Source organism: Blastococcus sp. SYSU DS0669 (assembly GCF_054050895.1).
In genome coordinates this window covers 55,856-112,303 of the sequence record NZ_JBJHAE010000012.1, presented here as the reverse complement: position 1 = coordinate 112,303, position 56,448 = coordinate 55,856, and the positions used below count along the sequence as shown (strand labels likewise).

Sequence of the window (56,448 nt, the reverse complement as noted above, 5' to 3'; positions counted from 1 at the left end):
GACCACGGTGTACGACCCCGTCGCGACAGCAGGCGCCGCCGCCGGCGCGACGCCGCCGCCGATGGTGAGGACCTGGCCGACGCGGAGCAGGTTGGGGTTCCCGCCGATCGTGTCGCGGTTGGCGTCGTAGATGCTGCGCCAGGTGGTGCCGTGCTCGGCCGCGAGCTTGCTGAGGGTGTCGCCGGGGCTGACCGTGTGCGCGCCGGGGTGGGCGGCCGCGGAGCCCATGGTCCCGAGGGTGAGGGCCGAGGCCGCGGCGAGGACGACGGCCGGGTACGCCACGGTGGTCATGGCGCGGTTGCGGGAGGGACGACGGTGCCGCCCCACGGTGCGATGGCTGTTGGGCATGGAGTGGTGAGCCTCTCGCCGCCTGCGGGGTTAGCTGTCGGGTTCGGGCGAGAGCTGCCCGGCCGCGCATGGCGCGGCTTCACCCCGAGGTCCCGGAGGGGCCACGAACGGTGGGTCCCCCGCGCCTGCCCGTGCGTCTATGACTCCGGGGTGGCCGTGGGCAGGTTCGGCGGGCGGCCATCCGGGCCCGCCGATCGGCGGACGGAGGGAACGGTAGGTATCAGGATCGGCTCGCCACAGGCCGGACCGGTCCTTTTCGAGAACTCTCCGCACGGCCGCACGGCGCGTCACCAACCGTGCGCGCAGCGCCTCCGTTCACCCGTCCGGGTGACGTCCCGACCGCACCGGCCGGTGGCCGGCGTCGGGCGGGGGACGGACGAGTCGGCCTGTACGCCGGGTTCTGTCCACGGGTGCCTTGCGGCCTCCCGATGGGCGGTCATCCATCTAGGCCTGCCGTTGCCGGCAGGCTCCAGCGGTCTACCCGCAGGCTCGGGCGGGCCGCCCTCGAACGCCTGCGCGGAACGGCGGCGAACCGCCGTTCCTTCTTGACCTAGCTCCGGGTGGGGTTTACCGAGCCACGCCGGTCACCCGGCGTGCTGGTGGTCTCTTACACCACCGTTTCACCCTTACCGGCGCGAACGCCGGCGGTCTGTTTTCTGTGGCACTGTCCCGCGGGTCACCCCGGGTCGCCGTTAGCGACCACCCTGCCCTGTGGAGCCCGGACGTTCCTCGGCGACGGGGTCTCCCCCGCCGACGCGACCGCCCGGCCGACTCGTCCGTCGTGCCCTGGAGTGTAGGGCGCCCGGCACATGGAACCCGCAGCGCGCGGGTACATGCCGTCGATCCCCGCACCACCCGATGGAGGAGGACGTCATGGGACTGATCTCAGGGCTCGTCAAGGCCAACCTGCTCAAGCGACTGCTGAGCCGTTTCAGTCGCCGCGGACGCTGATGGCCTGCAGAGCGGACGCATCCCGACCGCGGTGATCCAGCATCCGCTGCGCTCGTAGGTGCCCGACTGGCCGCCCGCCCCCGTGGGCGGCCAGTCGGCCCGCGCGCTTCTCGGCCTGCGGAAAGTGTCGTACCCCCGTCCTAGCCTGCGGTTGTGTCGGTGGTCGGGTTCGCGGTCGGGGTGAGCGTGGGGCCGGTGTCCGAGCCGCCCTCGCCCTGGGAGCTGAAGGATCCCGATCCTCAGTGGTGGGACGAGCCGTTGTCCGCGTGGCTGCCCGCCCGCCGGTCGGCGGTGGAGGTGGCGGATCTGCTGGGGCAGATCGTGGCCGCCGAGGCGCGGCTGGCGGCGTTGCGGGTGGAGCTGGTGATGGACCTCGCCGCCGCCCGCCCGGCCCCGGTCGATCCGCTGCCCGGCGGGGAACGGGCCGGAACCGTGGGGCCGGCGGGGGTGAGTGAGTTCGTGCCCGATGAGCTGGCGGCGGTGCACAACAGCAGCCGGGCGGCGGCGGTGACCCTGCTGGAGCACGCCGAGGTGCTCACCACCCGGCTGCCGGCCACCTTCGCCCGGCTGCGGCTGGGGCTGCTGGACTGGCCGCGGGCCCGGGCGATCGCCGCGGAGGTCGCCGCCACCGGAGCCGGCACCGATCCGGCGGTGATCGCCGCGGCGGAGGCCGCGGTGCTGCCCGGCGCCACCGGGCTGGGGCTGGGCCGGCTGCGCGAAGCCATGCGGGCGGAGCTGGTGGCCCGCGACGCCGCCGCGGCCGACCGGCGCCGGGAGATCCGCCGGCGCGGCGCGGACGTGTCGGTGCGGCCGGTCGGGGACGGGATGAGCGAGCTGCGCGCCCTGCTCCCGCATCCCGAGGCCCGGGCCTGCCGGGCGGCGGTGGACGGCCACGCCCGGGCGGCGAAGGCGGCCGGGGATGACCGGCCGATCGGCATGCTGCGTACCGGTGCGCTGGCCGATCTGCTGCTGCGCCCCTGGCAGGACGCCCCGGCGGTGACCGCGCAGCTGACCGTGATCGCCCCGCTGGGCGCGCTCACCCCGGCCGGTTTCCTGGCCGCCGGCGCCCCGCTGCCCGCGGCGTTCACCCCAGCCGGGGCTCCCGAGCCGGTCGGGGAGGTCGACGGGGAGCCGATCACCGCCGCCCACCTGCGCGAACTGCTCACCGCCCTCGACGCCTGCGGCATCCAGGCCCCGCCCGGCGGCAGTCTGGACATCGCCATCACCGACGCCACCGGCGCGCTGCTGGCCGTCACCGGCCGCGGCGAGCTGACCCGGCTCGCCGCCCGCGGCTGCCCCGACCACCCCACCGACCTCGAGCACCCCGAGGCCGCCTGCGGCTGCCCGCTGCTGGGCCGCCCCGGTCCGGTGGACCGCTACCGCCCCTCGGCCGCCCAGCAGCGGTTCCTGCGCGTGCGGGACCGCACCTGCCGCCACCCCGGCTGCACCGTGCCCGCCGGCTGGGCCGACCTGGACCACGTCATCGCCCACGCCACCGGCGGGGCCACCGACTGCGCGAATCTGTGCTGCCTGTGCCGCCGCCACCACCGGCTCAAGACCTTCGCCCCCGGCTGGACCCACACGATGAACGACGACGGGGTGCTCACCGTCATCACCCCCAGCGGCGTCACCCGCACCACCCGGCCACCCGGCTACCGCGTCCTCACCGAGCGACCCGAACCACCGCCGCCGCCACCGGACCCGGCGGACGACCCACCGCCCTTCTGACCCGGACGGGGTCAGCCGGTCGCGACGCTGCGCCGGCGCCTACCCCCAGTAGAGCCGGAAGCCCACGCGCCGCCGTCCGTCCTCGGTGAGCGTGGACATGTCGACGATCTGCCGTGCCTGCACGTCGACCGGGTCGTCCGAGAGCAGCTCCAGGTACCGCCGGTGCTCGGTCAGCGAGGCGACCGCCGTCTCCACCTGGTCGCTGACGTCGACCTCGTGCGGCGGGTCGGTCAGCTCGCCGACCGCGATGTACTGGACCCCGGACCACCGCTCCTCCGTGAGCTCCGGGAAGATCCACTCGTTGCCCGCGTCGGCGACCGCGTCGAGCACCGACTGCCCGAGGGCCTGGTGGTCGGCCGAGTTGAGGTAAGCCGGCGACACCCCCGGCGGGGTCCACGTGGGCCCGAAGTACCCGGTGACGACGAGCTCGGGCCGGTGCCGACGGATGGCGGCAGCCAGGTCACGGCGCAGGTCGGGCCCGGCCACCAGGACGCCGTCCCGGTGGTCGAGGAACTCCACCTCGGTGACCCCGACGACGGCAGCCGACCGCCGCTCCTCCTCCTCGCGCAGCGGGCCCGCCTCAACCGGGGGAACGCCGGCCATCCCGGCCTCCCCCCGGGTCGCCAGCAGGTAGTGCACCTCCTTGCCCGCGGCCGTCCACGAGGCGACGGCGGCGGCCAGGCCGTACTCGATGTCGTCGGGGTGCGCGGCGACGACGAGGGCGCGCTGCCAGTCGTCGGGCATCGGTGCAGGCGGCATGGGGCGAGTCTGCCCCGCCGTCAGCGCCCGCGGGCCACCCGCAGCGCCGCTGCGACCATCGGCACCTGCAGGGGCAGCCGCACCACGGCCGCGGCCATCACCGGCGGCTTCCGGAGCCCCAGCCGGAGGTGGTGCAGGTGCGCCGGAACGAAGGCCAGCAGCAGGGCTGCGGCCGACCAGCCGCCGACCCGGCGGGTGCTCGGAGCGGCCAGCAGCGCGGCGGTGCCGATCTCGGCCACCCCGCTGGCGAGCACCCACACCCGCGCGGAGCCGAGCTCCGGCGGGACCAGCCACTCGTAGGTGCGCGGGCGCACCAGGTGGAGCACTCCCGACCCGCCCAGCAGGGCTCCCAGCCACGTCGCGCTCGCCGGTCTCCGCATGGGGCCACCGTAGGGTGACCCGCCGTGTCCGCCGTCGACCTGCTCATCGCGGCGGGCGTCGCCTTCGTGGCCGGCGGCGTCAACTCGGTCGCCGGCGGCGGCTCGCTGATCCTGTTCCCCACGCTGGTCGGGCTCGGCCTCGGCACGGTCGCTGCCAACGTCACCAACTCGCTGGCCCAGTGGCCCGGCTACCTAGGCGGCGTCGCCGGCTTCCGCGCCGAGTACGCCGGCCAGCGCCGTCGCCTCGTCCGGTTCGGCGCGGTGGCCGCCCTCGGCGGGCTCGCCGGCAGCGTCCTGCTCCTCACCACCCCGTCGGACGCCTTCGACGTCGTCGTCCCGGCGCTCGTGCTGCTGGCCAGCCTGCTGCTCGCCGTCCAGCCGCTCGTGACGCGGCGCCTGGCCGGACGGGCCGCCGGCGAGCCCGGCGGCGACCCCGCCTGGCTGTACCTGGCGCTCTTCCTCGCCACCGTCTACGGCGGGTACTTCGGCGGCGCGCTCGGGGTGATCCTCGTCGGCGTGCTCGGCATCGGGCTGCAGCGGCTGAAGCTCGCCAACGCGCTCAAGTCCGCGCTGTCGGCCGTCACGGCGACCATCACCCTGCTCGTGTTCGGCATCTTCGGGCCGGTCGCCTGGTCGGTCGTCGCCGTCGCCGCCCCGGCCGGCCTCGTCGGCGGCTTCCTCGGGGCGCGCATCGCCACCCGCATCCCAGCGACCCCGCTGCGGGTCCTCATCGTGACCTTCGGCGTCGCCGTGTCGGTCTACCTCTCCGTGCGCACCTGACCGGCCTCGGCGGGCGTCAGCGCAGGTGCGCGGTGTCGTTCAGCAGCCGCACCGACGAGCGCCCGTCGGACGACCACGCCACCGTGCACAGCGAGGCGGCCTCCAGGAACACCCGGTGGACGACCTCGGGACCGGTGCCGAGCCCCGCGCCGAGCATCAGCTTGATCGGCGTGACGTGGCTGACCACCAGCACCGTCCGCCCGGCGTGCCGGGTGAGGATCCGCTGCCGGGCCCGCTCCACCCGGCCGGCGACGTCGGCGACCGACTCGCCGCCGGGAGCCGCGACGGTCACGTCCCCCATGAACCGGCGCACCGCGAGCGGGTGCCTGGAGCGCGCCTCGTCCGCGCTCAGCCCCTCGAGGGCCCCGAAATCCAGCTCGACCAGGTCGTCGTCGAACTCCACCGGCAGACCGAGCCGCGCGGCCACGATCTCGGCGGTCTCCCGGGTGCGGCGCAGCGGCGAGGCGACGACCACCTCGATGCCGAGCTCGGCGGCGCGCTCGCCGGCCGCCTCCGCCTCGGCCTCTCCGGTCCGCGACAGCGGCAGCTCGTTGCGGCCGCTGAACCGGCGCTCGGGGGTGTGCTCGGTCTGGCCGTGCCGCAGCAGGTGGGTGACCGTCGTGACCACCGGGGCCGGCTCGGCCGTCGGCTGGACGTCGTCCTCGGCCACGCTGGGCTCCGCGGCGGCGTCCCGGTGCACCGGCCGGCCGTCCATCGCGCTGTTCGCCAGGGCGTCCGCGGCGCCGTTCTGCGCGCGCGGCACCCAGGTGTAGCGGACGCCGCCGAGCTTCCGGGCGATCGCGCGGGCCTGAAGGGCGAGCTGCTGCATGTCCGGGTGCTTGATCTTCCAGCGGCCCGACATCTGCTCGACGACGAGCTTGGAGTCCATGCGCACCTCGACCTCCGCGGAGGCGTCGAGGTCGAGCGCCGCCTGCAGCCCGGCGACCAGCCCGCCGTACTCGGCGACGTTGTTGGTGGCGCGGCCCACCGACGCGGCGCGCTCGGCCAGCACCCGGCCGGTGTCCGCGTCCCGCACCAGGGCGCCGTAGCCGGCCGGCCCCGGGTTGCCCCGGGACCCGCCGTCGGCCTCCACGACGAACCGGCGGCTCACAGCCCGGACTCGGCCGTGCGGACCAGGATCCGCCCGCAGTTCTCGCACCGGACGACCTCGTGCGGGTCGGCGTTCCCGACCGCCGCCAGCTCCCGCCCGTTGAGCTCGATCCGGCACCCCTGGCACTGGCGGGCGCGCAGCATCGCCGCTCCGGTCGTGCCGGTCTGGGTGCGAACGCGGTCGTACAGCGCCAGCAGCGGGGCGGAGAGGCCACCGGCGACGGCGGCGCGCGCGCTCTCGTGCCGGCTGATGCCGTCGGCGATGTCGGCGAGCGCGTCGTCGCGCAGCTGCTCGGCCCGCTCCAGCGCGCCCCGCGCCTGCTCCCGCGCCTCCTGCGCCGCCCGCAGCGTGGCCTCGGCCGTCTCGAGGCGCTCCATCAGCTCGAGCTCCTGGTTCTCCAGGGTCGCCTGGCGGCGCGCGAGCGACTCCATCTCCGACTGCAGGCTGCTGGTCTCCCGCGCGCTGACCCCGCCGACGTCCAGGCGCTGCTGGTCGCGGGTGGCGCGCTGCCGCACGGTCTCGACGTCGGCCTCCAGGCGGGCGACCTCGCGCTGGAGGTCACGCACCTCGGTCTCGGCCCGGACGACGTCGTCGGCCAGCGACCGCTCGGTCTCCGCCGCCGCCTCCACCGCCACGGCCTCCGGCAGGGTCCGCCTCCGGTGGGCGAGCTGGGTCAGGGCGACGTCCTCCGCCGCGAGCTCCAGGAGCTTCTGCTGTTCGAAGTGGTCGGCCTTCACGCCGCCAACCTACCTGCGGCTCGACCGCGGCCTGCTCACCGCAGCGCGAGCTCGGCCTCCACCGCCGCGACCGCGGCGTCGGGCGACGGCAGGCCCCCCGAGGCCAGGACCACGCCGTCGACGACGAGGGACTCGACCGCCATGCCAGCCCGCACCGACCGGCGCAGCGCGGCGCCGCGCAGGCCGCGTCGGCGCCCGGCGCCGACCAGCTCCGGCAGCAGCCACAGCCAGTTCGACGGCGACACCACCTCGATCGCGACGTCGTCCGGGAGCCGCGCGCGCAGCGCCCGGTACACCGCACCGACCGCGTCGTCCGCCGGCGGGACGTGGCAGTGCGAGCCACCCTCGTCGAAGGGCCGGACGTCCCCGCTGCAGCAGCCGCCGGACGCGGCCGCCGCGCGGGAGCCCCGGACGAGGACGACCCGCGGGGTCACCGCCGGTCGTCCCGGTCGGGACCGCCGAGCGGACGGTCCGACACCGCCTCGTCGGGGTTGGCGCGGGCGACGACGGACTCCCGCCCGCCGCCGGTCCCGTCGGCGTCCACGACCGCCGGGCGCTCCCGCCGCGCCGCGAGGAGCGCGATGACCGCCTCGACGATCAGCCAGACCGCCAGCACGAAGATCAGCGCGTCCAGCGGCGCGAGCACCCACTGGTCGTCCCGCACGAAGTTGCGCAGGTTGACCAGCAGCGCCCAGGTGGTCATGACCAGCAGGAACACCAGCGGGATCAACGCCGCGATCGGGTTGCGCCCGCGCCGGGTGATCCAGACCGCGATGACCGAGAGCGCGAGCCCGGCAGTGAGCTGGTTGGTCGTGCCGAACAACTGCCACAGGACGCCGAAGGTGTACCCGGCCTCCCCGCCACCGGGCAGCAGCGCCATGGCCAGCGGGATGACCACGGCGATGGTCGTCGCCACCGTCAGGTTCCGCGACAGCACCCGCGCCCCGATCAGCTCACCGATCTCCTGGACGACGTAGCGCTGCAGCCGGACGCCGGTGTCCATCGTCGTCGCCGCGAAGCTGATCACGACGACGGCCGCGAAGATCGTCGCGATGTCGAGCGGGATCGCCAGGTTGTTGGCGAAGGTGGCGACACCGTTGACGAAGTTGCCGACGGCGCCGCCCGAGGCCGTGGCGAAGTCGGGGTAGAGCGCCTCCCAGTCCGCCTGCGAGGCGGCGACCCCGGCGGTGGCGGCCAGCACGGCGCCGGTGGCGAGCGAGCCCTCGCCGACGGCGCCCATGTAGCCGACGTACCGGGCGTCGGTCTCCTTGTCCAGCTGCTTGGAGGTCGTCCCGGAGGAGACGAGCGAGTGGAACCCGGAGATGGCTCCGCAGGCGATGGTGATGAAGAGGAACGGGAAGAAGCTCGGCGAGCCCTCGGGGACGTCGTTGACGACCGGCGCCTGGATGGTGTTCATGCCGACGATCAGGCCGAGGCCGATGACGCCGAGGGCGATGAACAGCTGGTGGCTGTTGATGTAGTCGCGCGGCTGCAGCAGCACCCAGACGGGGATGCGGGAGGCGATCCAGGTGTAGATGAACAGCAGCACCACCCAGACGTTGCGGGTCTGCTCCACCCCGAGCGCCTCGGCGAGGCCGTCCAGCGAGATCGGGTAGGCGTTGCCGACGAGGATCAGCGCGTACAGCACGATCACGCCCACGATCGACGGCAGCAGCGCCGAGGAGCGGGTCCGGTAGATGTACACGCCGATGGCGATGGCCAGCGGGATCTCCAGCACGATCGGGATGACCGCGCCCGGGTTGGCGACGAACAGGTTGCCGATGACGACGGCGAAGACCGCGTTCACCAGGGTGAGCAGGAAGAAGATGATCACCAGGAACAGCCGCCGGGCGCGGCCGTTGATGACCTCGCCGGCCAGGGTGCCGATGCTCTTGGCCTTGTGCCGCACCGACACCGCCAGCGAGCCGAAGTCGTGCACACCGGCGGCGAAGATCGTCCCGAGCACGATCCACGTCAACGCCGGGCCCCAGCCCCAGAACACCGCGATCGCCGGGCCGACGATCGGCGCGGCACCGGCGACCGAGGTGAAGTGGTGGCCGAAGAGGACGTGCTTGTTCGTCGGCACGAAGTCGTTGCCGTCGTTGAACTCGTGCGCCGGGGTGACGAACGCCGGGTCGAGGGCGTACACCTTCCGGGCCAGGTAGCTGGAGTAGTACCGGTAGCCGAGGAAGAACAGCACCCCGACCACGGCGGCCACGACGAACGCGGGCACGGCGAACCCCCAGGTCCACGGGCGGCCTCGTCGCCGCCGTCGGAGGGAGTAGACATCCAGGCGATGGACACCACAAGTGTGGGAGCGCTGCACGCCGCAGGCGTGGCCGAACTGTTGTGGGCCGTGCCCGGCGCGCCACCCGGGGCCACCGGCGTCGTCCCCCTCGTGCTCGGCGGGCGGCCGGCGGTCGCCCTGCCCTGGGCGCACGTGGCCACCGCTCGCGCGGTCGCGGCGGCCGGCTCGGCGGCGCTGGTCCTCTCCGACCCGCGCCTCACCGGGTCCCGGTGGTCACCGCTGGCGCTGACCGGCCGCTTCACGCTGGTCGAGGACGGGACCGGCGACCTCTTCACCGAGGACCTCCTCGACCAGGAGCTGCGCAAGCACCCGCCCTCGCGGGCCCTCGCCGACTCGCACATGCTCCGCCGCGAGCACTGGTGGTACCTCCCCCGCCTGGTGCTGCTCCTCGACGCGGCGGACGTCGTCCCGGTCGACCGGCGGGAGGGTCCCGCCGACGCCGTCCTCGCCGTGGACGACGGGGGGCTCCACGTGCGCACCGTCCGGGTCGACGACTGGGACGCCGATCCGCTGGAGCTCCGCGGCGCTCCCGCGGGCGTGAACGGCCCCGCGGTGCTGGTCGGTCAGGAGCTCTCGGTGCCCGACGTCGAGCGCTGGACGGTGCACACCACCTCCGGGCGCTTCGCCGACGGCCGGATCACCGAGGTGCGCCCGGCCGCGACCCGGCAGTTGGAACCGGTCCCCGGCCTGCTCGCCCGGATCCGCCGGCAGCGTTCCCTCGAGCGGACCTGCATCCAGGCACTGCGCGCCGCCGGTCACGCCTGAGCCGGACCCCGCCGGTCAGCCGGCCCGGTAGGCCCAGGGGTCGGTGCGCGGCGCCGCGACGGCGACCTCCACCGCGCCGTCGAGGTCCCGGCGCAGCACGTCGGCGGCGACCGGCAGCCAGGGCCACTCCGAGGCGTAGTGCGCCACGTCGCAGAGCGCGGGCCCGGGCACCTCCAGCGCGTCGGACACCGGGTGGTGCTTCAGGTCGCTGGTGAGCAGCACGTCGGCCCCGGCCGCCGCGGCCGCGCCCAGCAGCGAACCCCCGCTACCCCCGCATACCGCGACGGTGGCGATCCGGCGGTCGGGGTTGCCGGCCGCCCGCACACCACCGGCCGTGGCGGGCAGCGCCGCCGCCGCGTGCTCGGCGAACCGGCGCAGCGTCATCGGCTCGGGCAGCCGGCCGACCCGGCCCAGGCCCGCGCGCGGGTCCGCGGCGGAGGGCTCCAGGGGGACGGCGTCCTCCAGCCCGAGCGCCGCCGCCAGCGCGTCGTTGACCCCGTGGCGCGGGGCCCGGTCGGCGTTGGTGTGCGCGACGAAGAGCGCGGCGCCGGCCCGGACCAGCCGGTGCACCAGCCGGCCCCGAGGGTCGTCGGCGGGCACGCCGTGCACGGGGGTGAGGAACAGCGGGTGGTGGGTCACCAGCAGCTGCGCGCCGGTCCGCACCACCTCGTCGACGACCGCCGCCGTCGGGTCGACCGCGAACAGCACCGAGCCCACCTGCTCCGCCGGATCGCCGCAGACCAGGCCGACCGCGTCCCAGCTCTCGGCGAGGGCGGGGTCGTAGCGGGCGTCGAGGGCGGCGAGGACCTTCCCGAGCTGCACGGTCACGGCTGGTCAGCGTAGGCGGGGGTGCGCAGGACCGGGCCGGCGGAATGCCAAGCTTCCGCCGTGCGAGAGCGGCGGGGTCGGGAGCGGTCGCTGCGCGCCCCGGCCTGGCTCGAGGAGCTGGTGCGCACCACTCCCCCGCCGGTCCCGTGGCGCGACGTCGCCCGGTTCGCCGTCTCCATCCCGGCGCCCCTGGTCCTCGCCGTCGTGGTGGGCGGCGGGCTGGAGGCCGGCGGCGCGCTGGGCGCCGGCGTCTTCGGCACGATGGGCGCGCTCGCGGCGACCCTGGCGCCCCAGCCCGGCCCCCTGCGCGAGCGGCTGCGCCGCAGCGGCGCGGCCACGCTCTTCGGGATGCTCGGCCTGCTCGCCGGTCAGCACGCCACCGGCGGCGGCTGGACACCGGTCGTCGTCATCGCGGTGCTGTCGGCCGTCGCGGCCCTCGTCAGCGCGGTCAGCGCGACCCTCTCCCTGGGCGCGCTCCAGCTGCTCATCTACACCGCCCTCGCGTCGGGGCTCGTGACGCCGCTGCCGGCCGCGGCCGAGGTCGGCTCCTTCCTCTGCGGCGCGGCGTGGGCCGTGGTGATCACCCTCGTCCAGGCGCGCACCGAGCCGCTGGACCCCGACCGGTCCGCCGTCGCGGCGGTGTTCACCCGCATCGGCGAGCTGCTCGCGGCGGTGGGCAGCGATGCGGCGCCCGAGGCCCGGCGGGCGCTGACGGGCGCGCTCAACGAGGCGTACGACCGGGTCATCCGCAGCCGCAGCCGGTCCGCCGGCCGCAGCCGCGAGCTCTCCGAGCTGGCCGGCGTCCTCAACGCCGCGGCCCCCCTGGTGGAGGGCGCGGTCGCCACGGCCTCGGCGGGGGTCCCCGCCGATCCGCAGGACGTCGTCGCCGCGCACTCCCTCGCGGCGGCGGTCTCCGGCAGCGGGCAGCTCACCGACCAGCGGCCGGCGCCGCTGGCGCAGGGGCACCCCGCGGTTCGGGCGGTCCGGCACGGGCTGCGGCTGGTGTGGAACGTCGTCGGCGACCCCGAGGAGCGCGCCGGTGCCGCCGCGCCGGCCCCGCGGCCGGACCTGCGCACCCGCCTGCACGACCTCGGCGACCGCACGCTGGCCAGCGCCGACGCCCGGGCCTTCGCCGTCCGCCTCTCGCTGTGCATGACGATCGCCGAGATCGCCCGCCAGTACCTGCCGATCGAGCGCCCCTACTGGGTGCTGCTCACCGTCGCGATCGTCCTGAAGCCCGACTTCGGCTCGGTGTTCACCCGGGCCGTGCAGCGGGGCGCCGGGACGCTCCTCGGCGTCCTGATCGGGTCCGCGCTGCTGGCGGCCCTCCCGCGCAACGGCTGGGTGCTCGTCGCGCTGGCCTGCTCGGCCGCGGTGCTGCCGTGGGCGCGCAACGCCAACTTCGGCCTGTTCTCGGTCTTCCAGACGCCGCTGATCATCCTGCTGCTGGACCTCGCGCTGCCCAGCGACCCGGGACTCGTGGGCGCCCGCCTGCTCGACACCCTGATCGGCTGCGCGATCGTGCTGGTCTTCGGCTACCTGCTGTGGCCGCAGACCTGGCGCGCCCCGCTCGACGAGGCGCTGCGCGAGGCCGCTCGCGCCCTGGACGCCTTCGTCGCGGCCGCCTTCACCGGCAGCCCGACCGAGCGCCGCCGCGCCCGCCGGCGCAGCTACCGGGCGCTCACGGAGCTGCAGACCCAGCTGCAGCGGCGGCTGGCCGAGCCGCCGCCGATCAGCACGCGGGCAGCCGCCTGGTGGCCGGTGATCGTCCAGCTGGAGCGCACCTCCGACGCGGTCACCGAGGCGGTCATCGCCGGCCGCGGCGGTGAGCCCGCCCCCGACCTGGCGCAGGTGGCCGCGCTCCGCCGGGCCATCCGCGGGCTGGAGGACGACGTCCGGGCCCGGTCCGCGCCCGACGACGACGCCGAGCTGCACGCCGAGGGCGTGCTGGGCCCGGTCGCCCGGGAGGTCGACGCCGCCCGCCGCCTGGTGCGGGAGGCCGCTCCCGGGCGGCGCGGCAGCGGGCACTGACCGCTCCGGTTTGCGCCCCCGGCCCCGGGCGCCTGGGATGGCGCCGTGCCCGTCGACCCCCCGCTCCTGACCCTGCCCTCGCTCGACGGGCCGCCCCCACCGGGCTCGCGGACGGTGACCACCGACGACGGCGTGGACCTGCACGTCGAGTTCGACGGGAGGGAGGACGCCCCGCTCACCGTCGTCCTCTGCCACGGGTTCACGGCGCGGCTGGCCGAGTGGGAGCTGCAGCGCGCGGCGCTGCGGGACCGGGCGCGGCTGGTCCTCTGGGACCAGCGCGGCCACGGCCGCTCCGGCTGGACGCCGCTCAGCCGCGCCACCATCGACCGCACCGGCCGGGACCTCGGCCAGGTGCTGGACGCCGTCGTCCCGACCGGGCCGGTGGTGCTCGCCGGGCACTCGATGGGCGGGATGAGCATCCTGGCACTGGCCCGGCAGCGGCCGGAGCTGTTCGGCACCCGGGTGGTCGGCGCGTTCCTGCTCGCCACCTCCGCCGGCGGGCTGGCCGACACCGGGCTGACCGGGTTCCTGCTGAGGGTGCTGCGCCGGCTCCGGCTGCTGACCCTCTACCTCTGGCTGCTTCGGCTGATCGCCCCGTCGCTGGAGAAGCGGCGACGGCGGGGCACCTTCCTGGGCCGGCGGGCCATCCGGCGGCTGCTGTTCGGGCGGGACGACGCCGACCGCCACTCGGTCCGGATGGTGCAGCAGCTGCTCGAGGAGACGCCGCTCCCGGTGACGATGGCCTTCTACGCGACCTTCCTCGACCACGACGAGAGCGCGGCGCTGGAGGTGCTGCGCCGCATCCCCGTCACCGTGGTCGCGGCGACCCACGACCGGCTGACCCCGGCGGCGCACGGCCGGCGGATCGCCGAGGCCGTCGGGCCGGGCGCCGAGCTCGTCGTGGTCCCCGGGGCCGGGCACAGCGTCAACCTGACCCGCACGGCCGTGGTCGACCGCGCCTTCACCGACCTGCTCGACCGGGTGGACGTCGAGGGGCGCAAGGCCGGTTGACCCGCTCGAATCCGGGCATCGCAGGATGTGGTCGCCGCCACACCGCGGATTTGCGTGCACGGAGAGGCACACCTAGTTTCGGCGGCCACCGACCTGGACGTGCGAGGCCCTGGTCCGAGCAGAGCGACCGGGGCGGCGAGGAGTGAAGACGTGGACCGCATGAGTGCCCTCGACAGCGGGTTCTACTTCGCCGAGAGCGAGAACACCCCGATGCACGTGGGGTCGGTGGCGGTGTTCGAAGGCCCGGCCCCCACCTACGGAGACGTCGTCCGACTGCTGCTGAGCAAGCTCCCGCTGGTCCCGCGCTACCGGCAGCGCGTGCGCCAGGTGCCACTGCAGCTCGGCCGCCCGATGTGGGTCGACGACCCGCACTTCCAGATCCTGTACCACGTCCGGCACACCGCGGTGCCCTCCCCCGGCGGGGACGAGCAGCTGCGCAACCTCGCCGGCCGGGTCCTCGGCCAGCGCCTGGACATGGCCAAGCCGCTCTGGGAGCTGTGGCTCGTGGAGGGGCTGGCCGACGGGCGGTGGGCGCTGATCTCCAAGGTGCACCACTGCATGGTCGACGGCATCGCCGGCACCGACCTGATGCAGCTGATGTTCGACCTCGACCCCGACGCCACCCACGCCGAGCCGCGCGACTGGACGCCGCGGCGGGACCCGTCGTCGGCCGCGCTGGTGGCGGGGGCGGTCACGGAGGCGGCGACCGCCCCGCTGCGCACCCTCACCGGCCTGCCGAGCGTCGCCACCGCCGTCCGCAACGCGCGCGGCCTCACCCAGACCGGCCGCACGCTGGCCCGCACGGTGCCCTCGCTGGCCAAGCAGGCGATCACCCCCACCGCCCGGTCGCTGAACGGGCCCATCGGCCCGCACCGGCGCTGGGCGTGGACGCAGGGCAGCCTCGCGGAGTTCAAGGAGGTGCGCACGGCGCTGGGCGGCACGGTGAACGACGTCATCCTCACCGCGATCACCAAGGGGTTCCGCGACCTCCTCCAGGGCCGCGGTGAGCTGTCCTCCGAGAACCTCGTGGTGCGCACGATGGTCCCGGTGTCGGTCCGCTCGGCGAGCCGGCGCGGCTCGCTGGACAACCAGGTCTCGTGCGTCTTCGTCGACCTGCCCGTCGGCGACCCCGACCCCGCGTCCCGGCTGCGGAGCATCCGTGGCCAGATGGACGAGTACAAGCGGGCGATGCAGGCCGTGGACGTGCCGTCGATCATCGCGATGGGCGACTACGTGGCTCCCAGCCTGCTCTCCCTCGGCGTGCGGGCTGGCATGCAGGCCGGCCAGATGTGGTGCCAGGCCGTGACCACGAACGTGCCGGGCCCGCGGGTTCCGCTGTACGTGCTGGGCAAGCGCATGTGCTCGGCGCACGCCTACGTGCCGATCGCCGGTGGCATCCGCTGCTCCATCGGGATCTTCAGCTACCTGGACACGATGACCTTCGGCCTCAACGCCGACTTCGACGCCTTCCCCGACGTCGACGTCCTCTCCGGCGGGATCCGCCGGGGCATCGAGGAGCTGCTCGAGCTCGCCCGCGCCGCGGCGGCGACTCCCCCGGTGGACCAGCCCACCGGCGGGAAGGCCACGACCTCGGCAGCCGCGCGGTGAGCCCTGGCAGGAAGCGCGCCCGCGAGAGCGGGCTGACCGTCGCCGTCACCGGCCCGACGGGCACCTTCGGCGCCGGGCTGGTCCCGCTGCTCCAGGACGACGACCGCGTCGACTCGGTCATCGGGATCGCCCGCCGGCCGTTCGACCCGGCGGAGCGCGGCTGGACGAAGATGCGGTACCGGCAGGGCGACGTGCGTGACCCCGAGGCGCTGCGCCAGGCCTTCGCCGGGGCCGACGTCGTCGTCCACCTGGCCTTCCTCATCACCGGCAACGCCTCCCGCGAGACGACCCGGTCCATCAACGTCGACGGCACGCTCAACGTGTTCCGCGCGGCGGCAGCGGTCGGCGCGCGGCGGTTCGTCTACGCCTCCTCGGTGGCCGCGTACGGGTTCCACCGGGACAACCCGGAGCTGATCTCCGAGGAGTGGCCGGTGCGCCCGGCGGCCCGGCTGTTCTACGCGCAGGAGAAGGCGGAGCTCGAGCGCCTGCTCGAGGAGGAGTCCGCGGTCGCGCCCGACCTGGGCCTGTACCTGCTCCGCCCACCCGTCGTGCTCGGCCCGCAGGCGGTCGGCGCCAAGGACGTGCTGCCCGGCCCGTTCGCCCTCGTCGGGCGCCGGCTCTTCGGCCGGCCGCGGCGGCTGCCAGTGCCCGTGCCGCTGCTCGTGCCGCAGCACCCGCTGCAGTTCGTGCACCAGGACGACGTCGGGCAGGCGCTGCTGCTGTGCGTGCTCGGCGCCGGCCCGCCCGGTGCCTACAACATCGCCGGCGAAGGCGTGGTCACCGCGGCCGACGTCGCCCGGGAGTTCGGCGCGCTCGCCATCCCGCTGCCCGCCGCGCCGGCGCAGGCCGCCGCCCGGGCGATGTCCCGGCTGCCGTTCCTGCCGCCGGTGGCGGAGTGGATCGAGGCGGCCAGCCGGCCGGCGATCATGGACACCACCCGGGCCCGCGAGGAGCTCGGGTGGCGACCGCGCTACACCGGGCTGGAGGCGCTGCGCGACACGCTCAGGCCCGGGAGCCGGTGAGCTGGGCGTCCCGCATCCAGGCGCGCAGCTCGGCGACCAGCCGCTCGGGCTCCTGCAGCTGCGGGACGTGGCCCACGCCGGTCCACTCGGCGTAGCGCCACGCGGGGTGCCGGCGGGCGAGGTCGCGCGCGGCCTCCACGGGGACCAGCCGGTCGCGGTCGCCGTGGACCAGCAGCACGGGGACGTCGATCGAGGCCATCGCGGCCCGGTAGCGACGCGGATCGGCGAGCACGCGCAGCAGTGAGCGGGCCGCGGCGAGGAACGCGCGGTCCATGCCCTGGACGTCGCGCCGCTCCTCCAGCAGGGTCACCGACCGGTCGATGACGTCCGACGGCATGCGGCGCGGGTCGACGCCGACGAGCTCCAGCATCTCGTGCACGCGGGCCAGCGCCGAGGTCCGCTGCCGCCGCCACCACAGGAAGCGCTCCCCGACGAAGGGGACCGCGTACAGCGCGAACATGACGGCCACCCGGGGATCGAGCGCCCGCCGCGACCCCGGGAGGGCGGGGTCGAGCAGCACCAGCCCGCGCACCGCTTCCGGCTGCTCCCCCGTCGCGAGGATCGAGATCATGCCGCCCATCGAGTTGCCCACCAGCACCGCCGGCTCGCCCACCACCTCGGTGAGGAACCGGTGCAGGACGGCGACGTTGGCCGGCACGCTGGTCTTCCGCCCGCCCGGCTCGCTGCGCCCGAACCCGGGCAGGTCCAGCGCGAGCACGCGACCGTGCTCCCGCAGCGCCGGCGCGACGAGGTCCCAGTTCAGGTGCGAGCCGCCCAGCCCGTGCACCAGCACGACCGGCGGCCCGTCGTCCGGACCACCGAAGTCCAGGTAGTGCACCGGACCTCCGAGGTCCACCGTGCGGCTCTGCCCGGGCATCGCGTCCTCGGCCATCCTGCCTCCCTCTCGTCGTCCGTACGGTGGCACGAGGTGCCAGCGGGCGCAGCACCGCCCCGTCGCCGCCGTGGACGGAACGCGAACGTGCGCTATGGCGCAGGACACAGTTCGGCAACATGTGCCCGCGCGTATCCGGCCGACAGGTGTGAGCCAGGCCGCATCTTGGTACGGCCCATCCACGAACGGACGGCACCAGGAGGAACGACGTGGCACGACTGCAGGGTGACGGTCCGGCACTCCCGCTGTACCTGAGCGAGCCCACCAGGGCCTTCGCGGACTACGGCCTCTACCTGGCGGCCCGTCCGCTGACCCAGCGGCTGCCCAAGGGCGACGGCCACCCGGTGCTGGTCCTGCCGGGCCTGCTCGCCGACGACACCTCGACGCGTGTGCTGCGGGCGACGCTCCGGCGGCTGGACTACCGGGTGCACGGCTGGGGCCTGGGCCGCAACATCGGCCCGACCGCGATCTGCGTGAACGGCCTGCGCGACCGGCTCGACTACCTGCACAACCGCTACCGCCGCGAGGTGACGCTCATCGGCTGGAGCCTGGGCGGCATCTTCGCCCGCGACCTCGCCCGCCAGTGCCCCGACGCGGTGCGCCAGGTGATCACGCTGGGCAGCCCGTTCCGCATCGAGCGGCACACCCAGACCCGCGCCTCGAAGGCCTTCGACCGCTACGCGCACCTGCACGTGGAGCAGCGGCAGTTCCCGCTGGAGACCGAGGGGTGCCCATTGCCCGTGCCGGCGACGTCGATCTACTCGCACTTCGACGGCATCGTGCACTGGCAGACCTGCCTGAACACGCCGGGCGAGCGCTGCGAGAACATCGCCGTCATGGCCAGCCACCTCGGCATCGGCCACCACCCGGCGGCGCTCTGGGCGATCGCCGACCGGCTGGCGCAGCGCGAGGGCGAGTGGGCCCCGTTCAAGGCACCGGCGTTCCTGCGGCCGGCCTTCCCGAAGCCCGCCGAGCCCGCGGCGCCCGGCCCGGTCGACGTCGCCGCCGCCTGACCGGGCGACGGCACGGGTGGGCGCGACAGGGTTCGAACCTGCGACCGCTCGGTTGTAAGCCGAGAGCTCTACCGCTGAGCTACACGCCCCGCGCGCCAAGCTTAAGGACCCCGCTGCCCCCCACCACTCGCACGCTCGCGGCGGGTTCCTGCAGCGGGGCCACCCGGGCGCCCGGCTTCAGGCCGCGAGCGCGGCGACGGCGTCCTTCCAGCCGGACTGCTCGCGCGCGTCGCCGGGGCCGTTCACCTCGGCGAACGCGATCGCACCCTCGGCGTCCACCAGGAAGGTGCCGCGCACGGCCATGCCCGCCTTCTCGTTGAAGACGCCGTAGGCCTTCGCGACCTCGCCGTGGGGCCAGAAGTCCGAGAGCAGCGTGAACTCGAGGTTCTCCTGCGCCTTGAACGCCTTGAGGCTGAAGACCGGGTCGGTGCTGATGGCCAGCACCGTCACGCCCGCGTCGGTGTAGTTCGTCAGCTCGTCACGCAGCTGGCAGAGCTCGCCGGTGCAGATGCCGGAGAAGGCGAACGGGTAGAAGACCAGCAGCACGGGGGTGCCCCGCAGTTCCGCGAGGGACACGACCTGCTTGTCCTGGTCGGGCAGGCTGAACTCGGGGGCGCGATCGCCGACGGAGAGGCTCATGCCGGTGATCGTGCCTCAGCGGCGGCTGCGGGCTGCCTTCGGGGTGACCAGCCGGATCCCCGACCAGTCCTTCGCCGCGGAGATGCTGGTGGTCTGCGAGAGGCCCGCCGTGGGCGCGACCTCGGTGACGTCGCCCGGCTCGACGTGCCCGGGCCGGCCCGACTTCGGGACCAGCAGCCAGACGACGCCCTCGTCGGCCAGGGAGGTCAGCGCGTCGGTGAGGGCGTCGAACAGGTCGCCGTCGTCCTCGCGCCACCAGAGCACGACGACGTCGGCGACCTCGTCGGTGTCCTCGTCCACCATCTCGCTGCCGGAAGCCTCGACGATCGAGTCGCGCAGGTCCTCGTCGGCGTCCTCGCTCCAGCCGAGCTCCTGCACGACCATGCCCGGCTTGATGCCCAACCGGGCCGCCATGCCGGTGCTGTCGACGCTCATCCCTGCTGCTCCTCCATGGGTCGGCCTGCTGCTGGCCTGGTGTGGGGTGGACGGTGCCCGGCCGGGCCGGTGACCGCGCGGGAGCGCGTCACGGGCGGACCGGGCGGGCGACGGACGGACACGCGGCGGAGATCGACACGACCAGCGGGAGAACCACCCGCACCCCGGTCATGTCACCCCTCTCGCTGTCGTCGATGCGCCCGCCACCCGGCCCTCGTGGGCGGGTGTCCGGACGGTGCCGTCTCGTCGAGGCACCGCAGGCGGAAGCGTAGGGCATAGCGGGCGGGGCGCAAGCCTGCGTGCACCGGGCGCACCGGGCGCACCGGGGCGTTGCCGGGGCGTGTCCGTCCGACACGACTTCACCGGTACATCGCGCCGCGACGTGACGAGGGCGACGTCGTCGGGAGACGATGTGTCCATGAGCGCACCGCAGCAGCCGGACGGCGACCCCGCCCGCGCAGGACAGACCCGCGCGGTCATCACCGACGGGCTCCCCAGCCAGCTGGTCGACACCGACCCCGACGAGACGCAGGAGTGGCTGGAGTCCCTCGACGCCGTCGTCGACCACGCCGGCCGCAACCGGGCGAGGTACCTGATGCTCCGCATGCTGCAGCGCAGCCGCGAGCAGCAGGTGGGCGTGCCGGCCCTGCGCAGCACCGACTACATCAACACGATCCCGCCGGAGCAGGAGCCGTGGTTCCCCGGCGACGAGGACGCCGAGCGGCGCATCCGCGCCTACATCCGGTGGAACGCCGCGATCATGGTCCACCGCGCGCAGCGCCCGGGGATCGGCGTCGGCGGGCACATCTCCTCCTACGCCAGCTCCGCCTCCCTCTACGAGGTGGGGTTCAACCACTTCTTCCGCGGCAAGGACCACCCCGGCGGCGGTGACCAGATCTGGTTCCAGGGGCACGCCTCCCCCGGCATCTACGCCCGCGCTTTCCTCGAGGGCCGGCTGACCGAGGACCAGCTCGACGGCTTCCGCCAGGAGGTCAGCCACCCCGGCGGCGGGCTGTCGTCCTACCCGCACCCGCGGCTGATGCCGGAGTTCTGGGAGTTCCCCACCGTCTCCATGGGACTCGGCCCGCTGAACGCGATCTACCAGGCCCGGTTCAACCGGTACCTGCACGCGCGCGGCATCAAGGACACCTCCGACCAGCACGTCTGGGCCTTCCTCGGCGACGGCGAGATGGACGAGCCGGAGTCGCTCGGCGTCATCGGCCTGGCCGCCCGCGAGGAGCTGGACAACCTCACCTTCGTCGTCAACTGCAACCTGCAGCGCCTCGACGGGCCGGTGCGCGGCAACGGCAAGGTGATCCAGGAGCTGGAGTCGTTCTTCCGCGGCGCCGGCTGGAACGTGGTCAAGGTGATCTGGGGCCGGGAGTGGGACCCGCTGCTGGCCGCCGACCGGGACGGCGCGCTGGTCAACCTCATGAACTCCACGCCCGACGGCGACTACCAGACCTACAAGGCCGAGGACGGCGCCTTCGTCCGCGAGCACTTCTTCGGCCGGGACGCCCGCACCCGCAAGCTCGTGGAGAGCATGAGCGACAAGGAGATCTGGGGCCTCTCGCGCGGGGGGCACGACTACCGCAAGGTGTACGCGGCGTTCAAGGCGGCGGTGGAGCACAAGGGCCAGCCGACGGTCATCCTGGCCAAGACCATCAAGGGCTGGACCCTGGGCAGCCACTTCGAGGGCCGCAACTCCACCCACCAGATGAAGAAGCTGACGGCCGAGGACCTCGCCGCCTTCCGCGACCGGCTCTACCTGGACATCCCCGACTCGGCGCTGGACAAGACCCTGCCGCCCTACTACAAGCCCGACCCGGACTCCGACGAGATGCAGTACATGCTCGAGCGGCGCCGGGCCCTGGGCGGGGCCGTGCCGCGCCGCCGCTCGGAGTTCAAGACGCTCAAGGCGCCCGAGGACAAGGCCCTCGACGTCCTGCGCCGCGGCTCGGGCAAGCAGGAGGTGGCGACGACGATGGCGTTCGTCCGCCTGCTCAAGGAGCTGCTCAAGGACTCCGAGCTCGGCCCGCGGTTCGTGCCGATCATCCCGGACGAGGCCCGCACCTTCGGGATGGACTCCCTCTTCCCGACGCAGAAGATCTACAACCCGGCCGGCCAGCGCTACACCTCGGTGGACCGGGAGCTGATGCTCACCTACAAGGAGTCCGAGCAGGGGCAGATCCTGCACGAGGGCATCAACGAGGCCGGCTCGACGGCGTCGTTCACGGCCGTGGGCACCTCGTACGCCACGCACGGCGAGCCGATGATCCCGATCTACATCTTCTACTCGATGTTCGGGTTCCAGCGGACCGCCGACTCGATCTGGGCCGCCGCCGACCAGATGACCCGCGGCTTCCTCCTGGGCGCCACGGCCGGGCGGACGACGCTCAACGGCGAGGGCCTCCAGCACGAGGACGGCCACTCGCTGCTGATGGCGCAGACCAACCCCGCGGTGGTGAGCTACGACCCCGCGTTCTCCTACGAGGTCGCGCACATCACCCGGGACGCGCTGGCCCGCATGTACGGCGAGGACCCGGGCGCGCCGCTGGGCGGCTCCCGCTCCCCCGACGTCATGTACTACCTGACGGTCTACAACGAGCCGTTCAACCAGCCGGCCGAGCCCGAGGAGCTCGACGTGCAGGGCCTGCTGGCGGGCATGTACCGCTACGCCGAGGGCCCGCGGGCCGAGGACGGCGCGGCCGGCGAGGTCAAGGCGCAGCTGCTCGCCTCCGGCGTCGCCGTGCCGTGGGCGCTGCGGGCCCAGGAGCTCCTCGCGCAGGACTGGGGGGTGAGCGCCGACGTCTGGTCGGTGACCTCGTGGAACGAGCTGCGCCGCCAGGCCGACGAGTGCGAGGAGCACAACCTCCTGCACCCGGAGGAGGAGCCGCGGACGCCCTACGTCACCCAGCGGCTGCAGGAGACCGTGGGTCCGGTCGTGGCGGTGTCGGACTGGATGCGGGCGGTACCCGACCTCATCGCGCCGTACGTGCCCGGGGGCATGGCGACGCTCGGCACCGACGGGTTCGGGCTCTCCGACACCCGCCCGGCGCTGCGGCGGCACTTCCACGTCGACGCCGAGTCGATCGTGGTGCGCACGCTCGCCTCGCTGGCCGACGAGGGGCAGGTCGACCGGGCGAAGGTGCGCGAGGCCGTGGAGAAGTACCGGATCCGGGACGTGCAGGCCGCCCCGGCCGACGAGCGGTCGGACCCCAGCCCGGCGACCTGAGGAAGTGGCCGGGGAGCGGGGCCCGTCGCGGGCCCCGCTCCCCGTCTCAGCCCTGCTCGCGGTGGCGTCGGATGACGTCGGCGTAGACGCGGCCGCTGTCCTTCACGGTGCGCCGCTGGGTCTCGTAGTCGACGTGGACGAGCCCGAACCGCTGGGCGTAGCCCCGGGCCCACTCGTAGTTGTCCAGCAGCGACCAGGCGAAGTAGCCGCGGACGTCGACGCCGTCGTCCACGGCCGCCCGCACCGCGGCGAGGTGGCGGACCAGGTAGTCGATGCGCTCGGGGTCGTGCACCCCGCCGTCCTCGGCCACCTCGTCCGCCCACGCCGAGCCGTTCTCGGTGATGACCAGCGGCAGGCCGGGCGCCCGCTCCCCGATCCACCGCAGCAGCCGGGTGAACGCCTCGGGGCTCACGCCCCAGCCCATGGACGTCGTCGGCCCCTCGGGGTCGAGCTCGACGACGCCCTCGCCGCCGATGAAGGACGTCGGATCCTCCGGGTCCCGGACGCCGACCTCGACCGTGGACTCGAAGTAGTAGTTCACGCCGAGCCAGTCCAGCGGCGCGGCGATGGTCTCCAGGTCGCCGTCCTCCACCGGGAGCGGCGCGCCGGCCCCGGCGAGGTCGGCGACGACGTCCTCGGGGTACGCGCCGGTGACCACCGGCAGGAGGAACATCCGGTTCTGCTGCCCGTCCAGCCTCCGCGCGGCGTCGACGTCCTCGGGCCGGTCGCTCGCCGGCGTCATCGGCGTGAAGTTCAGCGTGATCCCCAGGCTCTCGGCGCCCTGGTCGCGCAGCACGCGGCTGGCCAGGCCGTGCCCGAGCAGCAGGTGGTGGGTGGCCCGCGCGGCGGCCACCGGGTCGCGCTGCCCCGGCGCGTGCTGGCCGGACATGTGGCCCAGCAGCGCGCTGCACATCGGCTCGTTGAGCGTGGACCAGTGCCGCACCCGGTCGCCCAGCGCGTCGTGCACGATCCCCGCGTAGTCGGCGAAGCGGGCGGCGGTGTCGCGCGCCGCCCAGCCGCCCTGGTCCTGCAGCGCCTGCGGGAGGTCCCAGTGGTAGAGCGTCAGCCAGGGGTCCACGCCGTTCTCGAGCAGCTCGTCGACCAGCCGGCGGTAGAAGTCCAGCCCCCGCTGCTCGATCCGACCCGCGCCCTCGGGCAGCACGCGCGACCACGCGACCGAGAACCGGTAGGCCGAGAGCCCGAGCTCGACCATCAGCGCGACGTCCTCGGGGTAGCGGGTGTAGTGCTCGGCGGCGACGTCGCCGGTGTGCCCCTGGAAGGTGCGGCCGGGGGTGTGGCTGAACGTGTCCCAGATGGAGAGGCCGCGGCCGTCGGCCTGCACCGCGCCCTCGATCTGGTAGGCGGCCGTGGCGGCGCCGAAGGAGAACCCGGGCGGGAAGACCAGCCCGGAGGCCAGTTCCGGTCGGAGGTCGGTCGAGGACATGGGCGCGCTGCTCCTTGGCGGGTCGGTCGGTCCGGGGCGCTGGTCGGCGGCGTGCACCCCGATGCGGTGAGAACGTTCTCACACCCGCCGCGCCCACGCCCGGCCCGGACGGGCGGTCCACGCCGCGGACCTCGTGCGGGGATCGATCCGGCACTACGGTGACCACCCGGCGGCCGGCGCGGGCGCCACCGGGAACCGCCGAGGAGGTGCCATGACCACCGATGCGCGGCCGGCGAGCCCCACGCTGCACGAGGTCGCCGAGCTGGCGGGGGTCTCCCGGGCGACCGTCTCGCGGGTGATCAACGACTCCCCGCGCGTCAGCCCGGAGGCCCGCCGGGCCGTGGAGGCCGCCGTCGAGACGCTGCGCTACGTGCCGAACCGGGCGGCCCGCAGCCTGGTCACCCGGCGCACCGACACGATCGCCCTGGTCCTGTCGGAGTCCGACACCCAGGTGTTCTCCGACCCGTTCTTCGCCAGCATCGTCCGGGGGCTCTCCGGCCGGCTGGCCGACACCGAGCTGAACCTCGTGCTGCTGGCCGCCCGCGGGGAGCGGGAGCAGGCGAAGATCGGCCGGTACGTGCGGCAGGGGCACGTCGACGGCGTGATCCTCATGTCGCTGCACCGCGACGACACGCTGCCCGACATCCTGGCCACGGCCCACGTCCCGGTGGTGCTGTCCGGGCGCCCGCTGGACGGCCGCGCCATGGCCTACGTCGACGCCGACAACGCCGGTGGGGCCGCCGCCGCCACCCGGCACCTGCTCGGGCTGGGCCGCGGCCGCGTCGCGACGATCACCGGGCCGATGGACATGGTCGCCGGGCTGGACCGGCTCGCCGGCTACCGGGCCGCGCTCGCCGAGGCCGGCCGCGCCGGGGCGCCGGAGCTCGTCGCGGAGGGCGATTTCACCGAGGCCGGCGGCCGGCGCGCCATGACCCGGCTGCTGGCCGACGCCCCCGACCTGGATGCCGTGTTCGTCGCCTCCGACCCGATGGCCTGCGGTGCGCTCCAGGCGCTGCGGGCAGCCGGCCGGAAGGTGCCCGAGGACGTCGCCGTGGTCGGCTTCGACGACGCGGCGGTGGCGGCGACCTGCGACCCGCCGCTGACCACCGTCGCGCAGCCGCTGGACGAGATGACCGCGGCGCTGGTCGACCTGCTGCTGGGGCAGATCGAGTCGGGCGAGGGCGCCGGGGAGAGCCGGCTGTGCGCGACCTCGCTGGTCCGGCGCGCGTCGGCCTGAGCGCGGCCCCTCAGCCGGACAGGGCCTGGAAAGCCATCTGCGCGTAGAGGGCGACGCCGGCCGGCAGCGGCTCCTCGTCGAAGACGACCAGGTTGGAGTGGTTGGGCGGGGCCGTGGCGGGGTCCACACCGTGCGGGCGGGCGCCGAGCCACGCCATCACGCCGGGCACCCGCTGCAGCACGTAGGAGAAGTCCTCGGCGCCCATCAGCGGGGCGGGCATCAGCACCGCGGCCTCCCGGCCGAGCAGCTCGGCGGCCGTCGTCAGCACGCGGGCGGCCATGCCCGGGTCGTTCATCGTCACCGGGTAGCCCTCGGCGTGCTCCCAGTGCAGCTCGAGCTCGTGCGCGGCGGCCACGTGGGTGGCGATCCGCTGCACCGAGGCGACGACGTCGGCCCGCCGCTCGGCCGAGAGGGTCCTGATCGTCCCCTCCAGGTAGGCGGTGTCGGGGATGACGTTGTTCGTGGAGCCCGCCTCGATGTGGGCGACGGTCACGACCGCCGGGTCGAAGACGTCGACGCGACGGGTGACCATCGACTGCAGGGCCAGCACGATCTCGGCCGCCACGGGGATCGGGTCGGCCGCCGCGTGCGGCTCGGAGGCGTGCCCGCCGCGCCCGCGGAGCGTCATGCGCCACTGGTCGGCCGCCGCCATCACCGGGCCGGGCCGGAGGTTCACCGTCCCGCTGGGCAGGGTCGAGGAGACGTGCAGCGCGAACGCGCCGCTGACCGGCGCCTCGGGGACGACCTCGAGCAGGCCCTCGTCCAGCATGTAGCGCGCGCCGTGGAACCCCTCCTCCCCGGGCTGCGCCATGAAGACGACCTGGCCGGCCAGCTCCTCCCGGTGGGCCGAGAGCACCCGCGCCGCGCCGACCAGCATCGCGACGTGGGTGTCGTGGCCGCAGGCGTGCATGACGCCGGGCACCTCGGACGCGAACGACAGGGCGCTGTCCTCGTGCACCGGAAGGGCGTCCATGTCGCCGCGCAGCAGGAAGGTCGGCCCCGGGCGGGCGCCGCGCAGCACGCCGACCACCGAGCTGGTCGTGGTGCCGGTGGTCACCTCCAGCGGCAGCTCGGCGAACGCCTCCAGGACCGCCGCCTGCGTCCGGGGCAGGTGCAGCCCGATCTCCGGGTGCCGGTGCAGCTGCCGGCGCAGCTCGATCGTGCGGTCGGCGTCGGAGTACGCCGCGGCGAGCAGGTCGGAGGGACTCGGCATGCCCCCCACTCTCACACGGCCCAGGCCGGCCGGGCGGCGTCGACCTGCCAGACGACGACCGCCGCGGGCTCGGCCACCCGCACCGGACCGTCGCCCCAGCGCGCCACCTCGGTACCCGCGACCAGCACGAGCCCCGGCGGCACCGCGAGCTCCTCCCCCGGCACCGCGTGCCCGACCCACAACCGCGCGTCGCGCCGGCCCAGGTCGACCGCGCCCGCGGCCGACCGGTGCACCGCGTGCGCGGCGGGCTCCGCGGGAGCGGCGCTGCGCAGGTAGCACTGCAGCACCCGGGCCCCCTGCGCGCCGGCCACCTCGTCGTGGGCCAGCCCGTCACCGGCGCGGAGCACCGCGACGTCGCCGGCGGTGACGGTGACCCCGGCGCCCCACCGGTGGTGCAGCGCCCCGGCCAGGACGACGGCGACGACGTCGACGGCGCGGTGCTCGTGCCGGCCGTAGCCCTGCCCGGATCCCAGCCGGTCGTCGGCGATCCGCAGCAGCGGGCCCAGCGAGCCGTCGTCGGGGGCGAGCACCACGCGGGAGTCCGGGCCGGCGGGCGCGCCGTCCCCACCGCCCCGGAGGGCACCGACCGGGGGAACGTCCACGGCCTCACTCTCCCCGATCCGGACGGGCGTGACACGCTGACCCGGTGAGCCGGGTGAGCAACCACCCGCCGAGCGACGCGACGCTCCGGCGGCTGGAGCGGGCGTCGGGGTCGTTGGCCACGCAGGCCGTCGCCCGGATGGACGAGGACCTGCCCTGGTTCCGCGCCATGCCGGCCGACCAGCGCTCGTGGGTCACCCTCGTGGCCCAGGCCGGGATCGCCTCCCTCGTCGAGTGGTGCCGCAGCCCCGGCCGGCCGCCGCGGCTCACCGGCGAGGTGTTCGGCGCCGCGCCCCGCGAGCTGGTCCGGGCGGTGGCCCTGAAGCAGACGGTCGACCTGATCAAGGTCACCGTGGAGGTGATGGAGGAACGCGTCACCTCCGTCGCCGAGCCCGGGGACGAGGAGACCCTGCGGCTGGCCGTGCTGCAGTTCAGCCGCGAGGTCGCGTTCGCCACCGCGCACGTCTACGCGAGCTTCGCCGAGAGCCGGGGCGCCTGGGACGCGCGGCTGGAGGCTCTCGTCGTCGACGCGCTGGTGCGGGGCGAGCGTTCGGAGGAGCTCTCCGGGCGGGCCGCGGCGCTGGGCTGGGCCGCGGGCACCCCGGCGCTCGTCGTGGTCGGGGCGACGCCCACCGGAGGCGAGGACCCGCACGGGGCCGTGCGCCGGGCCGCCCGCAGCCTGCACTGCGACGTGCTGGTCGGGGTGCACGCCGACCAGCTGGTGGTCGTCCTGGGCGGCACCGGCGACCTCGACGCGGCGGCCGATCGGGTCGCCGACGAGTGCGGCGACGGGCCCGTGGTCACCGGCCCGGTCGTGGACGGCCTGGGGCGCGCCGCCGTCTCCGCCGCGGCGGCGCTCGCCGGGCTCCGGGCCGCGGGCGCGTGGCCGGAGGCGCCGCGCCCGGTGGCGGCCGACGCCCTGCTCGCCGAGCGCGCGCTCGCCGGCGACCCGCTGGCCCGGACGGCGCTGCACGACCACGTGGCCGCGCCGCTGCGCGCCGCGGGTGGCGGGGTGCTGGAGACGGTCCGGGCCGTGCTGAGCACCGGCGGCAACCTGGAGGCGAGCGCGCGGGCGATCTTCGTGCACCCCAACACCGTCCGGTACCGGCTGCGCCGCGCGGCCGAGCTGACCGGGCTCTCCGCGACCGACCCGCGGGGCAGCTGGACGCTCCAGGTGGCCCTCGCGCTCGCCGCCCTGGACCGCGACCGCTCCCTCTGGCACTGAGCGCGACACCGGGCCCGCACGTCCGGTTCCCACCACAGGCGAGCCCTCCGACCCGCCGTATTGCCGCGTGTGTTGGAGGGTTCCCACAAAGAACGGCCGTGGGCTTTTGCCCCCGTCGCCGCGCGGGGAAGCGGTGATCACTGGCACGGTGGAGAGGTGCTCGCCGTCCTCGCCCCGGGTCAGGGTGCGCAGAAGCCCGGGATGCTGACCGACTGGCTCGACCTCCCCGGCGCCGAACCGTTCTTCCGCTGGGCCGGTGCCATCGCCGGTGCCGACCTGCTGTCGCTCGGCACGACCGGGGACGCCGAGGCGATCAAGGACACCGCGGTCACCCAGCCGCTCGTCGTCGCGATGAGCCTGTTCGTCGCCCGCGAGCTGGGCGGGCTGCCCGGCCCGGTGTCGCACACCCCGCACACCGGCCGCGACGTCGTCATCGCCGGGCACAGCGTCGGGGAGCTCACCGCCGCTGCGCTCGCCGGCGTGCTGAGCGTCGAGGCGGCGATCGCGCTGACCGCCGTCCGCGGCCGGGCCATGGCCGCGGCGTGCGCGCAGACGCCCACCGGCATGTCCGCCGTCCTGGGCGGCGACCCCGACGAGGTCCTGGCCGCCCTGGAGCGGCACGGTCTGACCCCGGCCAACATGAACGGCGCCGGGCAGGTCGTCGCCGCCGGCCCCGTCGACGGGCTGGCCGCGCTGAAGGCGGAGCCGCCGGCCAAGGCGCGCATCATGCCCCTCCCGGTGGCGGGCGCCTTCCACACCGCCTACATGGCCCCGGCGCGCGAGGAGCTCGAAGGGCTGGTCGGCGGCCTCCGCCCGGCCGACCCGAGCCGGCTGCTGCTCTCCAACGCCGACGGCGCCGCCGTCGACTCCGGCGCCGGGGTGCTGGCCCGCCTGGTCAGCCAGGTGACCAGCCCGGTGCGCTTCGACTCCTGCCTGGCCACGATGCGCGACCTCGGCGTCACCGCCGTCCTGGAGCTGCCGCCGGCCGGGGCCCTCGCCGGGCTGGCCAAGCGCGAGTGGAAGGGCGCCGGCATCGAGGTGCTCGCCGTCAGCTCGCCGGCCGATCTCGACCGCGCCCGGGAGCTGATCGCGGCCGAGCGCGGCCGGGCCGAGGCCGAGCACCTGCCCGACTGGCGCATGGTCGTCGCCCCGGCCCGCGGGACCGTGAGCCCCGCCGAGATCGCGGAGGGCACCCACCTCCCCGCGGGCACCCCGCTCGGCTGCATCCGCGGCCGGCGGGAGGAGGTCAACGTCTCCGCCGGCTACGACGGCGTGCTCGCCGAGTGGCTGGTGCACGACGGGGATCTCGTCGACGCCGGCGACCCGATCGCCCGGCTCTACCCGGAGGTGACCACGTGACCAGGCTGAAGCTGTCCCAGGGCGCCGCGGGCGCCCGGATCGTGGGGTTCGGGAGCTACCGCCCGCGGCGGCGGGTGACCAACGACGACCTCGCCCAGCGCATGGACACCAACGACGAGTGGATCCAGGCGCGGGTCGGCATCGCGGAGCGCCGGTGGGCCGAGCCCGACGAGACGCTGGTGGAGATGTCGGTCGCGGCCGGCGGCAAGGCCCTGGCCGCCAGCGGGTACGACGCCGGCGACATCGACCTGGTGCTGCTCGCGACCACCAGCCCGCCCAAGGCCATCCCGGGCCTCGCGCCGCGGATCGCCCACCAGCTGGGCGTCCCCCGCCCGGGTGCCTTCGACGTCAACGCCGGCTGCGCCGGGTGGTGCTACGCGCTCAGCGCCGCGGCCGACGCCATCCGCAGCGGCACCGCGCGCAACGCCCTGGTCATCGGTGGGGAGCGGCTCACCGACTACACCAACCTCGAGGACCGGGCGACGGCGGTCATCTTCGCCGATGGCGCAGGCGCCGCGGTGGTCACCGCGTCGGACGAGCCGGCCATCGGCCCGGCGGTGTGGGGCAGTGACGGCGACCTGCACGAGGCGATCGCCATCCCTCCGGACGAGACCGGCATGAGCATGGCCGGACAGGCCGTCTACCGCTGGGCGACGACGAAGCTCACCGACACCCTCGTCGAGGCGATGCGCCGGGCCGGCGTCGGGCCCGAGGACATCGACGTCTTCGCGCCGCACCAGGCCAACCTGCGGATCATCGAGCTGATGGCCAAGCGGCTCAAGCTCCCCGAGCGGACCGTCATCGCCCGCGACATCGTGCGCTCGGGCAACACCTCGTCGGCCTCCGTGCCGCTGGCGTTGGCGGCGCTCATGGAGAGCGGCGAGGCGAAGAGCGGTGATCTGGCCCTGCTCCTGGGGTACGGAGCCGGTCTGACCTTCGCCGGTCAGGTCGTCGTCCTGCCGTGAGCTCAGCGGCCGGGAGCCCCACCGCTCCCCCCAGATCCCCGGGACACCCGTCCCGGACGTCGACGGCACCCCGCCCCGGGGTCGCCGTCCCATCCGAGAGAGAGGACCCCGCGTTGGCAAGCAGCCAGGAGATCCAGGCCGGACTCGCCGAGATCCTCGAGGAGGTGGCCGGCGTGACCCCTGCCGACGCCACCCCGGAGAAGTCCTTCACCGAGGACCTCGACGTCGACTCCCTGTCGATGGTCGAGATCGCCACCGCCGTCGAGGACAAGTTCGGCGTCGCCATCCCCGACGACCAGCTCGCCAACATCAAGACCGTCGGCGACGCCATCAGCTTCATCGAGAGCAACCAGTAGAAGGACCCCCTGCCCCCACCACTCGCACGCTCGCGGCGGGGCCCTGCAGGGGGCCTCGCCGCGAGCACCCGTACGAGGAGACATCCCATGAGCCCGTCCACCACCGACGTCGTCGTCACCGGCCTCGGGGCCACCACGCCCCTCGGCGGGGACGTGACCGGCACCTGGGACGCCCTGCTCGCCGGCCGCTCGGGCGTCAGCCGGATCACCGAGGAGTGGGTGCAGGAGTTCCCGGCCCAGCTGGTCGCCCGCCTCGCGATCGACCCCGCTGAGCAGATCGACCGCGTCCGCGCCCGCCGCCTGGACCGGAGCCAGCAGGTGGCGGTCGTCGCCGCCGAGCAGGCGTGGGCGGAGTCCGGCGCAGCGGACTCGGGGGTCGCCCCCGAGCGGATCGCCGTGGTCTTCGGCACCGGCATCGGCGGCGCGCTGACGCTGCTCGGGCAGGACGACGTGCTCGAGCAGAAGGGACCCAAGCGGGTCTCGCCCTTCACCATCCCGATGCTGATGCCCAACGGCCCGGCGGCGGCCGTCGGCCTGGCCATCGGCGCCAAGGGCGGGGTGCACGCCCCCGTGAGCGCCTGCGCTTCCGGCGCGGAGGCCATCCGCTGGGGCCTGGACCTGCTGCGCTTCGACCGCGCGGACATCGTCCTCGTCGGCGGCGCCGAGGCCTGCGTCCACCCGCTCCCCATGGCCGGGTTCGCCGCGATGCGCGCCATGTCCACCCGCAACGACGAGCCCGAGCGCGCTTCCCGGCCGTTCGACAAGGGCCGCGACGGCTTCGTGCTCGGCGAGGGCGCGGCCGCGCTGGTCCTGGAGCGGGCCGACTCCGCCGCCGCCCGCGGCGCCCGGGTGCACGCCCGGCTCGCCGGCGCCGGCGCCACCGCCGACGGCTACGACCTCGTCGCCCCCCACCCCGAGGGCGAGGGCGCCGGCCGGGCGATCACCGCCGCGTTGCGCGACGCCGGCCTCTCCCCCACCGACATCGGGCACGTCAACGCCCACGCGACCTCCACCCCGGTCGGCGACACCGCGGAGGCCGCCGCCATCCACTCGTCGCTGGGCGAGCACGTGCTGGTCAGCGCCACCAAGAGCCAGACCGGTCACCTGCTGGGCGCCGCCGGCGCGCTGGAGGCGGTGTTCACCATCCTCGCGCTGCGCGAGCAGGTGGTCCCGGCGACGGCGAACCTCGACGACCCCGACGACGACGCTGCCGTCCAGGCCCTCGACATCGTGCGCCGTGAGCCGCGCAAGGCCCAGCTGAACGCGGCGGTCAACGACTCGTTCGGCTTCGGCGGTCACAACATCGCGCTGGTCTTCACCACCGCCTGACGAAGGACCCCGTCCCCTCACCCTTCGCAGGCTCCGGGCGAGCCTCCGGACGGGGCCACATGACCCGGAGGTACCCGTGACGACAGTCCAGGCAGCGCCCGCCGTGACCGCGCCCGACCCCCGCGACCCGGAGGACCGGCTGCGGCGGTTCTTCGACGAGGGCTCCCTGCAGCTGCTCGGCACCCACGACACCTCCGGGGTGCTGGCGGGCCGCGGCACGGTGCAGGGCAGCCCCGCCATCGCCTTCTGCACCGACGCCACGGTGATGGGCGGGGCGATGGGCATCGACGGCTGCCGGCACATCGTCGACGCGATCGATGCCGCCCTGCGGGAGCGGGTGCCGGTCATCGGCATCTGGCACTCCGGCGGGGCGCGCCTGGCCGAGGGCGTGACCGCCCTGCACGCGGTCGGCGAGGTGTTCGCGGCGATGGTCCGGGCGTCGGGCCGCATCCCGCAGATCTCGGTGGTGCTGGGCCCGGCCGCCGGTGGGGCCGCCTACGGGCCGGCGCTCACCGACCTGGTGATCATGGGGCCGGCCGGCCGGGTGTTCGTGACCGGGCCCGAGGTGGTTCGGTCGGTCACCGGCGAGAACGTCGACATGGAGAGCCTGGGCGGCCCCGACACCCACGGGCGGCGGAGCGGCGTCGTGCACGTGGTCACCGACTCCGAGCCCGCAGCGCTGGAGACGGCACGGCTGGCCGTCGACCTGCTGGCCGCGCAGGGCAGCTTCGCCCCGGCCGCGGACCAGACGGGCACCGACCTGGGCGCGCTGCTGCCCGAGCAGACCAACCGCGCCTACGACGTGAAGCCGCTGGTCTCCTCGATCCTGGACGAGCCGGGGCTGGAGCTGCACCCGCGGTTCGCGCCCAACGTGGTCACCACGCTCGGCCGGCTGGCCGGGCGCACCGTCGGCGTGGTCGCCAACAACCCGCTCCGCCTGGGCGGCTGCCTGGACTCGGCGTCGGCAGAGAAGGCGGCTCGGTTCGTGCGCATGTGCGACGCCTTCGGCGTCCCGCTGGTGGTGCTGGTCGACGTCCCGGGCTACCTGCCCGGCGTCGGGCAGGAGTGGGACGGCGTCGTGCGCCGGGGGGCCAAGCTGCTGCACGCGTTCGCCGAGGCGGTGGTCCCCCGCGTCACCCTGGTGACCCGCAAGTCCTACGGCGGCGCCTACATCGCGATGAACTCCCGCTCCCTGGGCGCGACCGCGGTGTTCGCATGGCCCGGGGCCGAGGTCGCCGTCATGGGCGCCAAGGCGGCCGTCGGCATCCTCCACCGCAAGAAGCTGGCCGCGGCGCCTCCCGGCGAGCGCGAGGCGCTGCACGCCCAGCTGGCCGAGGAGCACGAGCGGATCGCCGGTGGGGTCAACCGGGCGCTTCAGATCGGCGTCGTCGACGAGGTCGTCGAGCCGGTGCGCACCCGGCAGCGGCTCGTCGAGGCGCTCGCCGCCGCCCCGCACGGCCGCGGGGCCCACGGCAACATCCCGCTCTGACGTGGAAAGGCCGTCCCGGCGCCGCTTCCCCGACGGCGCCCGGACGGCCCGCTCCAGGCTACGACGACTCCCCGACCAGGCCGGGAGTGTCGTGCCCCGATCGTGACCTTCAGACCACCTGGTGGAGCCAGGTCACCGGGCTGCCGTCGCCGGCGTGCCGGTAGACCTCCAGGTCGGCGTCCCAGGCCGCGCCCAGCAGCTCGTCCACCCCGTGCCGGAAGGCCTCGATGGAGGTCGCCGTGGCCGCCAGGTGCCGCAGCTGCTGCTCGGTGACGATGAGGTCGCCGTTCGCGCTGGTGGGCGCGCGGAAGACCCCGTGGCCCGGCACGTAGGACATGCGCTCGCCGTCGTTGCCGTGGCTGGCTTCCTCGGTGACCTCGAAGCGCAGCATCGGCCACGCGCGCAGCGCAGCCACGAGCTTGGCGCCGGTACCGGGCGAACCCGTCCACGCCACTTCGGCACGGTATGCACCGTGCGCCGCAGGCTGCTCAGCCCACGACAGGGAGACCGGCGCGCCGACGACGCGTTCCAGCGCCCACTCGACATGCTGGCAGAGCGCCTTCGGGCACGAGTGCACGAAGACGACACCCTGGGTTGACCGTCGCTGCACCGGGCACCTCCATCGACTCGATCGGTCTCGTCTTCCCCTACGGACCCATCGATTCGGTGACGCGCCGTTATCGGCAGTGGCGGAGCAGGGCTCCCGCGACAAGTCTGCACGATGGAGGCCCCATCGCGCCAGCCCGGCTGTGACTCCTGGGACGCAGGTGGCATCGCTGCATCAGATCGGCGCCTTGTTGCTGGTCAGCGGCCAATACCATCTGTGACCGAGCACGTCCAGCCATGTCAGCGTATTCACAGGTCCACGCGCTCGGCGGGCGCCGTGCCGGTCGGCTCGCCCTCTGCTCCGCGCCCAGGTGGTCGACCCTCCGATCACTGAGCGTAGTTGCTCGGTGGGACGCGGGCGCCGCGTTCACGGCCTGCGACCAGCCGATCCGGTCGGGCGATCGTTGACTCTGCGTGGCGACTGGGCGACACGGCGTGGACGGACGAGGGTCCGGCGTCCAGCACGGCGGGCTCGTCGCCGCCCAGCCGGGCCACGGTGTCGGCCTCGCGCACGGCGCCGGCGAGCGCCGTCGCCACCGCGGAGAGCGGGACGTCGCCGGCCGCGGGGCCCTCCCGGTAGGCCGCCGGCGCGGGGAGCCCGCGCGCCGGCTCCGCCACAGCCGCCGACCCCGAGAGTCCTCCCGAGCCCGCCGGCGGTGCCTGGCGCCGTCATCCTCGTGCGCGTGACCGGGGCCACGATCGGCGATGCCTGCACCGCGCGACGTGCGGGTAGGGCCTGCGCCGTGGGCGCGCACCAGGGCATGGCCGAGGCCGGTCGGGACGTCGTCGCCGGCATGGTGCTGGAGGCGTGGGACGTCTTCCTGGCCCAGGCGGAGTCGGTGGACCTCGACCGCTCCTCACGCCTGCCGGGGTGGCGGGCGCACGAGATCTGCGTGCACCTGGGCTGCTGGGACGACCACGCCGCCCTGCGCGACCTCGTCGCCTCGGCGCGGGCCGGCGCGACCGGGACGCCGCCTGACCCGGACGCGGTGAACGCGCGGGTGACCGCAGCCCACCGCGGCGCCTCGCGGGAGGAGGTGCTGGCCGCGGTGCGCCGCAACCGCGAGGCGACCGCCCGGTACCTGGCCGAGGAGCCCGTGGAGCTCGACACCGCGCCCGCGGTCTCCGTCGTCGGCCGGCTGCCGCTGCTCAGCGTCGTCCTCGGCCAGGCGTACGAGCTCGCCGTCCACGGGCTGGACCTGGTCTCCTGCGGCGCGGAACCGCCGCCCACCTCGGTGCTGCAGTCGGGGCTGGCGGCGCTGACGGACGTCACCGGCGCCCTCGCGGCCTCGACCGGCATCTCCGGGCGGGTCAGCCTGGTCACGCCCGACGGCGGCTGGGGGTTCACCTCGGCGGGCGGCGGGTGGGAGGTGCGCCGGGTGCCGGCCGGGGTCGTCGAGGGGCCGGCCGTCGAGGCCGCCGCCGCCCTTCTGCTCGATGCCGCGTCCGGGCGGGTCAACCCCGTCCCGGCGGCGGCCCGCCGCAGGCTGAAGGTGCACGACGTGCCGGGCCTGCTGCAGCTGGCGCCGATCGTGCAGCAGGTGCCGGGCATCCCGGGCGGACCGATCCTGCAGCTGGCCGCCCGCACCGTCGGTGGCGCCGGCGGCGTGCTCGGGCGGCTGTTCGGCCGCGGTTAGGCGTTGCCGCGCGCGGGCCGCGTCGTCCGGCCCCGGCACCACCAGGCGGTGCCGGCAGCGAGCGCGACGAGGGCGCAGACGGTGCCCGGGACGACGACGGAAGCGCCCAGGTGGGCCAGGAGCACGCCGGCCGAGGCGCCGACGCCGACCTGCAGCACCGTGCTCGGGACCAGCCCCACGGCCGTGGCGGCCACGAAGGGCACCAGCTGGACACCCGCCAGGCCGGCCCCGTAGTTGACGCCGACGAAGGGCACGACCGGCACCAGCCGGGTGACCAGCACCGCAGCGAACGAGCGCCCCGCGACCAACCGGTCCAGGCGCGGCCCGGCCAGCCGGGCGACGGCCGGGCGCCCCAGCCCACGGGCGAGCCCGAACGCCAGGACGGCGGCGAGCAGCCCGCCGGCGAACGCCACGGCCAGCCCCGCCGCCAGCCCGAAGACCGCGCCGAGCAGGGCCGAGACGACCGACCGCGGCACCGGCGCCAGCAGCACGAGCGCCACGGCGCCCACCAGCACCGGCCAGGCGGCGACGCCGGCGCCCGCCACGGCCGCCCGCAGGTGGTCCGCCGACGGCAGGTCCAGCGTCAGCGCCGCTGTCGCACCGCCGACCAGCAGGACGCCGAGGACGGCTGCCCGCAGCCAGGTCCGATCCACCGCCGTCCGCACGCCCCGATCCTGCCGCACGGGGCGCGCGGGACCGGTCAGCTGCAGCTGCCGCCCAGGGAGATGCCGCGCTGCGCCAGCCACGGGACGGGGTTCGTCCGGTCGGCGTAGAGGCCGCCGCGGTGCACCTCGAAGTGCAGGTGCGGACCGGTGGACTGGCCGCGGTTGCCGACCTCGGCGATCTGCTGCCCGCCGCTGACGACCTGCCCCGGTGACACGAAGAACTGGTTCACGTGCCCGTAGACGGTGATGACCCCGTCGTGGTGCTGGATCGCGACGGCGAGCCCGAAGCCGCTGGCCGGCCCGGCCTGCAGCACCACGCCCGGCTCGGGCGTGTAGATCGGGGTGCCGATCGGCGCGGCGATGTCCACGCCGAGGTGCATCGTGCCCCAGCGCGCCCCGTAGCAGGAGGTGACCCGGCCCTGGGTGAGCGCGGCACCGCTACCACCCGGCGCGGCCGCCACCGTCATGACCGCGGCCTGCTCCGCCGCCTGCGCGGCGTCGTACGCGCGGGCGGCGTCCTCGGCGCCCCTGACCTCGAGCAGCCGGATCTCCGCGTCCCGCAGCTGCTGGTCCAGGCTGGCCTTCTCCGCGGTCAAGGCGTCGAACTCGGACTGCGCCGCGGCGAGCAGACGGTCGGCCTCCCCCTGGGCCTCCTGCGCCGTGCGGGCGGCGGCGTCGCGCTCGGCGACGGCGGCCTTGGCCTCCTGGTCGAGCCGTGCCTCGCGCGCCTCGGCGATCCGCAGCTCCTCCAGGACCCGGGCGCGGTCCTCGCCGAGCAGATCCAGCGTCGCGGCCTGCTGCAGCAGCTCACCCGGGCCCTCGGCGTGCAGGACCATCTCGAGCTCGGTGAACGCCTCGTCGCTGCCCATGTAGGCCTCCCGGCCCAGGGTGGCGACGTCGTCCTGGGTGCGGCCGACGGCCTCCCGGACGGCGGCGAGCTCGGCGGCGATCGCGTCGGCGTGCTGCCTGGCGCGGTCGAGCTCGGCCTGGGCGGTGAGCACGGCGCCGCTGGCCTCCTCGGCCTGCAGCGTCATCTGCTGCAGCCGCTCCTCGGCCTCGCGGACGCGCTGCTCGATCGTCGCGACCTCGGCGGCGACGCGGTCGTGCTCGCTCTGCGCTCCACTCGGGGCCGCCGACGAGGACTGCGTCCCGATCAGGGACAGGGCCAGCAGCGCGGTGAGGGCGATGGTCGCCCGGCCGGCGGCGCGGCGTGGTCGCCGCAGGCTGCGGCGCAGGTGGTGCATGGTCGCCAAGGCGACGGTCTCCGTTCCTCGGTCCGCCTACCAGGTCAGCTGACGGGTTCGGGCCGGAACGTGCCCTACCAGCCTGCCCGTGGAGGCGCAGGCGGGATTCACCCCAGAGAACATGGGTCCCCGGTCCCCGCGGCGGTCAGACCGCGGAGTTCGGCGGGGCCCGCCCGAGCCCCCGGGTTCGGGAGCGGGATCGGGTGGGCCGCGAGAGACGGTACAAGCTAAACCTGGATATGTCACAGGCGCATAACGAACCATCTCGGTCCGCCACTCGGGTCCCGAGTCGCGACGCGGGTGACGTACCGGCGTCTGGCAGGCTGCTAGAGCCGGGGCGGTAGCTCAGCCGGTCAGAGCATGGGACTCATAATCCCTGGGTCGTGGGTTCGAGCCCCACCCGCCCCACTCGGCGCCCTCTGGGCGAGGCCCGGACATGAGGAGTGTCACGTTCCCGGGTCGTGCGGTTCGGGGTCCGCCGTCCCGGGCTCGTCGCCGAGCAGTGCCGCGGCGCGCGGGTGCCACGCCGAGCCGCCGGCCGCGACGGCCCGGATGTGACCGGAGAGCTCGGCGGGATCGTCGTCCTTCAGCAGGTAGCCGGCTGCGCCGATCGCCCGGGCCTCGCGGACGCTGGCCGGGTCGAGGCCGCCGGTGAGGAAGACGATGCGGACCTCCGGGTGAGCGGTCCGCACACCACGGGCCGCCGTCAGGCCGTCCATCACGGGCATCTGCAGATCCAGGAGCAGGACGTCGGGGCGCAGCTGCCGCACGGCGTCGGCGACCTCCGTCCCGTCCGCGCACTGCCCGACCACGGCGATGCCGCCGGCCGCCTCGAGCAGCTCGGTGAGCGCTTCCCGCAGGAAGGGGTGGTCGTCCACGACCACCACCCGGATCTCGGACACCTCTCGTCCCGCCTTCCGTGCCCCCCGTGCGTCACGGAACGCGCGGACCGCGTGCGCGCCTTCCCGGCTGCCGTGCAGGGCCGTGCCGCGCCCGGTCGCCGTCACCGGCCTCCCTCCGCGCCCGACGGATCCGCACAGCGTCATGGCACCGGAGCGGTGGCGCATGGTCCCCCCTCTGGTCACGCCCCCGCCTCCCGTCCGCCCCGCGCCGGAGGCTCTCTGACTGATACGCGGCAGGACGCGGTGCATGACGCGACGCATGACGCGGCACCGGTCGGTCCCGCGCTGGAAGAGGCGCGGATCCCTGGTGCATGACGCGGGATCCGCGCCTCGTCACGTCGTCCTGGACCTGCGCGTCATGCGGTGCGCGTCGCCGCGTCCTCACCGGTGCACGGGGAACCGGCAGGAATTCGAGGTGTGCCATGACCACGGACCAGCATGCGCGCGTCAGGTCCGCGGGACTCCAGGACGGGCCGCCCCAGCGCCAGGAGCGGCTCCGGCGGCTCGCGCGGATGCGACGGGCGGCCGGGCACCTGGTGACCGCCGAGATCCTCGAACGCCGCGCCGATCAGGCCACGAGCCCGGTGCTGGCGTCGCTGCTGCGCGAGCGCGCCGGTGAGCGACGCTCGCTGGGAGAGCGGCTCCTCGCGCCCCCGGCTGAAGCCCGGCCCGAGCCGTGCGCGGGAGGGGAGGCGGTGCGCGTCCGCCGGTTGTAGCGTCCGGCCCATGGCAGCCGCGGGGCCGGCTGGCTCCGAGGAGGAGCGACCGGGGTCGGTCGAGTTCATGGCGCTCGTGCCGCTCGTCCGGCGGATCGTCGCGTCCCGGGTCCGGGACGCCGCCACCGTGGACGACCTGGTGCAGGAGACGCTGGCCCGCGTGCTGGCCGCGGCCGGACGGATCGAGCCGGGGATGCTCGAGCCCTACGCGATCGTCACCGCGCGCAACGTCGTCACCTCGCTGTGGCGGGAGCAGGACCGGCAGCGGCGGAACCAGCACCGCGTCGTCGACCTCCACCCCTCCGCCGCACCGGACGAGGACGTGCTGGCGCGCGAGGACCGGGACGCCGTGAGCGCCGCGCTGCGCCGGCTCGGCGACCGGGAGCGGGTCACCCTGCTGGCCCACGAGGTGGCCGGGCAGGACACCCGCTCGCTCGCTGCCGAGCTCGGCTCGACGGCCGGCGCGGTGGCCGCCCAGCTCAACCGCACGCGGGCACGGCTGCGCGTGGAGTACCTGCTGGCCCTGGAGACGGCCGACCCGCCGACGGACCGGTGCCGGCCGGTGCTGCTCGCCCTCTCCAGCGGCGACCGGCGCCGGCAGCGGGAGATCGACGCGGCGAGGCACCTGCTCGGGTGCGACTTCTGCGCCGGGCTGAGCGGCCCCCTCATGGAGCGCGGCCGGGCCCGGGAGGACGAGGTGCGCGTCCCCGTGCGGGCCGACGCCGACGTCGTCGCCGCCCGGCAGGCGGCCCGCGAGGTGGCGGCCCGGATGGGGTTCCCACCGACCGACCTCACGGTGATCGCCACCGCCGTCTCCGAGGTGACCCGCAACGTCGTGCGGTTCGCCGAGGCCGGCGAGGTGGTCGTCGACGTGCTCGAGGAGCCGCGGCGCGGGATCCGCGTCGTCGTGCGCGACGTCGGCCCGGGCATCCCCGACGTCGAGCAGGCGCTGCAGGACGGCTTCAGCAGCTACGCGGGCCTGGGCCTGGGCCTGCCGGGCGCCCGGCGCCTGATGGACGAGTTCACGGTCGTGTCGGAGGTGGGTCGCGGCACCACCGTGACCATGACGAAGTGGTGGGGAGAGCGATGACCGGCAGCCAGGACGGGAACGCGACCAGGGTCTCCGAGGCCGCGTCGCCGGGGAGGCCCGGGGACGAGGAGGTCCTGCTCCCCGAGCTCGTCGCGCACCTGCGCGAGCACCGCACCCGGTTGCGCCAGGAGTGGACGACGCGCATCGGCGAGGCGCACCTGCTCCAGGCGATGACCAACCAGGAGGTGGCCGCGGAGACCACGTCGGTCTACGACAACTACGTGGAGGTGCTGGAGACCGGCAGCGTGGAGGCCCTGCAGCACTACGCGCGGGACCTCTCGGAGCGGATCATCCCCAGGGGCGTGGAGACGCACGAGGTGGTCGGCATCGTGCTGCTCCTGCGCGACGTGCTGGCCCGCTCGCTGTTCGAGAAGTACCAGCGCGACTTCGGCCTGCTCAACCGGGTCCTGGACGCCTACGAGCCGGCCGCCAACCGCATCGCGAACACCGTGGCGGTGAGTTTCGTCGACGAGCGGGAGCGCGTCATCCGGCAGCAACAGGACGCGATCCTCGAGCTCTCGACGCCGGTCCTGCCCGTCCGGGAGCGGCTGCTCATCCTCCCGATCATCGGGGTGCTCGACAGCGAACGCGCCAAGCAGCTCACCGTGCAGCTGCTCAGCGGCATCCGCACGCACCGCGCCAAGGTCGTCGTCATCGACATCACCGGCGTCCCGGCGATCGACCAGACGGTGGCCAACCACCTCGTCCAGACCGTCGACGCCTCCCGCCTGATGGGGGCCAACGTGATCATCACCGGGTTGTCGCCGGACATCGCCCGGACCCTGGTGACCATCGGCGTCGACCTGAGCAAGATGGACACCGTCGGTGACCTGCAGGGAGGGCTCGAGGAGGCCGAGCGGATGCTCGGGTACACGTCGGTGCACCGCGACGGGTCGATCGGGCCATGAGCTCCGGGCCGCGGCTGTTCTCCATCCTCAAGCAGGGCCCGACGCTGATCGCCTCGATCCACACCGCGCTGGACGACTCGCAGCTCGAGCGCTTCCGCGAGGACCTCGTCGACCGCATCGGACGTGACCGCGCCCGCGGGGTGATCATCGACCTCGCGGCGCTGGACGTCCTCGACTCGTTCGCCACCCGCATGCTGCGGGACATCGCCGAGATGGCGCGGCTGCGGGGCGCGCGGACGGTCGTCGTCGGCATCCAGCCCGACGTCGCGTTCGTCATCGTGCGGCTCGGGATGGACACCGGCACGCTGGAGACGGCCCTGGACCTCGAGGAGGGGCTCGAACGCCTGGCCGGCCGCGGGGCCCCCACGGTGGGCCTCATCAGGTGACGGCCCTCGACGACCTGCGCCGCGACCACCGCGCGGCCTTCCTGCGCCACCTGGGCCACCGGCGCGAGTCCTCGCTGCACGCGGGCTACGAGCTGGGGCGGTCTGCCCTGGCCGCCGGCATCAGCCTGCTCGAGGTGATCCGCGTCCACCACGACGTCCTCATCGAGGTGCTCGGCACCACCCGGCCCGAGGAGGTGCAGGCGGTCGCCGAGGCCGCCTCGGACTTCCTCCTCGAGGTCGTCGCGAGCTTCGACATGTCGCAGCGCCGGCCGCCGGGCGGCCGGGGGCGCCCGCGGCCTCCTCACTGACCGGGGCGCGGGCCGAAGCGCTCCTCCAGCGGCGCCCGGTCGGCGACGTCGAGCAGGTCCACCACTTCCGACAGCCCCCGCACCGGCTCATCGGGGTCGACGACGTTCACACCGATGGAGTACAGCGGCTGCAGGGGGCTCTGCCACACCAGGCGCACTGCCTCGTCGCGGATGGCGGGCGCATCCGCGCCGGGCTCCGCGGTGACGTCCACGGTGCCGCTCGCCGGGTCGGTCGCTGTGTCCTTGTACCGGACCTCGACGGCGGCGACGTCGTCCCGGGCCAGCAGCTCGTCCTCGATCGCGGCACCGATCGCGGCGGCGTCCGACGATGGTGCCGGCGGCGTGCCACCGCCACCGCCACCGCCTCCGCTGCCACCGCCGCCGGAGCAGCCGGCCACGGCGAGCAGCACCGCCGCGGGCACGAGCAGGCCCCCCGCCCGTCCCGAGCAGCGCACGGACCGCTCACCCCCTGCTGATCGAGTAGACGCGGGCCACGACGGTCACGTCCTCGCCGGGCCCGGCCAGGAAGGGTGCCGCGCCCGCCCGGTAGGCCGCAAGCGAGGGGTCCGCGCTGCGGTCGACCAACCGGGCGCCGTGCAGGTAGGCGTTCCGGAGCCCGTGGTCGGCGCCGAGGCTCCCGTTCCGCCGGTCGAAGGTCACCGTGGTCACGTTCGCGTCGTCGTCGTTGTCCCGCCCGTCCAGGTGCGGGACGACGTCGTGCTCGTTCTCCAGGGCCAGCACCTGCACCCCGGCCGGCACCGCCACCCGGCCGATCGGCGAGCCCGCGGTGAGGACGCACCGGACGTCGTAGGGGAAGTCGGCGGTGCCGGCGCCGTGCGCCGCCTGGGCGGCCACCATGCCGCCCTGGCTGTGCCCCACGAGCATCACCGGGTCGGCGGGCCCGGCGCCGGCCCGCCGCAGCGCCTCGGCGATCGCCCGCTGCCGGGTCGTGACGTCGCCGCCGAGCACCCGCACGTTGGTGCCCAGGTCGTGGGTCGCCGCGTTCACCGGGCCACCGGGCAGGTCCCAGTCCTGCGTGCCGGGGATGTCGACGACGTAGGCGGTGGTGCCGTCGGCGCGGGTCAGCACCCGGACGCCGATGTGGTCGCGCTCGGGCCCGGACTCCTCCGAGCGCAGGTCGAGGGCCGCCAGCAGGTCGGCGACCCCGCGGGGCGGCCGGACCGCCGCCGCGCGGACGTCGTCCGGGCGGTCCTGCACGACCGGCACGCCGTCGGGCCACAGCCGCCCCAGGCGGGCGGCCGCTGACCGGACGTCGCCTCCGCCGAGCCACGGGGAGAGCAGGCCGCCGGTGGTGAGGCCCAGCCGCGAGGCGGTGCCGGGAGCGGCGTTGACGACGTGGTCGACCAGGCCCGGGTGCTCGGTCAGCCAGCGCTCGGGGTCGTCGGCGAGCTCCCGGACCTCCGCCACGGTGCCGCCCGGATCGGTGAGGAGCTGCCCGGCGCCCAGGACCAGGAGGGCGCCGCCGGTGACCTCGGGGAAGAAGCCGGCCGCCCAGTGCAGGTCGTCGGCCAGCTCGGCGAGGGCGGCGTCGGCGGCCGCGTAGGCCTCGACCGCCGCCCGCAGCGTGGCCGCGCGCGCGGCGAACGCGACGGCGAGCGCCGAGAGGCCACCCGGCCCGTCCAGCGCCTCCAACAGCGCGGCCTGGAACCGGGCGACGCCGGCCGGGTCGAGCACCGCCGAGGCGAGCAGGTCGGGATCCACCAGCAGCGGGTGGCAGGCCGCGCTCGTGGCGGCCAGCGCCTCGCCGAGGTCCAGGCTGCCGCCCGCCAGCGCAGCGAGATCGGCGAGGTCGGCCTCCACCCCGCCCGCTCCCCCGCGGACCTCGATCTCAGCGCCCACCGGGTGCCTCCAGGAGTGCGGCCACGGTGGGCGCGATCCAGCTGCCCAGGTCGGCCGGCTGGACGGGCACGAGGTCGACCAGTCGAGCCGGCCCCTCCCCCAGGCACGGCCGCAGCCCCACCCAGCCGGCGTCGGTCGCCAGCCAGGACACCTGCCCCGCCCCGGCGCCGGAGCCGACGCGGCCCAGGACGAGGCAGTCCAGCGCCCCGCCCGTCCGGCGCCCGAGCTCGCGGTCCAGCTCCGTCACCGCGAGGCGACCCGAGGGCGCGGCGACCCCGCCGGCCGCCGGTGCGCCGCTCACCGCCCCCACCTCGGGCACGGCCCGCGCCAGCTCCGCACCCAGCCGGGCGGCGGGGGCCACCGACAGCTCCACCCCGCCCCCGGGCAGGGACAGCACGCCGACGACCACCCCGGCGCCCAGGGCGAACCACCCTGCCCGCTCCCCCACCGGCCCGGCCACCTCCAGGCGCACGGTGAGCAGCGGCCGGGCGAGCACCGCGAGGTCGGCGGCGACCGCCGGCACCGGTCGCACCGGCCCGTCCCCGGGCGCTGCCAGCACCCCGTCGGCGAGCAGCGCGGTGGTGGCCGCCTCCCGCTCGGCGGCCCCGAGCGCTGCGGGAGCGAGGGCCCGGGGCGCACCGGGCAGCCGGCCGGCCGCGAGGACGGCCCACCCGGCGGCGGGGATGGCCAGCCGCCGGGCCGCGACGCTCACCACAGGCCCGCGCTGCTCAGCCGGGCCGACACCGTGCGCCACGCGTCGGCGCCCGCCTCGGGCAGCTCCGCCACGACGTCGCCGAGCTCCTCGAGCAGGTCGCCGCCCCGGGCGGCCTGGTCGGCCAGCCACGAGCGGACCGACCGCTCGGCGCGCGCGATCGCCGCCAGCCGGGAGCGCACCTCGTCGGCGTGCCGGCGCAGCAAGCCTGCGGCGTGCTCGATCGCGTCGGCCGCGGCGTCGACGTCCGCGCAGTCCCGCACGTGCCGCTGCCGGTACGCCTCGGCGGCGTCGGACACCCAGCGGGTGCGGGCGCCCGCGCGCCGGTGCTCCTCCCCCGCCGCGCGCACCGCCCTCGCCCGTCCGGCCAGCTCGTCGGCCAGCCCGTCGAGGGCATCGGGATCCCCGTACCCGCCCACCTCGGCCTCCTCCCGGTCCCCTCACCAGGGCGGAGCCTAGGAACGTGGGCGCCCTCCCCGCGGCCCTCGGGCCGGGCCTGTGGGCAGCCGCCGGAGCTGTTGATGGATGCTGACCCGGTGACCGGCGTCCCCGTCCCCCGTGCCCTCGTGCAGGCAGTCCTCGACATCCCGCTGCACCGGTTCCTCGGCGTCGAGCTGCGCGACGACGCCGATCCGGCAGCGGGGATCCGGTTCCCGGTGGGCCCGGCCGCCCAGAACCCGGCCGGGATGCTGCACGGTGGCGTCGTCTACGCCCTCCTCGACGTCGCCTCGTTCCTGGCGCTGCTCCCCCACCTCGGCGACGGCGAGCACGCGGTCACCCACGACGTCTCCGCATCGCTGCTGCGGCCGGTCGGCGCCGACTCCGCCGTGGAGGTCACCGCCACCGTGCTGCGCCGCGGCCGGGCGGTCGCGTTCATGCGCGCGGAGGCCACCGTCGACGGCGTCCTGGTGGCCACCGGACAGGTCACCAAGACCGTCGTCGCCCCCCGCTGAGCCGCCTCACCAGAGGGAGAGCGAACGCCGGAAGATGCCGGCGAGGTCGTCCTCGGTGACCGCGCGCGGGCAGGTGGCGAGCAGCCGCTGCTGCTTCATCGCGCCGTCGACCAGGTCGGGGATGTCGCCCTCGCCGAACCCGACCGCCCCCACGCCGTTCGGGATGTCGATGTCGCGCATCAGGTCGGCGAGCACCGTGGGCAGGAACTCCGCGGCGTCCGACGGGCGGTCGGCACCGGGCGCGAGCAGCTCGGCGGCGCGGACGTGCCGCTCCGGCGAGGCCTCGAAGGTGAAGCGGAACGCCTCGGGCGCGGTCAGCGCGACCGACATCCCGTGCGGCACCATCGCCTCGCCGGCCGGGTAGTCCTTGGGGTGGAAGTCCTTCACCTGCCCGGCGATCGGGTAGGCGTTGGCGTGCGGGATGTGCACCCCGGCGTTGCCGAACCCCATGCCGGCGAAGGTGGCGGCCATCGCCATCTCCGCGCGGGCCTGCGTGTCGTCGCCGTTGCGGACGGCCGTGCGGAACGACCCGGCCAGCAGGCTCATCGCCTTCTCCGACCACATGTCCGAGATCGGGTTCGAGCCGCAGTAGGGCACCCGCTGATCGGGCGACTTGTGCTCGTACGTGGTGTACCAGCGCGCCGTGTAGCTCTCCAGCGCGTGGCAGAGGATGTCCATGCCCGACGCCGCTGTCACCCCGGCCGGCTGGCTGCGGGTGAGGTCGGGGTCGATGACGGCGAGGGTCGGCCGGAGCCGGGCGTGGCTGATGCCGGTCTTCACCCGGGCCGAGATCACGTCCATCACGCAGATCGTGGTGCTCTCGGCCCCGGTGCCCGTCGTCGTCGGGACGGCCACCAGGGGCTTGAGCGGGTTGGGCGGCGCCTGCCCCTTGCCGACCGGCACGTTGACGTAGTCCATGAGCTCGCCGGGGTTGGTCGTGAGCAGGTTGATCGCCTTCGCGGTGTCGATGCTCGACCCGCCACCGACGGCGACGAACGCGTCCCAGGGCCCCGACGACCGCGCCTCCTCGATGGCGGCGACCAGGCTGACGTCGGTCGGCTCGACGTGGACGCCGTCGAAGACCCGGGCCTCGATGCCGAACTGCGCCATCTGGTCGGCCACCCGCTGGGGGTGCCCGGTGGCCGCCACCCCGGGATCGGTGACGACGAGGACCCGGCGCACGCCGAAGCGGCTGAGGTCGAAGCCGATCTCGTCGGAGGCGCCGTTGCCGAACTTCAACTGCGGCGCCCCGTAGGTGAAGACGGACTCGGGGGTGCCGGGCACGGTGCTGGTCACGGGGTCTCCCTGGGGCTGGGACGGCGCTCCGGGCGGTGCGCGGTTGCACCGAATGTTGCACGCCGGTTGTGGCTGGCACCACACCGGCGAACACTCCGAGGCACTGCCCCGCCCGTCCGACGGACGGGCCTCCGCCCATCCCCTGGAGGCACCTGTGACCGACAGCCCCGCGACCGCGCCGTACCTCGGTGAGCTGCTCAAGGACGCGCCGACCAACTGGGGCAAGTGGGGGCCCGACGACGAGGTCGGCGCGCTGAACTACCTCGGGCCGGAGCAGGTGCTCGCCGCGGTCAAGCTCGTGCGCTCGGGCAAGGTCTTCACGCTGCAGCGGCTCATCGGCGACCCGAAGGGCGACCCGGTCTGGCCCGGCCGCACCCCCGCCGTCCGCACCCAGGTGCTCGACGAGAGCGACTGGGACGAGGGCGGCAAGGGAGCCGACTACCCCGGCGGGCTGCACTACGCCGACGACAAGATCGACGCCTACCTGCAGGGCTCGACGCAGTACGACGCCCTCGGCCACCTCTGGTACGACGGCAAGATCTGGAACGGCTACGACGCCCGCACCACCGTCGGCGGGCTGGAGAAGGCCAGCGTCGAGCCGATCGCCCAGCGCGGCGTCGTCGGCCGGGCCGTCCTGCTGGACATGGCCCGCTTCCGCGGCAAGGCCACCCTCGACAAGGGCGAGACCTTCACCCACGAGGACCTCGTCGCCTGCGCCGAGGCCCAGGGCACGCCCATCGAGAAGCGCGACATCCTGGTCATCCGGACCAACTTCCTGCAGCTGTTCCACGAGCAGGGCGAGGCGTTCTACGAGGGCTTCAACGAGCCGGGGCTGGTCTACTCCCCCGAGCTCGTGCAGTGGTTCCAGGACATGGAGATCCCGAACCTGGTCACCGACACGATCGCCAACGAGGTCACCTTCGACCCGAACAACGGGGTGGCCCTGGTGCTGCACAACGCGCTCATGCGCAACCTCGGCGTGACGCTCACGGAGATCGCCGACCTGGAGGCGCTGGCCGCCGACTGCGCCGAGGACGGGCAGTACGCCTTCCTCTACGTGGCCGCCCCGCTCAAGGTCGCCAAGGCCGCCGGCACCCCGGTCAACCCCGTCGTCATCAAGTAGCGCCCCCATGAGCGCCTACGACGAGCGACCCTGGCTGGCGCTCTACGGCGACCAGCCGGCCGACTACGCGATCGAGTTCGAGACCGCCCTGGAGATGTTCCGGGCCGGCGTCGAGCGTGACCCCGACGGCGTGGCCCTGCGGTACTTCGACGGGGCCATCACCCGCCGCGAGCTCGACGAGCTCAGCGACGCCCTAGCCGTCGGGCTGCTGGCCCGCGGCTTCGGGCCGGGTGATCGGCTGGCGGTCTACCTGCAGAACGTGCCGCAGTTCGTCATCGCCATGGTCGCCGCCTGGAAGGCCGGCGGGATCATGGTGTCGATCAACCCGATGAGCCGGGCCCGCGAGCTCTCCTACCTGCTCGAGGACTCCGGCGCGACGGTGCTGCTGTCGCTGGAGACCCTCTACGAGCAGGTGGCTCGCGAGGTGGTCCCCTCGACCGGTGTGCGCCTGGTGCTCACCACCAGCGAGCTGGAGTTCCAGACCCGGGACGACGACCGGCTGTTCGCGGGCACCACCCGGCAGCGCCACGAGGGGACGACGGACTTCTCCGAGTTCGTCGCCGTCCACCGCGGCCAGGTGCCCCCGCCGGTCGGCCTCCGCTCCGACGACGTGGCGTTCCTGACCTACACCTCGGGCACCACGGGCGTGCCCAAGGGCGCGATGAACACCCACCGGAACGTCGTCTTCACCGCCCAGGTGTACCGGGACTGGGTGCACGCGGGCCGGGACGGTGCGATCTTCGGCGTCGCCCCGCTGTTCCACATCACCGGGCTGATCGGGCACATCGCGGTCAGCCTGCTGGTGCCGGCGCCGCTGGTGCTGGCCTACCGGTTCGAGCCCCAGGTCGTGCTCGACGCCTTCGCCGAGCACCGCCCGGCCTTCACCATCGGCGCGATCACCGCCTTCACCGCGCTGCTCAACGCCCCGGGGTTCAGCAAGGACCACTTCGCCTCGTTCACCTCCCTCTACTCCGGCGGGGCGGCCATCTCCCCCACCGCCGAGCAGAACTTCCTGGCCGCCACCGGAAAGCAGGTGCACAACGCCTACGGCCTGACCGAGACCACCTCGCCGATGACCGTGACCCCGTTCGGGTCGCCGTCCCCGGTGGACCCGGTGTCGGGCGCGCTGTCGGTCGGGGTGCCCGCCCCGAACACGGTCGTGCGCATCCAGGACGACGAGGGGCGCGACCTGCCGCTGGGCGAGGTGGGCGAGATCGTCGCCGAGGGCCCCCAGGTCGTCGCCGGCTACTGGGGCAAGCCCGAGGAGACCGCGGCCGGGCTGCCCGGCGGGGCGCTCAAGAGCGGTGACGTCGGCTTCATGAACGCCGAGGGCTGGGTGTTCATCGTCGACCGCAAGAAGGACATGATCAACGCCTCCGGCTACAAGGTCTGGCCCCGCGAGGTCGAGGACGTCCTCGCCGAGCACCCGGCCGTCCGCGAGTCCGCGGTGGTGGGGGTCCCCGACGAGAAGCGCGGCGAGACCGTCAAGGCGTTCGTGAGCCTGAAGCCGGGAGCGAGCACCACGCCGGAGGAGCTGATCGCCCACTGCAAGGAGCGGATGGCGGCCTACAAGTACCCGCGCAGCGTGGAGCTGGTGGACGAACTGCCCAAGACGGTCACCGGCAAGATCCTCCGCCGGGAGCTGAGGGGACGATAGGGCGGCCGCAGGGCGGCCCCCGCGCGCCGTGTCCACCCGGCGCGATCAGCCGCCCTGCGGGATGCCCTGCTCGGCGGCCCACGCGCTGCTCACCATGTCGTACAGGTCGCGTCGCGCGGTCCAGCCCAGCTCCCGTGCGATGCGGTCGACCCGGGCCACGATCCGCGCGGGGTCGCCGGGCCGGCGGTCGGCGGCCTCGTACGGGATGGCCCGGCCCGTCACCGACTCCATCATGGTGAGGACCTCGAGCACGCTGCTGCCGCGAGCGCAGCCGATGTTGTACGTGGCGACGCGCTTGTCCTCCTCGAGCGCCTGGGCCGCGCGGACGTGCGCGTCCGCGACGTCCCGAACGTCCACGTAGTCGCGCACGCAGGTGCCGTCCGGCGTCGGGTAGTCGGTGCCGAAGACACGCGGCCGCTCCCCGGCGCGCACCGCCCGAAAGACCAGGGGGAAGAGGTTGTGCGCGCCGGTGTCCCGCAGCTCCGGGCCGGCGGCGCCCACGGCGTTGAAGTACCGGAGGTTGATGACGCCGAAGCCGTGGGCGGCGGCCGCGGCGTTCAGGATCCGCTCGCCGTAGAGCTTGGAGTCCCCGTAGGGGCTCTCCGGCAGGGTCGGCGCCGCCTCGTCGACGACCTCGGCGACCGGCGTGCCGTAGACCGAGCAGCTCGACGAGAAGACGATCCGGTCCCCGCCCGCGGCCCGCACCGCCTCGATCAGGCTGATCACGCCGACGACGTTCTCCCGCGCGTACAGGAGCGGATCGGCCATGGACTCGGTGGGCGACTTCCTGCCCGCCAGGTGGACGACCCCGGTGGGGCGCACGCGCTGCACGACGTCGGCCAGCGCCGCCGTGTCCACGACGCTGACCTCGTGCAGCTCGACGCCCTCCGGTACCCGTGAGCGCAACCCCGTGGACAGGTCGTCCACGACGACCGGTTCCCGCCCGGACCGCAGCAGACCGTGCACCACGTGGGCACCGATGTAGCCTGCGCCGCCGGTGACCAGCCATCGCGTCCCTGCCATGGCGCGCACGGTATCCGGGGTGCTCACCCGCCGAGGGGAGGTGCTCGACCCCGCGCCTTGCCACCCCCGTCCGAGGGTGATCAGGTTGAGTGGTCGCCGCTCCCGGCTCAGGAGACGGCCCGGGGGTCTGGAGGAACGCGTGGCGCGTGTCGTCGTGACCGGTGGTGCCGGCTTCCTCGGTTCCCACCTCTGCGAACGGTTGCTCTCCGAGGGGCACGAGGTCGTCGCCCTGGACAACCTGTCCACCGGGACCCCGGCCAACGTGCAGCACCTCCTGCCGCTGCCGAACTTCAGGCTGGTCACCTACGACATCACCAACTACATCCACGTGCCGGGGCCGGTCGACCACGTGCTGCACTTCGCGAGCCCGGCATCGCCGATCGACTACCTCCGGTTGCCGATCGAGACGCTGAAGGTCGGCGCCATCGGCACGCTGCACGCCCTGGGGATGGCGCGGGAGAAGGGCGCCCGGCTGCTGCTGGCCTCGACGAGCGAGACCTACGGCGACCCGCAGGTCCACCCGCAACCCGAGACCTACTGGGGGCACGTCAACCCGGTCGGCCCCCGCGGGGTCTACGACGAGGCCAAGCGGTACGCCGAAGCGCTCGCCACCGCGTACCGGACCTTCCACGGGGTGGACACGACGATCGTGCGGATCTTCAACACCTTCGGTCCGCGCATGCGACCGGACGACGGCCGCGCGATCCCCACGTTCATCCGCCAGGCCCTGTCCGGGGAACCCCTGACCGTCGCCGGCGACGGCACCCAGACCCGCTCGGTCTGCTACGTGAGCGACCTCGTCGACGGCGTGCTCCGCCTCCTCCGCTCCCAGCACCCCGGTCCGGTCAACATCGGGAACCCGTTCGAGATGTCCGTCCTCGACCTCGCCCGGATGGTGCTGGAGGTGACCGGCTCCCCGTCGCCGATCTCGTTCATCTCCCGGCCGCAGGACGACCCCCACGTGCGGCAGCCCGACATCGCGCTCGCCCGGGAGGTCCTCGGCTGGGAGCCCTCGATCCCCGTCCGGGAGGGTCTGGCCACGACGGTGGAGTGGTTCCGCGACCAGGAACCCCGGCGTGCCGCCTGAACCGGTCACGCCGGCGGCCGCGGAGGGGCTGGCCGCCGGGTTCGACGTCCCGGCCGAAGGTGTCGTCCCGGGAGCGCCCGACGACCCGGTCGCCATGCCTCCGGGGCCCCGTCGGCGCCGCCTGTCCGCGCGGGGCAGCCTGCGCATGCGCCGTCCGGACGGGTCACGCCACTACCGCGCCCTCGCCGTCGCCGACGTCGACCTGGACCGCCGCACGGCCACCCTCCTCCCCGCGCTGACGGCGTTCGAGCAGCCGGCCGAGGGCGTGCACGCGCTCGTCTGGTTCCACGGCGAGCCCATCGGCGAGATCACCGTGCCGGGCGACCCCGCGACCGTGCTCGCGGCCCTCCCCCGGGTCGCCGCCCGGGAATGCGCGCGCGCCGTCGCGGAGCACCTGCTGAGGGACTGCCTGGCCGTTCCGGGCGGCGTCGCGGAGGCGTCCTCCCACGGCCTGCCGCGGGTGGGCCACCCGGACCTGCCGCCGGTGGACGGCTCCGTGGTGACGGTCGCGATCTGCACCCGTGACCGACCCGACGACCTCCGCCGCTGCCTCGAGGCCGTCGCCGGTCTCGACACCCGCCCGGCGGACGTGCTGGTGGTCGACAACGCCTCCCGGGACGACCGCACCCGTCAGGTGGCCGAGGAGTTCGGGGTGCGCTACGTCCGCGAACCCCGGGCCGGCCTGGACTGGGCGCGCAACCGCGCCCTCCTCGAGGCGGGGACGCGCATCGTGGCCTTCACCGACGACGACGTGCTCGTCCACCCCTGCTGGTTGCGGGGCATCGTGCGCGCGTTCGCGGAGGAGCCCGACGCCGTCGTGGTGACCGGGCTGGTCGCACCCGCCGAGCTCGCCACGCGCGCGCAGGTGCTGTTCGAGGCGTTCGGGGGGTTCGGCCGCGGCTACGCCCGCCGGTGGATGTCCGTGAGCGTCGCGTCCGGCGAGGTCGCCGCCCAGTTCTACCCCGGCACCGGTGTCGCGGGCACGGGAGCCAACATGGCGCTCCTCCGGGAGGACGCGCTGGCGCTGGGTGGCTTCGACCCCGCGCTGGACGTGGGCACCCCCACCGGGGGCGGCGGGGACCTCGAGATGTACTTCCGCGTGCTGGCCTCCGGCGGGCTGCTCGTCTACGAGCCCACGGCCGTGGTGCGCCACGTGCACCGCCGGACGATGCCCGAGCTCGCCCGCCAGATGGCCGGCAACGGCACCGGCGTCTACAGCATCTTCGCCGGGGCCGGTCCCCGGTACGGGCCCGCGCAGGCGCGCGCGCTGCTGGCCTTCGGCGCCCGGTGGGCGGGTCGTCACCACTTGCGCGGCAACCTCCGCAGCCTGCTCTGGCCGCGCGTGTGGCCGGGGGCGGTGGTGCGCGCGGACACCCGCGGGATGCTCGACGCGCTGGGCGGGCGGCTGTACGCGCGCGCCCGGGCGCAGGCGGAGGCGGAGTCCGCACGCCACCCGCACGAACCCACCGCGCCACCGCTGGTCCACCCGCGCCCGACCCGTCGCTCCCCGCGGAGCCCGGATCCGGCGATCCTCGTCGACCTGGTCGCCGGGCGGCTGCCCGACCCGTCCACGCTCCGTCCCGTCGAGGACCACCGACGCGCGCGGCGGTTGCGCGTGCGGGTGGAGCGGGACGGGCGGCCGCAGGCCGACGTCTCGATCCGGACCGCCGGCTCCCGCCCTTCGCCGGCCCGGCTCCGCTGGGAGATCGTCGGCCGGCTGGGTCCGGCGGTGCTCACCCCGGGAGCGTCCTGGCAGGACGTAGCCCTCGGGGAGGACGGCGCGCTCACCCCGGCGGACGCCCGGCCGGCAGGCGCCACGGGAGCGCCGGACGCCACCGCGATCAGCATCCTGCTGGTGACCGGGGGCGGTCCCGCCACCGTGCCGGCCGGCCTCGCGGCCCTGCCGGCCACGAGCGGCCGGGTGCTCCAGGTGGTCGTCGTGGACACCACGCCCGGCGGTGGCCCGCCCGTGGCCACCGACAGCCCCGGGGTGGAGCTCGTGCACGCACCGGGGCTCGGGCGCGCCGCAGCCTGGAATGCGGCGCTCCCCCACCTCCGGGGCGAGGTAGTGGTCTTCCTCGACGACGACGTGACGCCCGCCGACGGCTGGCTCGAGGCGCTGGTCGGCCCGTTCGGCGACCGGTCCGTGACGGCGGTGACGGGGAACGTCCTGCCGGCGGACCCGGGATCTCTCGAGGCCCAGCTGCTCGAGGACCTGGGCAGGCTGGACGGGGGCCCGCACCGGCAGGTCCTCGACCGGTCGTGGGTGCGCACGGGGCGGGGGCCGGCGCCGACGTGGCGGATCGGGACGCTGTCCAACGCGGCGATCCGCCGGGAGGCCCTGCACCGCCTGGGGGAACTCGACCCCGCCCTGGGAGCCGAGGCCGGCACCGAGTACCTGCACCGGGTCCTGGTGGCCGGTGGACGGGTGGTCTACGAGCCGACGGCCGTGGTGCTGCGCGACCACGGCTCCTCGGGCTCGGCCCTCGGCACCCGGCTGCGGGTATCCGCCGCCGAGCACGTGGGCTACCTGCTCGACCTGCTGGTCCGCCACCACGACGTGCGCGGCCTGGCCCGGCTCGTCCTGGCCCTCCCCCGCGAGTACGCGCGCCGCGCCTGGTGGGTCGTCCGGCTGCGCGACGACTACCCGGTCCGCCTCCTGCGGGCGGAGGTCGGCGGGTCGCTGGCCGGCATCCCCCGGTGGATCCGCGCACGCGGGCGGACACGGTGAGCCACCCCCCGGCGTCGCCTCCCGCCGGCCGGTCGCGGCCGCGCACCCAGAGGTTGCGGCGCACCGTGCAGGTGGTCCTGCACCTGACCGCGCGCGAGTTCCGCATCCGCTACCAGGCCGCCTTCCTCGGCTGGTTGTGGGCGCTGGCCCCCGCCGTCGCCCGGTTCCTCGTCCTCGGGCTGGTGTTCTCCGCGCTCTTCTCCGGCGGTGGGCCGGACTACCTGGCCGAGCTGGCGGTCGGGGTCCTCGCCTGGAACTGGTTCAACGCGGGCGTGTCCAACGCCTCCACCAGCGCCGTCGACCGCAGGGACCTGCTCGGGCACCCGACGCTGCCGCGGCAGGCCGTGCCCACGATCAGCCTCCTCACCGACGCCTTCGACTACCTCGCCGGCCTGCCGGTGCTGCTCCTGGTGGTCTGGATCGACACCGGGCGCCTCCCGGTGACCGCGTTCCTGCTCGCCTTCCTGCTCGTCCTGCAAGGCCTGCTCATGCTCGGCATCGGGATGGCCGCCTCCGTGGCCGACGTCCGCTGGCGGGACGCCCGCCTGGCGGTCCAGCTGGTGCTCTCCGTGGGCTTCTTCCTGACCCCGGTCTTCTACACCGCCCAGGCGGTCACCGACGACCTCCTGCAGACCCTGATCGACTGGAACCCCGTCGCCGCGCTCATCACCGCGCAGCGGCAGGTGCTGGTGGACGGCACGGTGCCCGGCGCGGCGCAGATGCTCGTGGTCACCGCCGTCTGCGCCGGGGTCTTCGTCCTCGGCTGGGCCCTGCACACGCGCACCTCCGCGAACTTCCTGGACCACCTGTGAGCGAGCCGGTCCTGGTGCTCGAGGGGGTGGGGAAGCGCTACCGCCGGGGCGGGGCGGCGACGCTGCGCCAGCGGTTCACCGGAAGCGCCGGCCGGAGCCGGTGGGAACCGGTTCTCCGGGACGTCGACCTGACGCTCCGGCCGGGGGAGGTCGTCGGGGTCGTCGGCCGCAACGGCGGGGGGAAGTCCACGCTGCTCCGGATCGCGGCGGGGCTGACGAAGCCATCGAGCGGGACGATCCACCGCCACGCCGCCGTCTCCGGCCTGCTGACGCTCAACGCCTCGGCCAACGACGAGCTCTCCGGCGCCGACAACGCCGTCACGGCGGCGGTGCTGGCCGGGCTCAGCCCCCGGCAGGCCCGCGGCCGCCTCGACGACATCGCCGAGTTCGCCGAGCTGGACGAGGCGACCCTGCGTGAGCCGCTGCGGACCTACAGCGACGGCATGAAGCTGCGCCTCGCGTTCGCGGCGGCCGCCGTCACCGACCCGGAGCTGCTGCTCATCGACGAGGTGCTCGCGGTGGGCGACATCGCCTTCCAGGAGAAGTGCCTGACGCACGTGGAGCGGCTCCAGGGGCGGGGCTGCGCCCTGCTCGTCGCCTCGCACGTCATGGGCCAGCTCCGCCGCCTCGCGACGGACGTCGTCTGGCTGCGCGCCGGGACGGTGCACGCCCGCGGCCCCGCCGCGGAGGTCCTGGACGCCTACGAACGCTCGCTGGACGAGCGGGCGGGACCCACCCAGGAGCTGCCCGACGGCGGCTATCGCAAGGGGGACGGGCGCGTGCTCGTCACGGGGATCTCCTGCACCGGGGCCCAGGACGCCCCGGCCGGCGCCACGGTGCTCGGTGGAGGCTTGACCGTCCGCATCCGGTACCGCACGGTCGACGACGCGGTGAGCAGCGCGCTGTTCAGCGTCTCGCTGCGCCGGGTGGGGAC

The 56,448-nt window shown here is 75.0% G+C and carries 54 protein-coding genes, 2 tRNA genes, 1 other RNA gene and 2 riboswitches (2 of these 59 only partly in view); of the genes, 30 read left to right on the top strand and 27 right to left on the bottom strand.

Features of this window, described 5'->3' with window-relative positions:
- On the bottom strand, window positions 1-291 hold the 5' portion of the coding sequence (locus ACI792_RS13630) for a LysM peptidoglycan-binding domain-containing protein (RefSeq protein ID WP_456603060.1). The gene continues 561 nt to the left of window position 1, outside the view; the window shows 291 of its 852 coding nt (coding positions 1-291); it begins with the start codon at window positions 289-291; its stop codon lies off the left edge, out of view.
- Window positions 292-355: 64 nt separating this feature from the next.
- A riboswitch (cyclic di-AMP (ydaO/yuaA leader) is annotated at window positions 356-494 on the bottom strand.
- A gap of 227 nt (window positions 495-721) precedes the next feature.
- Window positions 722-1,123, bottom strand: an RNA gene (rnpB, locus tag ACI792_RS13625) — RNase P RNA component class A.
- A 329-nt stretch (window positions 1,124-1,452) separates the two neighbouring features.
- Between rnpB and ACI792_RS13620 the strand changes: the two genes are divergently transcribed.
- Window positions 1,453-3,027 carry a DUF222 domain-containing protein gene (locus ACI792_RS13620; RefSeq protein ID WP_456603059.1) on the top strand — a complete coding sequence of 525 codons (1,575 nt, stop codon included), beginning with the start codon at window positions 1,453-1,455 and terminating at the stop codon, window positions 3,025-3,027.
- A gap of 39 nt (window positions 3,028-3,066) precedes the next feature.
- On the opposite strand, the gene ACI792_RS13615 is transcribed toward ACI792_RS13620, so the two are convergent.
- Window positions 3,067-3,786 carry a PIG-L deacetylase family protein gene (locus ACI792_RS13615; protein ID WP_456603058.1) on the bottom strand — a complete coding sequence of 240 codons (720 nt, stop codon included), beginning with the start codon at window positions 3,784-3,786 and terminating at the stop codon, window positions 3,067-3,069.
- A 20-nt stretch (window positions 3,787-3,806) separates the two neighbouring features.
- Window positions 3,807-4,166, bottom strand: coding sequence for a DoxX family protein (locus tag ACI792_RS13610; RefSeq protein WP_456603057.1), 360 nt, complete (start codon window positions 4,164-4,166; stop codon window positions 3,807-3,809).
- Between the two features lie 24 nt (window positions 4,167-4,190).
- Between ACI792_RS13610 and ACI792_RS13605 the strand changes: the two genes are divergently transcribed.
- Window positions 4,191-4,946, top strand: coding sequence for a sulfite exporter TauE/SafE family protein (locus ACI792_RS13605; protein ID WP_456603056.1), 756 nt, complete (start codon window positions 4,191-4,193; stop codon window positions 4,944-4,946).
- 16 nt (window positions 4,947-4,962) lie between these two features.
- Here ACI792_RS13605 and ACI792_RS13600 read toward each other — a convergent pair whose 3' ends face one another.
- The 4 genes from ACI792_RS13600 to ACI792_RS13585 are packed head-to-tail and all read right to left on the bottom strand — an operon-like array spanning window position 4,963 to window position 9,027.
- On the bottom strand, window positions 4,963-6,057 hold the full coding sequence (locus ACI792_RS13600) for a bifunctional RNase H/acid phosphatase (protein WP_456603055.1): 1,095 nt from the start codon (window positions 6,055-6,057) through the stop codon (window positions 4,963-4,965).
- On the bottom strand, window positions 6,054-6,794 hold the full coding sequence (locus ACI792_RS13595; protein ID WP_456603054.1) for a zinc ribbon domain-containing protein: 741 nt from the start codon (window positions 6,792-6,794) through the stop codon (window positions 6,054-6,056). The genes ACI792_RS13600 and ACI792_RS13595 overlap by 4 nt, the downstream gene beginning before the upstream one ends.
- Window positions 6,795-6,829: 35 nt before the next feature.
- Entirely contained in the window at window positions 6,830-7,228 is a 399-nt protein-coding gene (locus ACI792_RS13590; protein WP_456603053.1) for a hypothetical protein, read from the bottom strand.
- Entirely contained in the window at window positions 7,225-9,027 is a 1,803-nt protein-coding gene (locus ACI792_RS13585) for a carbon starvation CstA family protein (protein WP_456603052.1), read from the bottom strand. The genes ACI792_RS13590 and ACI792_RS13585 overlap by 4 nt, the downstream gene beginning before the upstream one ends.
- Before the next feature lie 63 nt (window positions 9,028-9,090).
- Between ACI792_RS13585 and ACI792_RS13580 the strand changes: the two genes are divergently transcribed.
- Window positions 9,091-9,867 carry a hypothetical protein gene (locus ACI792_RS13580; protein ID WP_456603051.1) on the top strand — a complete coding sequence of 259 codons (777 nt, stop codon included), beginning with the start codon at window positions 9,091-9,093 and terminating at the stop codon, window positions 9,865-9,867.
- A gap of 15 nt (window positions 9,868-9,882) precedes the next feature.
- Here ACI792_RS13580 and ACI792_RS13575 read toward each other — a convergent pair whose 3' ends face one another.
- A complete protein-coding gene (locus tag ACI792_RS13575; protein ID WP_456603050.1) occupies window positions 9,883-10,695 on the bottom strand; it encodes a Nif3-like dinuclear metal center hexameric protein in 813 nt (270 codons plus the stop codon).
- Between the two features lie 60 nt (window positions 10,696-10,755).
- Here ACI792_RS13575 and ACI792_RS13570 point away from each other — a divergent pair, with 60 nt between their 5' ends.
- From ACI792_RS13570 to ACI792_RS13555, 4 genes are all read left to right on the top strand, one after another.
- On the top strand, window positions 10,756-12,726 hold the full coding sequence (locus ACI792_RS13570; RefSeq protein WP_456603049.1) for an FUSC family protein: 1,971 nt from the start codon (window positions 10,756-10,758) through the stop codon (window positions 12,724-12,726).
- 45 nt (window positions 12,727-12,771) lie between these two features.
- Window positions 12,772-13,737, top strand: coding sequence for an alpha/beta fold hydrolase (locus ACI792_RS13565; RefSeq protein WP_456603048.1), 966 nt, complete (start codon window positions 12,772-12,774; stop codon window positions 13,735-13,737).
- Window positions 13,738-13,896: 159 nt separating this feature from the next.
- On the top strand, window positions 13,897-15,345 hold the full coding sequence (locus tag ACI792_RS13560; protein WP_456603070.1) for a WS/DGAT/MGAT family O-acyltransferase: 1,449 nt from the start codon (window positions 13,897-13,899) through the stop codon (window positions 15,343-15,345).
- Complete coding sequence (locus ACI792_RS13555) at window positions 15,342-16,367, top strand: NAD-dependent epimerase/dehydratase family protein (RefSeq protein WP_456603047.1); 1,026 nt, start codon at window positions 15,342-15,344, stop codon at window positions 16,365-16,367. The genes ACI792_RS13560 and ACI792_RS13555 overlap by 4 nt, the downstream gene beginning before the upstream one ends.
- Here the strand turns inward: ACI792_RS13555 and ACI792_RS13550 are convergent.
- Window positions 16,348-17,259 (bottom strand): alpha/beta fold hydrolase, encoded by a 912-nt coding sequence (locus ACI792_RS13550; RefSeq protein ID WP_456603046.1) that lies wholly within the window; start codon window positions 17,257-17,259, stop codon window positions 16,348-16,350. The genes ACI792_RS13555 and ACI792_RS13550 overlap by 20 nt on opposite strands.
- Window positions 17,260-17,468: 209 nt before the next feature.
- On the opposite strand from ACI792_RS13550, the gene ACI792_RS13545 reads away from it, so the two are divergent.
- Window positions 17,469-18,272: an esterase/lipase family protein gene (locus ACI792_RS13545; RefSeq protein ID WP_456581907.1), complete on the top strand. Its 804-nt coding sequence runs from the start codon at window positions 17,469-17,471 to the stop codon at window positions 18,270-18,272.
- Between the two features lie 17 nt (window positions 18,273-18,289).
- On the opposite strand, the gene ACI792_RS13540 is transcribed toward ACI792_RS13545, so the two are convergent.
- The 3 genes from ACI792_RS13540 to ACI792_RS13530 all read right to left on the bottom strand — a co-directional run bounded on the left by ACI792_RS13540 (window position 18,290) and on the right by ACI792_RS13530 (window position 19,346).
- Window positions 18,290-18,361: transfer RNA gene (locus ACI792_RS13540), tRNA-Val, on the bottom strand.
- Between the two features lie 88 nt (window positions 18,362-18,449).
- Window positions 18,450-18,911 (bottom strand): peroxiredoxin, encoded by a 462-nt coding sequence (locus tag ACI792_RS13535; RefSeq protein ID WP_456603045.1) that lies wholly within the window; start codon window positions 18,909-18,911, stop codon window positions 18,450-18,452.
- A 15-nt stretch (window positions 18,912-18,926) separates the two neighbouring features.
- Window positions 18,927-19,346: a DUF3052 domain-containing protein gene (locus tag ACI792_RS13530; RefSeq protein ID WP_456581909.1), complete on the bottom strand. Its 420-nt coding sequence runs from the start codon at window positions 19,344-19,346 to the stop codon at window positions 18,927-18,929.
- A 418-nt stretch (window positions 19,347-19,764) separates the two neighbouring features.
- Here ACI792_RS13530 and aceE point away from each other — a divergent pair, with 418 nt between their 5' ends.
- Complete coding sequence (gene aceE / locus ACI792_RS13525) at window positions 19,765-22,581, top strand: pyruvate dehydrogenase (acetyl-transferring), homodimeric type (protein ID WP_456603044.1); 2,817 nt, start codon at window positions 19,765-19,767, stop codon at window positions 22,579-22,581.
- A gap of 46 nt (window positions 22,582-22,627) precedes the next feature.
- On the opposite strand, the gene ACI792_RS13520 is transcribed toward aceE, so the two are convergent.
- The gene (locus tag ACI792_RS13520) at window positions 22,628-24,025 is read right to left on the bottom strand and encodes a GH1 family beta-glucosidase (RefSeq protein ID WP_456603043.1); all 1,398 of its coding nucleotides are present in this window, start codon (window positions 24,023-24,025) and stop codon (window positions 22,628-22,630) included.
- Between the two features lie 211 nt (window positions 24,026-24,236).
- Here ACI792_RS13520 and ACI792_RS13515 point away from each other — a divergent pair, with 211 nt between their 5' ends.
- Window positions 24,237-25,262 (top strand): LacI family DNA-binding transcriptional regulator, encoded by a 1,026-nt coding sequence (locus tag ACI792_RS13515; protein WP_456603042.1) that lies wholly within the window; start codon window positions 24,237-24,239, stop codon window positions 25,260-25,262.
- A 10-nt stretch (window positions 25,263-25,272) separates the two neighbouring features.
- Here the strand turns inward: ACI792_RS13515 and ACI792_RS13510 are convergent, their stop codons facing one another.
- Entirely contained in the window at window positions 25,273-26,475 is a 1,203-nt protein-coding gene (locus ACI792_RS13510; RefSeq protein WP_456603041.1) for a M20 metallopeptidase family protein, read from the bottom strand.
- Between the two features lie 11 nt (window positions 26,476-26,486).
- A complete protein-coding gene (locus tag ACI792_RS13505) occupies window positions 26,487-27,077 on the bottom strand; it encodes a pirin family protein (protein ID WP_456603040.1) in 591 nt (196 codons plus the stop codon).
- A 44-nt stretch (window positions 27,078-27,121) separates the two neighbouring features.
- On the opposite strand from ACI792_RS13505, the gene ACI792_RS13500 reads away from it, so the two are divergent.
- From ACI792_RS13500 to ACI792_RS13475, 6 genes are all read left to right on the top strand, one after another.
- Window positions 27,122-28,300: a PucR family transcriptional regulator gene (locus ACI792_RS13500; protein ID WP_456581915.1), complete on the top strand. Its 1,179-nt coding sequence runs from the start codon at window positions 27,122-27,124 to the stop codon at window positions 28,298-28,300.
- A 156-nt stretch (window positions 28,301-28,456) separates the two neighbouring features.
- Window positions 28,457-29,659 carry an acyltransferase domain-containing protein gene (locus ACI792_RS13495; protein WP_456603039.1) on the top strand — a complete coding sequence of 401 codons (1,203 nt, stop codon included), beginning with the start codon at window positions 28,457-28,459 and terminating at the stop codon, window positions 29,657-29,659.
- Window positions 29,656-30,624, top strand: a complete 969-nt coding sequence (locus ACI792_RS13490) for a beta-ketoacyl-ACP synthase III (RefSeq protein ID WP_456603038.1) — start codon at window positions 29,656-29,658, stop codon at window positions 30,622-30,624. Before ACI792_RS13495 ends, ACI792_RS13490 begins: the two co-directional genes overlap by 4 nt.
- 113 nt (window positions 30,625-30,737) lie before the next feature.
- Window positions 30,738-30,980, top strand: coding sequence for an acyl carrier protein (locus ACI792_RS13485; protein WP_456603037.1), 243 nt, complete (start codon window positions 30,738-30,740; stop codon window positions 30,978-30,980).
- Window positions 30,981-31,067: 87 nt separating this feature from the next.
- A complete protein-coding gene (locus ACI792_RS13480; RefSeq protein WP_456603036.1) occupies window positions 31,068-32,309 on the top strand; it encodes a beta-ketoacyl-[acyl-carrier-protein] synthase family protein in 1,242 nt (413 codons plus the stop codon).
- A gap of 76 nt (window positions 32,310-32,385) precedes the next feature.
- Window positions 32,386-33,798: an acyl-CoA carboxylase subunit beta gene (locus ACI792_RS13475; protein WP_456603035.1), complete on the top strand. Its 1,413-nt coding sequence runs from the start codon at window positions 32,386-32,388 to the stop codon at window positions 33,796-33,798.
- A gap of 109 nt (window positions 33,799-33,907) precedes the next feature.
- On the opposite strand, the gene ACI792_RS13470 is transcribed toward ACI792_RS13475, so the two are convergent.
- On the bottom strand, window positions 33,908-34,375 hold the full coding sequence (locus ACI792_RS13470) for a DUF3145 domain-containing protein (protein ID WP_456603069.1): 468 nt from the start codon (window positions 34,373-34,375) through the stop codon (window positions 33,908-33,910).
- A gap of 356 nt (window positions 34,376-34,731) precedes the next feature.
- Complete coding sequence (locus ACI792_RS13465; RefSeq protein WP_456603034.1) at window positions 34,732-35,022, bottom strand: diguanylate cyclase domain-containing protein; 291 nt, start codon at window positions 35,020-35,022, stop codon at window positions 34,732-34,734.
- Window positions 35,023-35,147: 125 nt separating this feature from the next.
- On the opposite strand from ACI792_RS13465, the gene ACI792_RS13460 reads away from it, so the two are divergent.
- Entirely contained in the window at window positions 35,148-36,041 is an 894-nt protein-coding gene (locus tag ACI792_RS13460) for a maleylpyruvate isomerase N-terminal domain-containing protein (protein ID WP_456603033.1), read from the top strand.
- Here the strand turns inward: ACI792_RS13460 and ACI792_RS13455 are convergent.
- Window positions 36,038-36,706, bottom strand: coding sequence for a TVP38/TMEM64 family protein (locus ACI792_RS13455; RefSeq protein WP_456603032.1), 669 nt, complete (start codon window positions 36,704-36,706; stop codon window positions 36,038-36,040). The genes ACI792_RS13460 and ACI792_RS13455 overlap by 4 nt on opposite strands.
- 35 nt (window positions 36,707-36,741) lie before the next feature.
- Window positions 36,742-37,950 carry a peptidoglycan DD-metalloendopeptidase family protein gene (locus ACI792_RS13450; RefSeq protein ID WP_456603068.1) on the bottom strand — a complete coding sequence of 403 codons (1,209 nt, stop codon included), beginning with the start codon at window positions 37,948-37,950 and terminating at the stop codon, window positions 36,742-36,744.
- Window positions 37,951-37,983: 33 nt separating this feature from the next.
- Window positions 37,984-38,115, bottom strand: a riboswitch (cyclic di-AMP (ydaO/yuaA leader).
- Between the two features lie 169 nt (window positions 38,116-38,284).
- Between ACI792_RS13450 and ACI792_RS13445 the strand changes: the two genes are divergently transcribed.
- A tRNA-Ile gene (locus ACI792_RS13445) sits at window positions 38,285-38,358 on the top strand.
- 38 nt (window positions 38,359-38,396) lie between these two features.
- Here the strand turns inward: ACI792_RS13445 and ACI792_RS13440 are convergent.
- Window positions 38,397-38,852 (bottom strand): response regulator, encoded by a 456-nt coding sequence (locus ACI792_RS13440; RefSeq protein ID WP_456603031.1) that lies wholly within the window; start codon window positions 38,850-38,852, stop codon window positions 38,397-38,399.
- 422 nt (window positions 38,853-39,274) lie between these two features.
- Between ACI792_RS13440 and ACI792_RS13435 the strand changes: the two genes are divergently transcribed.
- The 5 genes from ACI792_RS13435 to ACI792_RS13415 are packed head-to-tail and all read left to right on the top strand — an operon-like array spanning window position 39,275 to window position 42,260.
- The gene (locus ACI792_RS13435) at window positions 39,275-39,568 is read left to right on the top strand and encodes a hypothetical protein (protein WP_456603030.1); all 294 of its coding nucleotides are present in this window, start codon (window positions 39,275-39,277) and stop codon (window positions 39,566-39,568) included.
- 10 nt (window positions 39,569-39,578) lie between these two features.
- A complete protein-coding gene (locus ACI792_RS13430) occupies window positions 39,579-40,658 on the top strand; it encodes a sigma-70 family RNA polymerase sigma factor (protein ID WP_456603029.1) in 1,080 nt (359 codons plus the stop codon).
- Window positions 40,655-41,566 carry an STAS domain-containing protein gene (locus ACI792_RS13425; RefSeq protein WP_456603028.1) on the top strand — a complete coding sequence of 304 codons (912 nt, stop codon included), beginning with the start codon at window positions 40,655-40,657 and terminating at the stop codon, window positions 41,564-41,566. Before ACI792_RS13430 ends, ACI792_RS13425 begins: the two co-directional genes overlap by 4 nt.
- Complete coding sequence (locus ACI792_RS13420) at window positions 41,563-41,952, top strand: STAS domain-containing protein (RefSeq protein ID WP_456603027.1); 390 nt, start codon at window positions 41,563-41,565, stop codon at window positions 41,950-41,952. The genes ACI792_RS13425 and ACI792_RS13420 overlap by 4 nt, the downstream gene beginning before the upstream one ends.
- Window positions 41,949-42,260: a phosphatase RsbU N-terminal domain-containing protein gene (locus ACI792_RS13415; protein ID WP_456603026.1), complete on the top strand. Its 312-nt coding sequence runs from the start codon at window positions 41,949-41,951 to the stop codon at window positions 42,258-42,260. The genes ACI792_RS13420 and ACI792_RS13415 overlap by 4 nt, the downstream gene beginning before the upstream one ends.
- On the opposite strand, the gene ACI792_RS13410 is transcribed toward ACI792_RS13415, so the two are convergent.
- Genes ACI792_RS13410 through ACI792_RS13395 form a run of 4 tightly spaced genes read right to left on the bottom strand, consistent with a single transcriptional unit; the run spans window position 42,254 to window position 45,251 of the window.
- Window positions 42,254-42,715, bottom strand: a complete 462-nt coding sequence (locus ACI792_RS13410; RefSeq protein WP_456603025.1) for a hypothetical protein — start codon at window positions 42,713-42,715, stop codon at window positions 42,254-42,256. The two genes, ACI792_RS13415 and ACI792_RS13410, sit on opposite strands and share 7 nt — an antisense overlap.
- A 7-nt stretch (window positions 42,716-42,722) precedes the next feature.
- Window positions 42,723-44,120: a hypothetical protein gene (locus tag ACI792_RS13405; RefSeq protein ID WP_456603024.1), complete on the bottom strand. Its 1,398-nt coding sequence runs from the start codon at window positions 44,118-44,120 to the stop codon at window positions 42,723-42,725.
- Window positions 44,110-44,832 (bottom strand): hypothetical protein, encoded by a 723-nt coding sequence (locus ACI792_RS13400; protein WP_456603023.1) that lies wholly within the window; start codon window positions 44,830-44,832, stop codon window positions 44,110-44,112. Before ACI792_RS13400 ends, ACI792_RS13405 begins: the two co-directional genes overlap by 11 nt.
- The gene (locus tag ACI792_RS13395; RefSeq protein ID WP_456603022.1) at window positions 44,829-45,251 is read right to left on the bottom strand and encodes a hypothetical protein; all 423 of its coding nucleotides are present in this window, start codon (window positions 45,249-45,251) and stop codon (window positions 44,829-44,831) included. The genes ACI792_RS13400 and ACI792_RS13395 overlap by 4 nt, the downstream gene beginning before the upstream one ends.
- A gap of 102 nt (window positions 45,252-45,353) precedes the next feature.
- Between ACI792_RS13395 and ACI792_RS13390 the strand changes: the two genes are divergently transcribed.
- Entirely contained in the window at window positions 45,354-45,785 is a 432-nt protein-coding gene (locus ACI792_RS13390) for a PaaI family thioesterase (RefSeq protein ID WP_456603021.1), read from the top strand.
- Window positions 45,786-45,791: 6 nt separating this feature from the next.
- Here ACI792_RS13390 and ACI792_RS13385 read toward each other — a convergent pair whose 3' ends face one another.
- Complete coding sequence (locus ACI792_RS13385) at window positions 45,792-47,081, bottom strand: hydroxyacid-oxoacid transhydrogenase (RefSeq protein ID WP_456603020.1); 1,290 nt, start codon at window positions 47,079-47,081, stop codon at window positions 45,792-45,794.
- A gap of 154 nt (window positions 47,082-47,235) precedes the next feature.
- Here ACI792_RS13385 and ACI792_RS13380 point away from each other — a divergent pair, with 154 nt between their 5' ends.
- Together ACI792_RS13380 and ACI792_RS13375 are read left to right on the top strand one after the other, a co-directional pair.
- The gene (locus ACI792_RS13380; RefSeq protein WP_456582403.1) at window positions 47,236-48,204 is read left to right on the top strand and encodes a cyclase family protein; all 969 of its coding nucleotides are present in this window, start codon (window positions 47,236-47,238) and stop codon (window positions 48,202-48,204) included.
- 7 nt (window positions 48,205-48,211) lie between these two features.
- Window positions 48,212-49,861 (top strand): AMP-binding protein, encoded by a 1,650-nt coding sequence (locus tag ACI792_RS13375; RefSeq protein ID WP_456582402.1) that lies wholly within the window; start codon window positions 48,212-48,214, stop codon window positions 49,859-49,861.
- A 45-nt stretch (window positions 49,862-49,906) separates the two neighbouring features.
- On the opposite strand, the gene galE is transcribed toward ACI792_RS13375, so the two are convergent.
- On the bottom strand, window positions 49,907-50,884 hold the full coding sequence (gene galE, locus ACI792_RS13370) for a UDP-glucose 4-epimerase GalE (protein ID WP_456603019.1): 978 nt from the start codon (window positions 50,882-50,884) through the stop codon (window positions 49,907-49,909).
- A gap of 139 nt (window positions 50,885-51,023) precedes the next feature.
- On the opposite strand from galE, the gene ACI792_RS13365 reads away from it, so the two are divergent.
- The 4 genes from ACI792_RS13365 to ACI792_RS13350 all read left to right on the top strand — a co-directional run.
- Window positions 51,024-51,971, top strand: a complete 948-nt coding sequence (locus tag ACI792_RS13365; protein WP_456603018.1) for a UDP-glucuronic acid decarboxylase family protein — start codon at window positions 51,024-51,026, stop codon at window positions 51,969-51,971.
- The gene (locus tag ACI792_RS13360) at window positions 51,961-54,702 is read left to right on the top strand and encodes a glycosyltransferase (protein ID WP_456603017.1); all 2,742 of its coding nucleotides are present in this window, start codon (window positions 51,961-51,963) and stop codon (window positions 54,700-54,702) included. The genes ACI792_RS13365 and ACI792_RS13360 overlap by 11 nt, the downstream gene beginning before the upstream one ends.
- 65 nt (window positions 54,703-54,767) lie before the next feature.
- A complete protein-coding gene (locus ACI792_RS13355; RefSeq protein WP_456603016.1) occupies window positions 54,768-55,514 on the top strand; it encodes an ABC transporter permease in 747 nt (248 codons plus the stop codon).
- Window positions 55,511-56,448, top strand: partial view of an ABC transporter ATP-binding protein gene (locus ACI792_RS13350; RefSeq protein WP_456603015.1) — the 5' portion only. The gene runs 253 nt beyond the window's last position; the window shows 938 of its 1,191 coding nt (coding positions 1-938); it begins with the start codon at window positions 55,511-55,513; its stop codon lies off the right edge, out of view. The genes ACI792_RS13355 and ACI792_RS13350 overlap by 4 nt, the downstream gene beginning before the upstream one ends.

Bases quoted from the DNA above. Each gene is read 5' to 3' on its own strand.
- ACI792_RS13615 (WP_456603058.1), bottom strand. From the start codon at position 3,786: ATGCCGCCTGCACCGATGCCCGACGACTGGCAGCGCGCCCTCGTCGTC.
- ACI792_RS13610 (WP_456603057.1), bottom strand. From the start codon at position 4,166: ATGCGGAGACCGGCGAGCGCGACGTGGCTGGGAGCCCTGCTGGGCGGG.
- ACI792_RS13580 (WP_456603051.1), top strand. From the start codon at position 9,091: ATGGACACCACAAGTGTGGGAGCGCTGCACGCCGCAGGCGTGGCCGAA.
- ACI792_RS13560 (WP_456603070.1), top strand. From the start codon at position 13,897: ATGAGTGCCCTCGACAGCGGGTTCTACTTCGCCGAGAGCGAGAACACC.
- ACI792_RS13550 (WP_456603046.1), bottom strand. From the start codon at position 17,259: ATGGCCGAGGACGCGATGCCCGGGCAGAGCCGCACGGTGGACCTCGGA.
- ACI792_RS13535 (WP_456603045.1), bottom strand. From the start codon at position 18,911: ATGAGCCTCTCCGTCGGCGATCGCGCCCCCGAGTTCAGCCTGCCCGAC.
- ACI792_RS13530 (WP_456581909.1), bottom strand. From the start codon at position 19,346: ATGAGCGTCGACAGCACCGGCATGGCGGCCCGGTTGGGCATCAAGCCG.
- aceE (WP_456603044.1), top strand. From the start codon at position 19,765: ATGAGCGCACCGCAGCAGCCGGACGGCGACCCCGCCCGCGCAGGACAG.
- ACI792_RS13520 (WP_456603043.1), bottom strand. From the start codon at position 24,025: ATGTCCTCGACCGACCTCCGACCGGAACTGGCCTCCGGGCTGGTCTTC.
- ACI792_RS13515 (WP_456603042.1), top strand. From the start codon at position 24,237: ATGACCACCGATGCGCGGCCGGCGAGCCCCACGCTGCACGAGGTCGCC.
- ACI792_RS13510 (WP_456603041.1), bottom strand. From the start codon at position 26,475: ATGCCGAGTCCCTCCGACCTGCTCGCCGCGGCGTACTCCGACGCCGAC.
- ACI792_RS13480 (WP_456603036.1), top strand. From the start codon at position 31,068: ATGAGCCCGTCCACCACCGACGTCGTCGTCACCGGCCTCGGGGCCACC.
- ACI792_RS13450 (WP_456603068.1), bottom strand. From the start codon at position 37,950: ATGCACCACCTGCGCCGCAGCCTGCGGCGACCACGCCGCGCCGCCGGC.
- ACI792_RS13435 (WP_456603030.1), top strand. From the start codon at position 39,275: ATGACCACGGACCAGCATGCGCGCGTCAGGTCCGCGGGACTCCAGGAC.
- ACI792_RS13430 (WP_456603029.1), top strand. From the start codon at position 39,579: ATGGCAGCCGCGGGGCCGGCTGGCTCCGAGGAGGAGCGACCGGGGTCG.
- ACI792_RS13425 (WP_456603028.1), top strand. From the start codon at position 40,655: ATGACCGGCAGCCAGGACGGGAACGCGACCAGGGTCTCCGAGGCCGCG.
- ACI792_RS13420 (WP_456603027.1), top strand. From the start codon at position 41,563: ATGAGCTCCGGGCCGCGGCTGTTCTCCATCCTCAAGCAGGGCCCGACG.
- ACI792_RS13390 (WP_456603021.1), top strand. From the start codon at position 45,354: ATGGATGCTGACCCGGTGACCGGCGTCCCCGTCCCCCGTGCCCTCGTG.
- ACI792_RS13375 (WP_456582402.1), top strand. From the start codon at position 48,212: ATGAGCGCCTACGACGAGCGACCCTGGCTGGCGCTCTACGGCGACCAG.
- galE (WP_456603019.1), bottom strand. From the start codon at position 50,884: ATGGCAGGGACGCGATGGCTGGTCACCGGCGGCGCAGGCTACATCGGT.